Here is a 48,216-nt window from a genome sequence, read left to right as displayed (position 1 = left end):
GCGACCGGGTCGTCAAATCCCGCCCTAAACGGTACACCGTTCGCTATCTAAGAAAAGACCTTAACTGAACGGCATTAGCCCGAGCGGCCGGTTTTTTGTTGTCCGCGCGGCGGAAAATTGTTCCGCTTAGTACATCGGACCACGATGATGACAATCGGCGCAACCCTAAGTCCGACAAGGCTTTGCGGCCGCCGGGCTCGAGCGCGGTGGCAGACCGGTTTGCAGATCGTCTGTCATCGTGTTATCATCTTGCTCGTTATCAACAGCAATTCAACATCATTCACGTGCGAATGTTTCCGACTTCAAGTTCGGGCGTTGCGCGGTAGTGACAGTTTCTTATACAAAGAGGCGCGTCGGTTTTCCAAGCAGTAACGCCGGCCTTTTTCGTCTCAAGTTGTTTTTTCGCCGACGTCGCGGCCCACCCGCGGCAACTCAGTCATTCAGCGCTGCGTTCGCCGTCCGCACGTCAAATTCGTGTGTTTCACCCGAGTGCAATTTCGCGACTACACCCGCGCGAGGCACCGGCACCGTGTTCCTTTTCGCTCATCGACTTCGAGCCGCTCGGCCCGAGGTCGCGGAAAGCCTTTGCTTTCGTCTTCAAGCGTTCGCGGCGCCGTCTCGAAACTGCACTATCCCGGCAATTTGCGTCCGTCCTCCGCGGCGACGCACCCGACGTTCTTTGAGCGTCGGGATCGAATACGGAGTTTTTCGAACTATGTCTTCTCTTAACGAGGGCCTTTGGCGCAAACGCGATTCATCCAGTCAGAAGTCCGACCTCACCCTCGACGACATCACCATCGTCGATCAATCCCTGTTGAAGCGCGCCGTCGGCGCCATGGCCATCGGTAACGCGATGGAGTGGTTCGATTTCGGCGTGTACAGCTACATCGCCGTGACGCTCGGCCGTGTGTTCTTCCCGTCGAGCAGCCCCACCGCGCAGTTGCTCGCGACCTTCGGCACGTTCGCCGCCGCTTTCCTCGTGCGCCCGATCGGCGGCATGGTGTTCGGCCCGCTCGGCGACCGCATCGGCCGCAAGCGCGTGCTCGCGATGACGATGATCATGATGGCCGTCGGCACCTTCTGTATCGGCATCATTCCGAGCTACGAATCGATCGGCGTGATGGCGCCGGTGCTGCTGCTCATCGCGCGTCTCGTGCAGGGCTTCTCCACGGGCGGCGAGTACGGCGGCGCGGCGACCTTCATCGCCGAATTTTCGCCGGACAAGAAGCGCGGCTTCATGTCGAGCTTTCTCGAATTCGGCACGCTCGTCGGCTACGTGCTCGGCGCGGGCGTGGTCGCGGTGCTGACGGCGGTGATGTCGGAAAAAGACCTGCTGTCGTGGGGCTGGCGCATTCCGTTCATGATCGCGGGTCCGCTCGGGCTGATCGGTCTCTACATCCGGATGAAGCTCGAAGAAACGCCTGCATTCCAGCGTGAAGCCGAAAAGGCCGAAGCCGTGTCGCACGAGACGACCAAGGAGCAGTTCCGCGAGACGCTGATCCAGCAATGGAAGCCGCTCTTGCAATGCGTGGGCCTCGTGCTGATCTTCAACGTGACCGACTACATGGCGCTGTCGTATCTGCCGAGCTATCTGTCGGCGACGCTCAAGTTCAACGAGACGCACGGCCTCTTCATCGTGCTCGTCGTGATGGTGCTGATGATGCCGCTCACGCTCCTCGCCGGCCGTCTGTCGGACACGATCGGCCGCAAGCCGGTGATGCTCGCCGGCTGTATCGGTCTGCTGGTGCTGTCGATTCCTTCGCTTTCGCTGATCCGCATGGGCACCGTTCCGTCGATCTTCGCCGGCATGATGATTCTCGGCGCGCTGCTGTCGACGTTCACGGGCGTGATGCCGTCGTCGCTGCCGGCGCTCTTCCCGACGAAGATCCGCTACGGTGCGCTCGCGATCGGCTTCAACGTGTCGGTGTCGCTCTTCGGCGGCACGACGCCGCTCGTCACCGCATGGCTCGTCGACACGACCGGCAACCTGATGATGCCCGCGTACTATCTGATGGGCGCGTCGATCATCGGCATCGTGTCGGTGCTCGCGCTCTCCGAGACGGCGAAGAAGCCGCTGAAGGGCTCGCCGCCGGCGGTCGCGTCGAAGTCGGAAGCGCATGCGATTCTGCGCGGCCATCGCGAAGCCGCCGAAATGGACGATGCGTTCCCGGAAGGCACGGTGCGCGCGTAAGCGTTCTGGCGTGATCGAATGGAAGGGCCGGTGCATGAAGCGCCGGCCCTTTTTTCATTCGATCAGCGAAACGATGCGCGCTTCCGCTTTGCCGTCGTCGATATCGAGCAGCGCGAGCGTGACCGGCAATCTGAAGCGACGCGGCCCCGCGCTGCCGGGATTCACGAAGAGCACGTCGCCGCGCCGCTCGATGAGCGGCTTGTGCGAATGACCGGTCACGACGACATCGATGCCGTCGAGCTGCTTCGGCACATCGGCGATATCGTGGACGACGTGAATCGTCGCGCCGCCCAGTTCGATGCGCGCGTGTTCGGGCAGCCGCGCGAGGTCATCGGCGATATCGTTGTTGCCGCGCACGACGGTGAGCGGCGCGAGCGACGCGAGCGCATCGAGCACGTCGCGTCTGCAGATATCGCCCGCGTGGATGATGTGCGCGGAGCCGCGCAAGGCGTCGAGCGCTTCGGGGCGCACGAGGTTATGGGTATCGGAGATAAGGGCAATACGCATGAGGCGTCACGCTTCTTCGTTCGCGCGCACGCCGAAGTCCTCGCCGTGCGCCACGTTCAGTTCCGGCACCATCATCGTGTCCTCGCGACTGAATCGGTGCCGGCGATTATGCGGGACGGCCGAAACCTTGTCGAACGGCTTGTATACGACGAGCGGCGCGGCTTTGGCGCGGTCGCATGCAATGGTAGAATCGCGTCCGCCCTGCCGGGGTGATGAAATTGGTAAACATAGCGGACTTAAAATCCGCCGCCTCACGGCTTGCCGGTTCGAGTCCGGTCCCCGGCACCAAGCAGTATGAAGGGCAGCGCGCCGCACCCTCACACCGCGTTCAACAACCGCTCCGCATCCCTCACTGCATCGAGCAGCGCTTCGATCGCCGTATCGCGTTCGAGCAGGCACACATGCTCGATATCGAACGGCAACGCATCCACGCCGACGAAGCGCACCGTACCGCCGAAGCAGTCGCGCGCCTTGCCGCTCTTCACGGAAGCGATGTAGTTCGGGGTGATGTAGAGCGCAACGGGCGTCATGGCGGGCTCCGCGATGGTCCGGTCGATGAACCCGAGTCTAGCCGCACGCACCATCTCGCTGAACCCGCCGCACGCGGGGAAACCGATCCCCTCTTTCGCTGCCTTCGCTGCCTACACCGCATGCCCCAGCACACGCGCGACGTAGTGCCGTCCCCACGCCTCGCCGTGCGCGATCGCCTCGGCGACGGTCTCGAACGGGCCGCGGTCGCCGGTCATTTCGCCGGAGTCGTCGGCGAGTTTCGAACCGTGCAGCGGCTTCTGGTCGAGGCGCGTCACGCGCACGCGGATCGCGTAACCTTCGGACGGCGCCGCATCCTCGTCGCCATCGGCCGCGAGCGGCTTCGGCACGGCCTGCATGGCGAGCAGGTAATCGCCTACTTCGATGTCCTTCTGCATGGCGGTCGTCTCCATCGGTGAGGAACGCGCTCGTCGAACGTCAGTGCCGATTGTGCTACCGCATCGCTGCACAAAACAAGCGGTCACGCGCCGCGATGCACTACAGTGATGCACTGCGGCACGCGTGTTATAAAGCTCCGCCCGACACTCATCACGCCCCGGCGCGTCTCGCCGCATCGGGCACCGACCGAATTCATCGATGAACCATCGCATCCGTCACCTGCTGCCCGTCCTGCTCACGACTTCGCTCGCCTGTCTCGGCGGCTGCACGTCCTATTACAAGAACGTCGAGACCTGCAAGGAGAAGGTGCGGGCCGACTATCCCGACGCCGCGAGCGCGCCGCTCAAAATCACCGGTTCCGGCGCGAGTTATCATGGCTCGCGGGTCGTCGTGCACGGCACGATCCAGAATCCGCCGAAGCCGCCGGCCACGAAGTCTTCATCGGTGCCCGCAGCCGCCGAATGCACGTTCAGCGAAACGTCGATGACCGGCTTCCAGTGGCTCGTCCCCGCGAAGCTCGCGCCCAAGCCGCCGGTCGCCGAATCCGACGACTGAATCCGACGACCCAGCCCGAAACCGTCCGCGACGAGGAGATTCGCGCATGCTGCTCGCCCAGATCAGCGATCTGCACATCACGCCGCCGGGCACGCTCGCCTACGGCCGCGTCGATACCGCCGCGTATCTCGCCCGCGCGATCGACGTCCTCAACGCGCTCGATCCGCGCCCCGACGCCGTGCTTGTTACCGGCGATCTCGTCGATGCGGGCGGCATCGACGAATACCGGCATCTGCGCACGCTCCTCGACCGGCTCGCCATTCCGTGGCGCGTCATCGCCGGCAATCACGACGACCGCGCGAATCTGCGCGCCGTCTTCGGCGATCTCCCCGAGCTCGCGGGTCACGACGGTTTCCTGCAGTACGCGTTCGACGTCGGCGAAGTCCGCGTGATCGCGCTCGACACCCTCGATCCCGGCTCCGGCGCGGGACGCCTGTGCGCCACGCGCCTTGCCTGGCTCGAAGCGCAGCTCGACGCCTCGCGCGACCGGCCGGTGCTGATCGGCATGCATCATCCGCCGATCGAATGCGGCATCGGCTTCATGGACGACATCCGCCTCGCGCCCGACGACAGCCGCGCGCTCGACGCACTCGTGCGGCGTCATCCGAACGTCGAGCGCATCGTATGCGGCCACGTGCACCGCGCGATCAGCGCGCGCTTCGGCGGCACGATCGTGTGGTGCGCCCCGTCGACGGCGCATCAGGTCGCGCTGCAATTGAAATCCGATGGTCCAGAAGCCTTCGTGATGGAGCCGCCCGCATTCGGGCTGCATCTGTGGCGCGCCGGCGTCGGCCTCGTCACGCATTGCATGAGCGTCGAACAAGGTGGCGGGCCGCAGCCTTTCTGAGCCGAGCCTTCAGGTGCGCTCGCGCGCGTAGTCGTCGAGCGCGTCGAGCACGCGATCGAACTCGAGCGATTTGTCGAAGAAGTGACGCACGCCGTATTGCAGGCAACGCTCGCGATACGTCGGCAGCGCGTGATTCGTGAGCACCGCGATGAACGCGGTTTCCGAGCGCGGCGCGCCGCCCTCCTTGAGCCAGGCGAGCACGTCGATGCCCGAGCCGCGCTTCAGTTGCAGATCGACGATGATCGCATCGAAAGTCCGCGACGACAGCAGCGCGATGGCCTCGTCGGGCGCATCGGCGAACGCGGTCACGCGCCACGGCCCGAGCGCGTCGATCGCCTCGGTCAGGCTGCGGCGGATAAGCGGCGAATCCTCGATCAGCAACGCCGCGAGCGGCGGCCGCCGCGCGCCCGGCTGCTCCATTCGGTCGTCAGTGTCGATGTGATTGCCCACGGCGGGCGTCCTCCGGCAGTGCTCTCGCGGATGTTCGAACGATGCGCCGCTATTCGATCAGGCCGTTCTTGATCGCGTAATACGTGAGGTCGGCGTTATTGGAAAGCCGCATTTTTTCGAGCACGCGCGCGCGATACGTGCTCACCGTCTTCACCGACAGATGCAGTTCCTGCGCGATTTCCGTCGGCAACTGGCCGCCCGCGAGCTTGCAGAAAATCTGAAACTCGCGTTCCGACAGCAGTTCGTGCGGGCGCTCGGCGGCGGGCTTGTCGAGCTTGTCGGCGAGCGCATCCGCGATGAACTCCGACAGATAACGATGCCCGCGTGCCACCGTGCGGATCGCGCGCACGATTTCGTCGGGCGCGGCATCCTTGTTCAGATAGCCGTTCGCGCCCGCCTTCAGCAGGTTGATTGCGTACTGGCTTTCGGGGAAGCCCGAAAGCATCAGCACGCCCTGCTCCGGACGGATCTGCTTGATGACGCGCAAGGTATCGACGCCGTTCTTGTCGGGCATCGCGATGTCGAGCAGCACGACATCGAACGCCTGCGCGCGCACGAGCGCGATGGCCTCGTCGCCGGTGGCGGCTTCCGCGCCGACTTCCATGTCGGGTTCGTCGGCGACGAACTGCCTGAACCCGCTGCGCACGATGGCGTGGTCGTCGGCTATCAAGACTCGAATCATTCGCGTGGTCCGTGCTGCCGGACGGTCTGCTACCAGTGGATCGGCCATGTCATGCGGGCGCCGGGCGCGCGACGCGTGCCCGGCGACCTCGTCCTCATCCGTTGCGGCCTTCCAGCAGATCGGCCATGTCGTCGGCGTGCTCTTCCTCGGCGGCGAGAATGTCCTCGAAGATGCGACGCGTCGTGACGTCCTTGTCGCCGAGATAGCGAATGATCTCGCGATACGTGTCGATCGCGATGCGCTCCGCGATCAGATTCTCGCGGATCATGTCGATCAGATCCTTACCTTCGCTGTACTGCGAATGCGAGCGCGACGAGAGGCCGTCGGGCGCGAAATTCGGCGCGCCGCCGAGTTGCACGATGCGCTCGGCGAGCGTGTCGGCGTGCTGCTGTTCCTCGTTCGCGTGCTCGAGAAACTCCTGTGCGACGGCTTCCGAGTGGATGCCCTTCGCCATGAAATAGTGGCGCTTGTAGCGCAGCGTGCAGACGATTTCCGTGGCGAGCGAATCGTTGAGCAGCTTCAGCACGGTCTCGCGATCGGCGCCGTAGCCGGTCGTCACCGCGCCTTCGTCCATGTGCTGCCGGGCATCGGCGCGGATCTTCTCGACATCGAGAACGAAGGCGTCGGTGGATTGGCTCGGCTCGGCGTTTACAGCAGACGATTTGGACATTTGGTTCGCTCCTCTTTGACAGGTGAGTTGACGTTGTTCGCTGGAGCAGGCTTCGGCGCCAGGGTTTCCATAGCGCCCTGCTATCCAATCCGATACTCCGATGCACACACCATGCCTGATCTGTCGAAGAAACCGCGCGACGGTGATGAAACCCGCGCGCGGCTTGATGGCTCGTGGCTTTTAGCTAAGCGGGCGTCACGTTCGGAACACGCCGAGCAGCAAAGTGACCACGAACACGACGAGAAAAATGAAGAAAAGGATCTTCGCGATTTCCGCCGCGCCGGCCGCGATGCCCGTGAAACCGAACACGGCCGCGATGAGGGCGATGACGAAGAAGACTGCAGCGTAATGAAGCATGTGACCTCCTTCCTGAGTTTTTGATTACGTTTTGTCGATACGTCCGGAACGCCGCTAATCGATCGCTTTTTTCGTGACGACGAAGCCGAGCACGAGAAACACGATGCACAGGATCAGGAACAGCACGAACAGGAACTTGGCGATGGCGGCCGCTCCGGCAGCGACGCCGGTGAACCCCAGCACGCCGGCGATCACGGCTACGATCGCGAAAAACAAGGCCCACTTCAGCATGATCGTTCCCCGTAGGAGTGGATGACGGAACTATCGTAGCCACGCGATGCGCGCCGCGCATTCGGGCAGGCTCCTTTTTTGCTGTGGGAATCCACCGACACTTGCTTTCAAATCGGCTGCTCTAAGTGAAACGCCGGACGACCCACGCCATGAGCCACGTACCGCCTACCGCGATACCGACGACGATCTTGCCCGAGGACACGCCGCCGCCCGCGCCCGAAGGCATCGCGCGCCGCGCCACGCGCTTCAACGACTGGATGCGCCGCTACAGCTGGGCGGTCGCGATGACGGTGGCGATCGTCATCACGGTCGGCGGGCTGATCATTCTGGAATCGGGGCGCATGCGGATCGCGTCGGAATACGAGACCGCGCTCGAAGCGAAAGGCGCGACCGCGCAGCTTTCGATGCTCGCCGCCGATATCGCCGCGCTCACCGCCGACGAACGCGGCTTCGCGCTACAGGCCGACGACGCGTATCAGGCGCATTTCCGCGACGCGGCCGGACGCGTGCGGCGCACGCTGGCGTGGCTCGATGCGTATTACCGGCGCATCGGTGACGACACCGCGCTCGCGAGCTTCGCGCAGATCCGCTCCGCCGCCGACGATGAAATCGCGCAAGGCACCGCGCGCATCGCCGATTCGCCCGACGCCGATGCCACGCGTGCCCTGCCGCCACCCGACGCGAGCGCCACGCTCGATGCGGCGCTGTCGCTGTTGCGCCTGAACGAAGAGCAGCGCGCGCAACACGCGCTCGACGCGAGCCGCGCCGACCAGCGCATCTCGACGCTGTGCGTGGGCGCGTTGTGCGCCCTCAACATCGTGCTATTCATCCTGCTGTTTCGTAATCTCGGCATTCAGCTCGACAAGCAGGCGCGCGTGCAGAAGGCGCTCATCACGCAGCAGGAAGAGCTCGATCAGCTGGTGTTCGCGCGCACGCGTCAGCTCGAGGCGCTCGCGTGGCACTTGCAGTCCGTCAGCGAAAACGAGAAGACGGAGCTCGCGCGCGAACTGCACGACGAACTCGGCTCGATCCTCACCGCGAGCAAGATGGATGTCGCGTGGGTGCGCGGCAAGCTGAAGGACAGCGAGCCCGCGATGGCCGAAAAACTCGCGCGCGCGCTCGGCAATCTGGATCAGGGCATCGCGTTGAAGCGCCGCATCATCGAGGACATGCGCCCGACGGTGCTCGCCAACTTCGGTCTCGTCACGGCGCTGCGCTCGCTCGCCGATGAAGCCGCGCAGCGCAACGGCTGGAACGTCGAATTCGACCTGCCGGGCGAGGACGTGAAGCTCGGCGAGGCGATCGAAATCGCGCTTTTCCGCGTCGCGCAGGAGACGCTCACGAACGCGGCGAAGTACGCGCACGCGAGCCGTATCCGCGTGGCGCTGACGGTCGATGAAGCGAACGTGTCGCTCTCGATCACCGACGACGGCATCGGCATTCGGCCGCAGGATTTGAAGCGCACGCAGACGCATGGACTCGTCGGCATGCGGCAGCGCGTGTCGGCGCGCGGCGGACGCTTCGAGATCGAGCGCGCGACGCCGCGCGGCACGGCGATCAGCGTGTCGATGCCGCGCGAGCGCAGCGCCGATGCGCCGGTCGTCGCGGCATCCACGTAGGACGGCGCCGACACGAAATGCGGACGACGCCGACACCAGAATCGCATGCGTGCCTACATCCGCGAACGATGCGCTTTTTTATGATTGTTCACACCGGTAAGACAGGACGTCAGCCAGGCGCCCGTCGACCACACACGATGCGCGAACCGTTTTTCCTGTCACGCATTTCAACTCCAAGGGGAATACACATGACTCGACTCATCGCTCTACTCCTCATCGCCGGCAGCGCGGCTCTCGCAGGCTGCAACACCGTTTCGGGAGCCGGTCAGGACATCTCGAAGGGCGGCCAGGCCATCTCGAACTCCGCGGAGCAGCACAAGTAATTCACGAGGCGCGCCGCTTCGCTGCGGCGTTCCCGCTCAGGCGTTCCATAGCGTTGACGTAGTTCTCTCTCTTCCCGCCACCTTCGCGTGGCGGGATTTTTTTTGTCTTTGGAGCCGTTCGTGTGTCGTCCAGGCCGCTCGCGGCGTCCCACGGGTCACGCGTCATTCTCTGCACAATGACGCCGATGACCCAGATCCCCTTCGCTGCGATAGAGTTCGCTCATCTCGATGCCTTCCTGAGCGATGATGCCTGGCTTCAGACATCGGGATTCACAGCGCAAAGGGAGACACGAATGGCCAAAGTAAAAGTAGCCGGGTTCGGCGTTTCGCTCGATGGCTTCGCCGCGGGAACCGATCAGAGTCTGGAACATCCCCTCGGGCTGCGGGGCCCGGAGCTCTTTCAGTGGTTTTTCCCGACGCAGACGTTTCGGCGGATGCAGGGAAAAGACGACGGCGAAACCGGTGTCGATGACGACTTCGCCCGGCGCGCGATGGACGGATTCGGCGCGTTCATCCTCGGGCGCAACATGTTCGGGCCGATTCGCGGCGAATGGCCGGATGAACAATGGAAAGGATGGTGGGGTGAGGATCCGCCCTATCATGCGCCGACTTTCGTGCTGACCCATTACCCGCGTCCGCCGATTCGGATGCAAGGCGGGACGACGTTTCACTTCGTCTCGGACGGCATCGAGGTCGCGCTGCAAAAGGCACGCGAAGCGGCCGGCGCGAAGGACATCAAGATCGGCGGCGGAGCGGCCACGGTCAAGCAATACATTCAGGCCGGCCATGTGGATGAAATCCACCTCGCTTTCGCGCCGGTGGCGCTCGGGCAAGGGGAATCGCTCTTCGACGGTCTGGATTTGCGCGCTTTGGGATATCGGACGGTCGAGCACGTTCCGACGGAGCGGGCCACGCACATCGTCCTTGCGAAGTAGCTGCGCGCGATGCGAAAAAGCCCGGCCGATTCTTCCGGCCGGGCTGTGCGGTTCATGCCTTATTGCGTGTCGGGCAGTTCGAGCGCCGGCTGCTGCGTGTTGCCACCCTGCGCGACGAGCACGCGAATCTTCTCGGGCACGAGTTGCGTGGCTGCATTTCCCGAAGGCAGCGTCGTCACGAGCCAGTCCGCGTTGTTGACGAGATCGAACGACGCCGATTTATAGACCGGCGTCTTCGAGCCCGGCAGCGTCGCGATCAGTTGATACGTGCCGCCGGAGACGTAGATCGAGTCTTGCGTCGTCGCCGGTACGGCGTTCTTGTAGGCGACGCCCGCCATCGTCGGGCTGACGGTCGAGATGTTCGTGCCCGGCGCGACGAGATAGATGTCGAGGTTCGGCGCGTTCGTCGATGCGTTGAACGCGCGCACGCGTGCGCTGCTCGATAGCAGGCCCTTGTCGAACGGATCGTCGATCACCGCGATCGACGGCACGAAGCCCGCGTCCGGCAGCGCGATCACCGTGTATTCGTGCCCTTTCGCCGCGTTCGAGATGGTCGTGTCGGTCGCGAGTTGCGTCGTCGTGTTCACGGCGGCGTAGGAAAAGTTGTGCTGGCCCGTGTCGATGTTCGCGAAGTTCGTCACCGCCTTATAGGCGAGATTCGGCTGCAGGATCTTGCTGTTGTCGTAGAAGTCGACGTTCGGGCCGCTCGGGATCGCGTGGATGAAATGGACTTGCGGCTGAGTGACGCCGATTTCCTTGCCGACGTCATCGGAGCTTCCGCCGCAAGCGGAGAGCAAAGCGGCGACGGCGGCAAGCGCGGCAGCGGTGCGGATGAGCTTCATGGTTTCACCTTCCTTTGTTTTGATTTAATTTGATTTGATTTGATCGGCCACATCGTCATCCGGGTCCGGACGATTAGGCATCCGCAGGACTTTGCGCGCTCGCTCGCCGGGCCCGATTTGGGTTTCCCTCTTGCCATTTCGATCGATCAGATTTGCCGTCGAAGTGGCGCATGCGTTGAGCAATGAGCATGCCCCGAGACGGTGCGACGATGGCGTGTATCGGCCGCTGAGGCCCGTCCGGAAAGGGTTTCGGATTCGTTAGAGGAATTGCTCGGGATGCGCGAAGACCCCGCGCGGTGCTGCATCGATCAATGCAGCGTCGCCGCGTGACGAGAAGCGGTTTTTACAAGGATGGTGCGTTCAGAGAAGTCCCCGCCGCCGCTGATCAAACCAGAACGAAAGCCCAACGGAAAGCAGAATGACAACGGTCGCAATCACGGTCCATTGCGTGACGATTTCCCCGAGCAGCAGCGCGCCCAAACCAACCGCCACCACCGGATTCACATAAAGACAACTCGTCGCGACGATCGTGCTCGTATTGCGTATCAGAAAGTTATACGCGACATAAGCGGCCATCGAACCGATCACAACGAGATACAAAAACGAGAACCCCGCGCCGACGCCGACGCTCGCCAACCGCTCGCCCGATGCGAACGCGATCGCCGTCGCGATTAATCCGCCCAAACCGATCTGCAGCGCCGTCGACATCAGCAAATCGGAAGGCTGCGGCAGGCGCGTCGCCAGATGCGCGCCGCCCGCCCAGAAGATCGCGGCGCACAGAATCGCCAGCGTGCCGACCGTCGAACTCGGCGAGGGATCGCCGTGATTCAGCAGCACGATCCCGAGCAGACCCAGCGCCACCGCGAACCACTCGCCTTTCGCGACGCCGCGTCCGCTGAGCGCGGTGAAGATCGTCGCGAAAAGCGGCACCGTCGCGACCATCACGGCGGCCGTGCCGGTCCCCACGGTCCGCATGCCGTAAGCCATCATCCCGCTCGACAGACCTTCCAGCAACGTGCCGACGATCGCCGCGTTGCGCACTTCCCGCGCGCTGGGCCACACCGACTTGCGATGCACCGCGATCAAGAATAGCCCGATGCCCGCGAACAGATTGCGCAGCCCGCCGAGCATCAACGGCGGAAAAGATTCGAGCGCGAGATGGATGCCGAGATACGTCGATCCCCAAACGAGATAGACGACCGTCAGCGCAAGCGCGACCTGCCCTTTGAAAGAGCGCGGCGCGCGAAACGGAAAACGGTCAGGGAAGCTGAACGGCAGGCGCGGCGGAGGCAGAGCGGACATGCATCACTCCGCGGCGACGGCTGCGCGCCGGAGAAAAACGGGCAAAACCAGACAGAACGACATGGCGTAAAGCAAAGGGGAATGGCGCGAGGAAGGACCGCGCGACCTTCGGGAAAACCCGGAAATCCGCGGCGCCCGACATTATGCAGTAAGCGCTCGCATCCATCGGCTCATTTTCGGGATGGTTGCCAAGACGCCACGCCGCGGTGTAACGTGTCGGCTGCTAACGCGGGGGTCCTGCGTTGCACATCGCGGTTTCGTGCGGTTTCATCGGCGAAGCGCTTCGTGTGGCGTGGGTGAGAAATACCCTTTGAACCTGATCTGGATAATGCCAGCGCAGGGAAGCGTTCGGGTTCCATAGGCCGCAGTCCACGCCACTTCAACCGAACCCGTACCTTTCCATCTCGTTCCTCCCTGTTTAGCTCCTGAGTCACCACGAGCTACGACATCGCTCGTGCTGAAAAAAATCGTCCCTTAGGAGATCAAGCACATGAATGCCAACCCGAAGTTCCTCTCGGAAAACGCCGTCGTCGATGCCGCCGCCATCGCGCCGCTGCCGAACTCGCGCAAGGTCTATGTCGAAGGTTCGACGCCCGACATCCGCGTGCCGATGCGCGAGATCACGCAATCCGACACGCCCGACGGCTTCGGCGGCGAGAAGAATCCGCCCGTCTACGTGTACGACACGTCGGGCCCGTACACCGACCCCGACGCGCAGATCGACATTCGCAGCGGTCTTCCCGCGCTGCGCGGCGCGTGGATCGAAAAGCGCGGCGACACCGAGGAACTGAGCGGCCTGTCGAGCGAGTTCGGCCGCGAGCGCGCCGCCGATCCCAAAACGGCCGAACTGCGCTTTCCGGGTTTGCACCGTCATCCGCGCCGCGCGCTCGCCGGCAAGAACGTCTCGCAGATGCACTACGCGCGGCAAGGCATCATCACGCCGGAGATGGAGTACATCGCGATTCGCGAGAACCAGCGTCGCGCGGAGTATCTCGAAAGCCTGCGCACGAGCGGCCCCAACGGCGAAAAGCTCGCGAAGATGATGGGCCGCCAGCACGCCGGACAAGCCTTCGGCGCGGCGGCGTTCGGCAAGGACGCGGCGAAGGAAATCACGCCTGAATTCGTGCGCGAGGAAGTGGCGCGCGGCCGCGCGATCATCCCCGCGAACATCAATCACCCGGAAAGCGAGCCGATGATTATCGGCCGCAACTTCCTCGTGAAGATCAACGCGAACATCGGCAATTCGGCGGTCACGTCGTCGATCGGCGAGGAAGTCGACAAGATGACGTGGGCAATTCGCTGGGGCGGCGACACGGTCATGGATCTGTCGACCGGCAAGCACATCCACGAAACGCGCGAGTGGATCATCCGCAATTCGCCGGTGCCGATCGGCACGGTGCCAATCTATCAGGCGCTCGAAAAGGTGAACGGCAAGGCCGAAGACCTGACGTGGGAAATCTTCCGCGACACGCTCATCGAGCAGGCGGAGCAAGGCGTCGATTACTTCACGATTCACGCCGGCGTGCGCCTGCAATACGTGCCGCTGACCGCGAACCGCATGACGGGCATCGTGTCGCGCGGCGGCTCGATCATGGCGAAGTGGTGCCTCGCGCATCACAAGGAAAGCTTCATTTACGAGCACTTCGAAGACATCTGCGAAATCATGAAGCAATACGATGTCTCGTTCTCCCTCGGCGACGGCCTGCGCCCCGGCTCGATCTACGACGCCAATGACGAAGCCCAGCTCGGCGAACTGAAGACGCTCGGCGAACTGACGCAGATCGCGTGGAAGCACGACGTGCAGGTGATGATCGAAGGCCCCGGCCACGTTCCGATGCAGCTCATCAAGGAAAACATGGACCTGCAACTGGAATGGTGCGACGAAGCGCCCTTCTACACGCTCGGGCCGCTGACGACCGACATCGCGCCGGGTTACGACCACATCACGTCGGGCATCGGCGCTGCGATGATCGGCTGGTTCGGCACCGCGATGCTCTGCTACGTCACGCCCAAGGAACACCTGGGGCTGCCGAACAAGGACGACGTGAAGGAAGGCATCATCACGTACAAGCTCGCGGCGCACGCGGCCGATCTCGCGAAGGGTCATCCGGGCGCGCAGGTGCGGGACAACGCGCTGTCGAAGGCACGCTTCGAATTCCGCTGGGAAGACCAGTTCAATCTCGGTCTCGATCCGGACAAGGCGCGCGAATTCCACGACGAAACGCTGCCGAAGGATTCCGCGAAGGTCGCGCATTTCTGCTCGATGTGCGGCCCGCACTTCTGCTCGATGAAGATCACGCAGGACGTGCGCGATTTCGCGGCGAAGCAAGGTGTCAGCGAAAGCGAGGCGCTCGCCAAGGGCATGGAGACGAAGGCGATCGAGTTCGTGAAAAAGGGCTCGGAAATCTATCAGCCGACCTGAAGCTTCTGACTCGCTGACAACGGCCTGTCGCACAGCGCGTGCGGCAGGCCGTTTTTTATGTGTGCGCCGGGCGCAAAGCCTTGTCGGGCCTGAATGAGCGGTTCATCCGACGATTCGGGCATCTTTTCTGCTGGTTGAGTGCGTGAACCGGCGCAAATGCGGCCGAACCGCAGCCGATTCATCTCATCTTCGAATTGGAGAGTCGACATGAAAATCATCAAACAGATCGGCGCCGCTGCAATGATCGTTGGGTTTCTGGGAGGACTGACCGCTTGCGGCGACATGACCACGCGTCAACGGGATACGGCTATCGGCGCCGGCGTCGGTGCGGCGGGCGGCGCGGTGATCGGCGGCAGCGCGCTTTCGACGCTCGGCGGCGCGGCGGTCGGCGGGATTATCGGCAATCAGGTCGGGAAGTAGCGCGAACATCGTCTACGACGCAACGGACGCGTTTCGCCGCCATCAACGACCCGCTGTTTCATTTCTGTTACATAAAGGCGCGCCGCAATGCTTTTTCACATCACGCGGCGCGCCTCCCGGTTGTCGTTCGACTAAGCTGCTTCTTAAGGGGCCAATTTCATTCGATCCCACGTCCCGCAAGCCGTAACGCAAGGAGCAGTGCCATGATTTCCGCCCGCAGCATGTCCGGACCGGGGACGGCCGCCGCAGCGCTCGCCGCCGGGCTTCTTCTCGGCGGATGTTATTACCCTTACGGTTATCCGGCTTATCCAGCTTATCCGCCCGCGCCTGTCGTCGGCGCGACCTACACGCAGCGGGAATTTGCGTTGCCCGCGTCCGGCACGGCGGCCACGCCGACGTCATCCGCGACCTTGCCGCCACAGTACGAATACGCCGTCGGCTCGTCGTACTCCGACTACTACCGGACGTATCCCTATCCGTATTACCCGCCGTATGCGGCTTACCCGTACTACGGCTATCCGGCGTACTACGGCTACGGCTACGGTTATCCGGCGGTTTCGTTCAGCTTCGGCTACTGGGGCGGCAGCGGATGCTGCTGGGGACATGGCTATCGCGGCGGCTACCACGGTGGCGGATGGCACGGCGGCGGGTGGCATGGGGGCGGCGGCTGGCACGGCGGCGGCGGCAGTTGGCATGGCGGCGGAGGCGGCGGCCGCGGACACTGATCGCCGCGCCGCGATACGCCAGATGAGACAAAAAGCCGTTTGTCGCCTTGCCGCGTAACACTGCTGCAACATTTTCCTTTCGACACGGGCTCGCGCGCACGACGCGCTTCATCGTGCGCCGGCGCACTTTCCTTATCCGACAAGGCTTCGCCACTATTCGCCAGATGATTGGCACGGTTTTGGCTACATAGCTTCCCTGCATCGAGTCGCAACGGCGATAACCGTTGTTCCGCGCACGTTTCCGTATCGGGGGATCGGACATGATGGCCTTCGTGTTTTTCCTGCTGTGGATTTTCGCCTCGCTCGGCCTTCTGACCGTGTGGGTCTTCCGCCAGACGCCATCGGCCGGTCGCGACGAGAGCGCGCCGAGCGCCGTCGCCGAGGGCTGATCGCGCTCGTCCGTGCTTCTCCGTCCGCATCGATGACGCGCCCGCAAGCGGCGCGTCCCTTCACGTCCATTCACCTCTGCGCGCCACGCCGTGGCCGGAATGGACGGGCATTCACGCCTTGACGCATGCCCTTCGCGCCCTATTCTTAGTGTGCGCGTTATGCGGTTGCTTAAGCCGGCGACCGGACATCGAACTCCACGCGCATCGCGGCTTCGCGTTGGCGCCGCTTCGGTTCATGACAGAACGAAGGAGACCCGATGTTCCACCAGCTACTCACCCCGATCGCCAATTCCCTGTTCGCATCCTTCATCGTCGCCGCGCTGCCGATCATCCTCGTGCTCGTGCTGCTCGGCTGGGCGCGCCGTCCCGCGTGGCAGGCGTCGCTCGCGGGGCTGGTCCTTGCGCTCGTCATCGCCATCGCGGGCTGGCATTTTCCGGTCGGGCTCGCGCTCGATTCGGTCGCGGCCGGCGCCGTGTTCGCGCTGTGGCCGGTCATGTGGATCGTCTTCGCCGCGATCCTGCTCTACAACGTCGCGCAACGCTCGGGGCGCTTCGAAGCATTTCGCATGTGGATGGTCGATAACCTGCCGAACGACCGGCGCATCGTGCTCGTCGTGATCGGCTTCTCGTTCGGCGCGCTGCTCGAAGGGATTTCGGGCTTCGGCACGCCGATCGCGATCACGAGTTCGCTCTTGATCCTGCTCGGCTTCCCGACGCTCGAAGCGCTCACCTTCACGTTGATCTTCAACACGGCGCCGGTCGCGTTCGGCGCGCTCGGCGTGCCGATCACCGTGCTCGGCGCAGTCACGCACCTGCCCACCGATGCGCTCGCCAAAATGGTCGGTCGCCAGTTGCCGTTCTTCGCGCTCTTTCTGCCCTTCTATGTGATCGGTATCTACGCGGGCTTTCGCAACATGATGCGTATCTGGCCCGTGCTGCTCGTCTCGGGCGGCGTGTTCGCATTGACGCAGTTCGTGACGTCGAACTACATCAGCTATGCGCTCACCGACGTGCTTTCGTCGCTCGTCTCGCTGATCGTGACGATCGCGTTCCTGCGCGTGTGGAAGCCGGTCGCGGACGAGCGCTTCGCGGTGAACGTCGAGCGCGCCGGCGCGACGCGTTCGGCGATTCCGGGCGGCCAGGGCTGGGTGCCGTGGATCGTGGTCTCGGTGGTCGTGATCGTGTGGACGGTGCTCAAGATCTTCATGATCGGCGACGTGAAAATCGCGTGGCCGGGCCTCGACAAGGCGGTCTACATCACGCTCTACAAGCAGCCTTACGGCGCGATCTGGGACTTCCAGCCACTCGCGACGGGCACGGCGATCCTGGTCGCGTCGATCATCACCGCGTTGATGGTGAAGCTGCCCGCGCGCGAATACGTCGCGGCGATCGGCGATACGTGGGTGCAGACGCGCATCGCCATTCTGACGGTCGCGACGATCGTCGGCCTCGCGTATCTGATGAACTACTCGGGCATGAACTACACGCTCGGTCTGGGCGTGGCGTCGGTCGGGCCGTTCTTCCCGCTCGTGTCCGCGTTCCTCGGGTGGGTCGCGGTGTTCCTCTCCGGCAGCGACACGTCGGGCAACGCGCTCTTCGGCAATCTGCAGGTCGTCGCGGCGAACCAGCTCAACCTCAATCCGGTGCTGATGGCGGCGACCAATTCGTCGGGCGGCGTGATGGGCAAGATGATCTCGCCGCAAAACATCTCGACCGGCGTCGCGACCACCGAGCTCAAGGGCAAGGAAGGCCTCGTGTTCGCGCGCACGTTCAAGCATTCGATCTTGCTGACGATCCTGCTCGGCGTGCTCGTGTGGCTGCAGCAAAACGTGCTGACGTGGATGATCCCGCCGCATTGAGCTTTCGCGCTTCCCCTGTTTCTCCCGCTTCTTGCGCTTTCGTCCGGCGGACCATTTCTGAGACGAACGCGGTGCTAACATGCGCGGACTTTCGATGAGCCTTGCGAAGTCCGCCCGCCATGTCACCCGCCAATCTGCTGCAACTGATCGTCCTCGCCGCCCTGTGGGGCGCGTCGTTTCTCTTCATCCGCGTGGGCGTCGCCGAGTTCGGCGTCGCGCCGCTGATGGCCGTGCGCGTGGGCATCGGCGCCGTGTTCCTGATCGCGATGCTGCTTTCGCGGCGGCCGCTCGCCCAAACCGCCGCGACGCTGAAGAAACGCTGGCTTCAGTTGCTCGCCGTCGGCATTCTCAACTCGGCCGCGCCGTTTTGTCTCTTCGCGTATGCCGAATTGACGCTTTCGGCCGGGGCCACGTCCGTCATCAACGCGACGACGCCGCTGTTCGGCGCGCTCGTCGCTTTCCTGTGGCTCAAGGATCGCCTGACGACCGCGCGCACGATCGGCATGGCGATCGGCTTCGCGGGCGTGCTCGTGCTGGTGTGGAACCAGATCGCGCCGGAGCACGCCGGGCAAGCCGCCGCGCTGCCGGTGCAAGGCATGCTCGCGGCGGCGGCGGCGCTGGCGGCGTCGGCGCTTTACGGCGTCGCGGGCAACTTCGCGAAAAAGTATCTGATGGACGTCGACGCGATGACCAACGCGGCCGGCAGCATGATCGGCGCAACGCTCACGCTCGCGCCGATCGCGCTCTTTACGTGGCCCGCCGCGCCGGTTTCCGCGCACGCATGGGGCGCGGTGCTCGCGCTCGGCATCGGCTGCACGGGGATCGCGTATTTCATCTACTTCCATCTGGTCGCGGTCGCGGGCCCGGCGCGCGCGATGACCGTCACGTTCGTGATTCCGCTGTTCGGCATTCTGTGGGGCGCGCTCTTTCTCGGCGAGCACGTCTCGCTCGTCATGATGGCGGGCTGCGCGATCGTGCTCGCGGGCACCGCGCTCGCGACGGGCGTCGTGAAACGCGTGCCGTTCGTCGGACGGCGAAAATTCGCGCGCTGACTATACTGCTTTCGGGAAAAGCGGCGGTGTGCGGGCGGCATCGTCCGCAAGGGTGAAATTGTTTGGATGCCGTTGCACGCCGTGCGGCGCCGCGTCATCCTTCGCGCTTTTGCCGGGAGCCGTCATGCACGATTTGTTCGCCAAGCTCAAACATGAAATGATGAAAATGGTCCCGCCGACCGTTTTCTTTTTCATCCTCCTGCATGCCGTCGCCATCGTGCGCGCGTTGATGGTAATGGGCACCGGCATTTCGCTGACCTCGTCGATGTCAGTGCTCGTCGCTTCGCTGATTCTCGGCAAGTCCGTGCTGATCGCCAACATGCTGCCGTTCATCAACCGCTATCCGGACCGTCCGCTGGTCTGGAACGCCGCCTGGAAAACGCTGATCTACACGGCCATCGCTGGCATCCTGCACTATCTCGAGCGGCTGCTGGACTTCTGGAAGGAGACCCACGGCCTTGCTGCCGCGAATCAGGCGCTCATCGCGCATATCAACTGGCCGCAGTTCTGGGCCGTCCAGATCCTTCTCGTGCTGATGATCGGCAACTACTGTGCGTTCGCCGAACTGGGCCGCGTGATCGGACGCGACGTGCTCAAGTCGTGGTTCTTCGGGCCGCGCGTCGACATGCCGCCGAAGTGGCAAAGCTGAGTCATTCGCCACGCACCGGCCCGCGTCCCGCCTTGATCGCGCCGCGTTTCACCTTGCCTTCGACGCGCCGCAACTGCGATGCGCGCGTCGGCTTCGTCGCGATTCGCTTGCGGCGCGTGACCGACACGCTGCGGATGAGTTCGTCGAGACGCGCGAGCGCCGCCGCGCGATTCATGTCCTGCGTGCGATGCTCCTGCGCCTTGATGACGATCACGCCCTCGCGCGTGACGCGGCTGTCGGAAAGCGCGAGCAGACGCGCCTTGATGTGCTCCGGCAACGAAGACCCGCGGATGTCGAAGCGCAGATGGATCGCGCTCGACACCTTGTTGACGTTCTGACCGCCCGCGCCTTGCGCGCGCACGGCCGTCAGCTCGATTTCGTTGGGCGGCACGGCGAGGCTGTCGGTGATGGTCATCGGTCGAATTCCCTGGATAGGCGCCGCATTCTCGCGGCCAGCCCGGAGTCGCGGCGCGTCGGCTCCCGGACGGCTTGCGCGAAGATCGCCGCCGAGCCGATCACTTCGACTCTGCGCTTCGCCCGCGTGATCGCCGTGTACACCAGCTCGCGCGACAACACGCGCACGAACGCGCCGGGCAACACGAGCGCCGCGTGCTCGAACTCCGAGCCTTGCGACTTGTGCACGGTGAGCGCGAACGCGGTGTCGTGCGGCGGCAGCGCAGCGGGCGACACGTAGCGCAGCGCGCCATCGGCCAGGCGGAACGCGACGCGCAACAGGCCGTCGGCGCCCGGCAGCGCGATGCCGATATCGCCGTTGAAAAGCCCGAGCGCGTAGTCGTTGCGCGTGACGATCACCGGCCGTCCGGCGAACCACTGTGCACCGAGTGCAAGCGCAATGCCCGCTTGCTCGCGCACTTTCGCCGCGATGCGCGCGTTCACTTCGTCGACGCCGCGCGGCCCCTTGCGCGTCGCGCACAGCACGCGGAAGCGATTCAGCGCATCGAAGAGTCGGGCGTGATCCGCTTGCTCGCCGTCGAGCACGGCCGATAGCGCGTCCGCGTACGGCGCGAAGCCTTTCGCGAGACGCGCGAGGGTGCGCTCGGACAGCGTCGCGTCGCCATCGTCGAAGAGCACGGCCGCGCGCTCGCCCGATGGATCGAGCGCATCGAGCGCGGCCCGTTCGTCGCCATTGCGGATTGCGATCGACAGACGCCCGATGTCCGAATCGAGCCCGAAGCGATAGTTCTTCTGCAGCCACACGACGCAATCGGTGAGCGCGGGCTCGGCCTTCGCGTCGAAGAGATCGCCGTAGCCCTCGGAATCGTCGATGGGCGCGGCGGTCGGCAATGCGGCTTCGAGGCGCTTCGCATCGACCGAAAGCGCCGCCGCGATGCGCGCCACGCCCGCATGGCTGAACGACGGCTCCGCGCTCAGTTCCGCGAACACCGCGCCCGCTTCCACCGCCGACAGTTGATCCTTGTCGCCGAGCATCACGAGACGGCTCGCCGGCGCGACGGCTTCGAGCAGATGGGCGGCGAGCGCGACGTCGATCATCGAGGCTTCGTCGACGACGATCACGTCATACGGCAACGGATTGTCGCGATGATGCCGGAAGCGCCCGTCCGACTGCACGCCGAGCAATCGCTGCAACGTGAACGACGTGCGCGGCAGGCGTTCGGCGAGTTCGGGCGGCAGCTTGTCCGCGCGTTCGATGAGCGCCTCCTGCATGCGCTGCGCCGCCTTGCCGGTCGGCGCGGCGAGCGCGATCCGCAAGTCCGGATCCGCGTCGAGCAGACACGCGAGCACGCCGACGACGGTCGTCGTCTTGCCGGTGCCCGGCCCGCCGCTCACGATCGTCAGCCGTCCCGCCAGCGCGACGAACGCCGCGACCCGCTGCCAGTCGATGTCGTCATCCGCGCGCGGGCCGAAATAGCGCGCGATGCGTTCGGCCTGTCGCGCGATGTCCTCTCGCGAAGCGGTCATGCGCGTATCGCGCGAACGTTCGACGAGCGAGCACGCGAGCCTGCGCTCGTAGTCGAAGTAGCGCGCGAGATAAAGCCGCCCGTCCTCGTCGATGACGAGCGGCAGCAGGTCGGCCGCGTCCGCGCGCGCGCCGCCGCGCACGAGGCACGCGACACCGCTTGCAAGCAGCGCGTCGCGCGCCTCGTCGAAACGCGCGTCGTGACGGCGCGCGAGCGCGGCGAGCGGCAGGCACACATGGCCTTGCGCGGTCGCGCGGCTCATCGCGAGCGCGGCGCGTTCGGCCCACAGCACGCTGCGTTCGTCTGCGTTCAGGCGCGCCGCGAGCGCGCTCATGCGCCGCGCGAAACCTTCGGCGAGCGCCGCGCTTTCATCGGCGGGCGCGGGCACGGGGCGCGTCGCCTGCATTGCATCGAGCGTGCTCATGCCGCGCCTCCCGACATCAAACGATCGAGCGCCTCGACCAGTTCCAGCGACGGCCGTCCGCGATGCACGCCGCACGCTTCTTCACCGTCGCGCCAGTCCGGGCGCACGCCGCGCACGAACAGATACAGATAGCCGCCGACATGCGTGTCGTACGCATAGCCCGCGAGCCGCGCGCGCAAATATCGATGCAGCGCGACCACGTAAATGAGCGCCTGAAGGTGATACGCGTGCTCCGCCATTGCCGTGGCGAGCGGCGCGGCGGCGTAGTCGGAAGCGGCATCGCCCAGATGATTCGACTTCCAGTCGATGATCCAGAAACGGCCTTCGTGCTCGACGATCATGTCGATGAAACCCTTGATGAATCCGCGCAACGCGCCCGCCTCCAGCGCGACGTCGGGAAAACCGTGCGCCGCGAGCAGACGCCGCAACGCGCTGAAATCGAGCGAATCCGCCGGGAACAGGAACTCCAGTTCGTTCATGCGGCGCGTCGTCGGGATGGTCGCGAGCCGCATGCCGGGCGCGATTTCGCTCCTCACGGTGTCGCCGATGAGACGCAGCATCATCGGACGCAGACGCGGCGCGAGCGCTTCCGGCGCGGGCGTCGGATGCTCGTGCAGCGCGCGCTCGACGGCGGCCGGCCAGCTCGACTCATCGGTGAAATCCGCCAGCTCGAACATGCGATGCAGGCACTCGCCCGCCGCCGCGCCGCGCGGAAACGCGAGAATGTCGTCGGGATCGAGCGGCGATTCGTCACTTGAAGCGGCGTCCGTGCGCGCGGTGTCATCGAGCGCGGCGAGTTCGTCGTGATCCGGACGCGCTTCCACCGGCTGCGCCTGATTCGCCTCGTCGCGCGCGCCCGCCGCGATCAGCGAACTGAAGCTCGCCATGCGCCAGCGATCGCGCAGGATGCGCCGGTTCGTGCGCGCGGCGATCTCGTGTTCGTGGGACGCGTCGGCTTCGAGCGGCTCGCGCGTGTCGATCACCGGCAGCGGCGCGACGCCGATCGCGCCCTGCGACCGCGCCGCAACCGCATGCCACGCCGCGACGATTTCCGCTTCCTCGGGCGGCGCATCGCAGAACGCATCGAAGTCTTTTCCGCCACCCGCGACGAGCCAGTTGAGGACGCTTCGGCGCGACTCCTTCGTCGACCGGCTCGACAGATAAGAACCCGCGACGACATAGCAGCGGAACACCGCGCGCGTCAGCGCGACATACACGAGACGCGCGCTCTCGGCCGCCTGCTCGCGCGCAATGGCCGCACTCGCGAGATCGTCTTCGTCGCCTTCCATGCCGTAATGCAGCACCGCCACGCCCGCGTCGTCGTGATACTCGCGCGCATCGGGCAAACCGGATTTCGACGCCTCGCGCGACGCGCCGTCGTTCAGGAACGGACAGAGCACGACCGCATACTCAAGCCCTTTCGACTTGTGCACGGTCACGATCTGCACGAGATTGCGGTCCGATTCGAGACGCAGTTGCGCTTCCTCGCCGCCGCCCTGCTGCTCGCGTTGCGCCGCGAGCCAGCGCAGCGTCGGCGCGATGCCGGGCTGTTCGGCCGAGCGCGCCTGCAGCAGCTCCGCCAGATGATTCACGTTCGTGAGCCGGCGCTCGCCGTCGGGCCGTGCGACGAGACGCGTCGCGATCGACAGCTCGCGCGCGAGCGTGCGCCACATCACCGCGAAGCCGCGCTCGTGCCAGATCGTGCGATAGCGCGAGAAGCGCTCGACCCAGCTCGTCGAATCGATCGGCTCGCCGTGCGGATCGGCGGCGTCCGCGTGTTCGAGCCGCCAGAGCGCGGCGGCGTCGAGCCCGAACCAGTCGGTGGCGAGCGCGGCGCGCAGGCGGCGCAGATCGCCCGGCGTGTCGATGGCGGCGAGCACGCGCTCGATCTGCTCGGCATCGAGCGAGCCGAACACGGACGCCTGCGCGAGCTCCACGCTGCCGATGCCCCATGCCGCGAGCACGCGCTTCACGAGACTGCCCTGCCGATGCGTCCGCACGAGCACGGCGATATCGCCCGCCGACAGCGGCGCTTTCCCGATGGTCACTTCGCCGCGCTGCGCACCGCGCAACAGCCGCGCGATCTCGGCGGCGCAGGCCTCTGCGGCATCGCGCTGCGCATTCGCTTTCACAAGCACCGATTCGCCGTGCGGCAGCATCCACACGCAGAAATCCGCGATGTCCGAATACGCGGCGGCCGGCGTGTTGTCGACGAACGGTCCGCGCTGACGCGTGCCCGCGCGCACCGGCTGATAGTCGAGCCCATCTAGGATGAACGCCGACGGATTCGCCTCGAACAAACGGTTGCACGCCTCGATGATCGGCGGCGTGGAGCGCTGGTTGACCGCGAGCGTGTAGCGCGCGCTCGCGCCGTCGCGCGCGGCGAGATACGTGTGCAGGTCGGCGGCGCGGAAGCTGTAGATCGCCTGCTTCGGGTCGCCGACGAGAAAGAGCGGCCCGTGCGGCGCGAATACGCGATCGAAGATCGCGAACTGCAGCGGGTCCGTGTCCTGAAATTCGTCGATGAGCGCGGCTGGATAACGCGCGCGCAACGCCTCGGCGAGCCACGCGTGCTTCACGAGCGCGTGATGCAGGTTCGACAGCAGATCGTCGAACGACACGACGCGGCGCGCGCGCTTGCGCGCGGCGAGTTCGGAAGGCGCGTGATCGAGCCATTCACGCACGATGTCGAGCCACATCGCGCGCTGCGATGCCTCGGCGGCGGCGGCGGACGCGGCGAGCGCATCGGCCTGATCGAAGAAGGCGTGCGCGGGCGGCGTGTTCTTGACCTTGGTGCCCTTGGCGAGCGCGGTCGCCGTGAGCTTGAGCGCCCGCTCGGGCGGCGGCGCGTGGCAATCGCCTTCCGCGAAGTAGGCGCTCCATGCCTCGATGGCCTCGCCGACGATCTTCGTGCTGTAGCTGTTCGCTTTCAGCGCATCCTTCGCGTCGGAGAGCAGCTTCAAGATGCCGTCGCGCTCGGCGTGCCACAACGCGCAGGCTTGGTCGAAGAGCGCCTGCATGTCGGCGGTTTGCGCGGCGCCGAAGTCACCGAAACGCAGCGCCGCGAGCGGCTTCTTCAGACGCCGCGCGAGTTGCGCATCGAGCGATGCCGGACCCGCGCCCTTCGCGACGAGCCACGACGCGAACGACGGCACGCGCGCCGCCACCGGCTCGACGCGCTCGCGCCAGAAGTCGGCGGCGAGCTCGAAGCGCAACGCGCTGTCGTCGGCTTCCATTTCGAACGCGAACGGCATCGCCGCGGCGAACGGCGCTTCCTGCAGCGCGCGCTGGCAGAACGCGTGAATCGTGTGGATCGCGGCCTGATCGAAGGTCGACACCGCGATGCGCAGGCGCTTCGCGGCTTCGTCTGCGTCGATGCCGGCGAGCGTCGTGTCGAACAGTTGCTCGATGAACGGATCGCCCGCCGCATCGCCGTTTTCGATCGCATGGGCAACGCCCGCGAGCCGCGAGCGGATGCGCTCGTGCAGCTCGGCGGTCGCCGCCTTCGTGAACGTGACGACGAGAATCTGCTCGACGGACAGGCGCTTTTCGAGCAGCAGCCGCACGTAGAGCGCGCAGATGTTCCAGGTCTTGCCGGTGCCGGCGGAAGCCTCGATCTGATTGACGCCGTCGAGCGCGCAAGAGAAGACGTCGAGTTCCTGCACGCCGATGTTGTCCAGAGATGAAGTCAGGTTGGTCATGCGCCGCTCCGCAGATGTTGCACGAGCGGTTCGAACACGATGCGCGCGAGCGCGGCGAAGGCGTCGTCGAGTGCGAGGTCCGCGCCGCGAAAGGCGATGCGAAACACCGGATCGTCGGATTCGGCGTGCGTGCGCTCGGATTCCCACGCGGCCTGCGCTTTCGAATCGCCCTCCTTCACCTTGAGCCACGCGCTCTTCGGAAAGAAGCGCAGCGGCATGCGGCGTCCCGCGCGATAGAGCGACGCGAGCGCGGCGAGATGCGCGAGCGGATCGGCGACGGGCATCAGTTCGAAATCCGCCGATTGTGCGCCGCGCCCGTGCCAGATCGTGCGGCGCGGTCCGTCGGGCAGCGCCGCGCAGTACGCGAGATGCGCGAGCCACGCGGACAGATAATCGCGCGCGCGCGGCGCGTCGTAGCGATAGATCACCTGGCCTTGCGGCGTCAGCGCGTTCAACGTGCCGACGAGCGCCATCGGACGGACGTCGACGAGCGAATCGTCGTGCGCGCCGAATAGCGCGATGCCCGCGGTGTCGGGCCAGCGTGGCCTCACGTCCAGCGAGAACGGCAGACGTTCGACGCCCGCCGACGTCGATGCCCGCACGCGCTCCGCCAGTTGCCCGAGCGCGTGCAGTTCGCGCGCCTGCCACACGCCGCCCGTCGCGCCGCCCGGCATTTCGGGACTCGCGCGCGCGACGCGTCTTGCGAGTTCCCGCGCGGCGCGCTCGCCATCGTCGGCGGCGTCAAGCAGCGCGGGCAGCACGCGCGCGGCGAGCGCATCGCGGCCCGCGAAGCCGAGCTCGAACGGCTCGGTGTCGTCGAGTTCGGACTCGGCATCGACGAGCGCAATGCCCAGGCGGTCGCGCAACAGCGAGCGCGCCGGATGCCGCCAGAAGCGCACGAAGTCGTCGAACGCGACGGTCTGCGCGTCGTCTTCCGGCGGCAACGGCGCGCTGAAGAATCGCGCGACGGGCTGCGACTTGCCCGACTCCAAAGCGCGAGCGAGTTCGGCGCGCTCGGGTTCGTAAGTGAAGAGCCTGCCATCGTCGCGAAAATACTCGGGCGCATACGGCTGCAGCGGATGCTCGAACACGAAGCGCGCGCGCGCGTTCGCGAGTTCGTCCGGCGCCGCGTGCTTGCCCGCGACGGACTGCGCGAGGTAGTCGAGCAGTTCGTCGATGAGCGCGGCGGGCGGCAGCACGGCGTTGTCGCGGATGCTGCGGCCCGTGTACGCGATCATCAGCCGGTCGCGCGCCGCGAGCGTGAGATCGAGAAACAGATTGCGCTCGTCGTCGCGGCGCTGACGGTCGCCGAGCTTGCCGAAGCGCGCCATCAGATCGAACTCGTCGGCGCGCGCGAGGCTCGGCAGCATGCCGTCGTCCATGCCGAGCAGACACACGACGCGATACGGCAGCCCGCGCAAGCTCGTCAGCGACGAGAACGTGACGCCGCCCCAGGGCACGCCGCCGCGCGCTGGATCGTCGAGCGTATCGGTGAGCGCGGTGCGGATCACGGCGGCCGATACTTCGGTCTCGCCCGCGCCCTCGTCCATTGCGGCGATCAGCGAATCGATCGCGCGGCGCACGTCGCCGACGGCGTCGGCGAACGCGACGCCCGCATCGAAAAAACGCTCCAGCGCGTCGAGCAGCAGATCGCCCCAGGCGCGCGCGGTGCGCGCTCTCGCGATGCGTTCGGCGAACGCGTCGATATCGTCGACGAAGCGCGTGAGACGGCCGAGCAATTCGGCCTCCGACCCGTTCGCCCCTTCGATCGGCAGCCAATCCGCGACCGGCGCGCCGCCGCCCGGCAGCGCATAGCCGAGATAGAGCCGCGTGAGCGCATCGGCGAATGTGTGACGCGCGGCGGGCACGTCGTCCGCCGTCACGTCGTCGGGACGCAGGCCGCGCCGCGCGCCTGCCGCCGCGAGCCACGCCTGCGCCGTTTCGAGCGCGGCGGCGTCGATGCCGTAGCGCGCCGCGATCGCATCCACGCGCAGCCATTCGACGAGCTCGGGCGCGCCGACGCTGCGTTCGGTGAGCGCGAGCCAGTCGATGAGCGCGCGCGCGACGGGATTCGCCTGCGACGGCGGCAGGCCGGTAATCCGATACGGAATGCGCCGGCGCTCGTTGCTCGCGCCCGCGGGCGCGGTGCCGAAGATGCCGTCGATGAGCGGCCCAGCGACTGCGAGATCCGGAAACGCGACGAGCACGTCCGAAGGCTCCAGCCCTTCGATATCGTCGAACCAGTCGAGCAAGCGGTCGTGCAGCACTTCGAGCTGGCGCGACAGGCTGTGACAAACATGCACTTCGATGCCGTTCTCGACGATGTCCTCGAGCTGCGGCTCGGCGCTGTCTTCATCGAGCGCGAGGATGCCGTTTTGCAGACGCGCGAGCCACGTAGGCGCGGGATTGTTCTCGAACAGTTGCCGCTCGCTCGACGCCGCGCTCTCGGTCAATTCGTGCAGCATGTGCAGTTGCGCCTGCGTCTGCCGGCCCCACTCCGCGAGCAGCGGATGGCCGACTTCCTGATAGTCCGCCTCGCCCTTCAATTCGAGTTGTTCGACGCGCGCCTCGCTCACGATGTCGAACCAGAACTCGCGGCAAGGATTCTGCGCGTAGACGCGCACGTCGATCCAGCGCGACAGCTCGCGCAAGAGCGCGATGTGCAGCGGCGGCATCGTCGGCAAGGCGAACACGCTGATGCGGCTCGGCCATTGCGCGCGCATCACCGTATCGAGATCGAAGCCGGGGGAACCGGCGAGGAAGCGGTATGCGGGCGGCGTCGGGTCTTTCTCGTCGCCGTTCTCATCGCGGCACAGGTCTTCGAGCAGTGCGCGCCAGAGCGCTCGTTGCCAGCGCTCGTCCTCGCGCTGGATGTCGTTCGCGCCAGAAAGACGCGGGCCGCGCGCGTCGATTTCGGCATTGCTTCCCGTGAGAATCGAGCCGCCCGCCTGCCAATGCGTGAGCCACTCGGGCCGATACGTCAGATAGTGATCGAAGACTGTCGCGATGCGCCGCGCGAGTTCGTAGCGCATGGAATCGTCGGCGGCGTTCAGATACGTCGATAGCCGCGCCGAATCGCCGAACGATGGATCTTCGAAGAGCCGATAGCAACGCCACGCGAGCCGGTCCGGCGAAAACGGCGAATGCGCGGGCACCGGCAGCACGCGCCCGATCTGCGCCCACAGCCATTGCGCGAGATAACAGAAGTCGACGTTCGCGCAGATGCCGAAGCGCTCCGCCATATCGAGTTCGAGCCGGCGCCGCAACGCCGCGCTCGGCACGATGACGGACTCGCGCGCGAAGGGATCGCCCTCGCGCATCGCAAACGCGTCGAGGTCTTCGAAGAGCGCTGCGGCGAGCGTCTCGTGACGATTCGAATAGAAGAGTTCGAGCATGGAAAGCGGCTTGCTATGCGGTCTGTGAAAGCTTCACCGGCGCGCGATTTGAAAAGCTTTGTCAGCTAATGCGCCAGCATAACAAAGCGGACGTGCCGCCGAGAACCTGGCCGAATGGCCGAGGGTCGAAGCCCGGGTGAGTTGGGTTAGACTCGATTCTCGCTTCGTCCCCATGACGTCAACGAGCGTAAAACAGGAAGTCGATGCGCTATTCGTTCGAAATCAGGAAGTTCATTTACAGCCAGTATTTCTTTGGCGGGTTGCGCATCGCGCTCGGCGTATCGCTGCCCGCCGTCCTGATGCTCACCGTCTTTCACAATCGCGAGCTTGGTTTCACGATCGCGACCGGCGCGCTCGGTGCGTGCGTCGTCGACATGCCCGGCCCGCTCAGGCACAAGCACAACGAGATGCTCGCGTGCACGGTGATCGGCTTTCTTGCGGCGCTCGCAACGGGCATCGCGACCGCGAATCCGATCACGCTCTGGCTGACCATCGTGCCGCTGACGTTCGTGCTGTCGCTGATCGTCGTGTACGGCAATCGCTGGCCGCAGATCAGCTTCGCGACGCTCTTCATGATGGTCGTCACGCTGGAAGAGCATTTCACGCCGATGCAGGCGCTCATCAACGCATCGTGGATTTTGCTGGGCGGCCTCTGGTACACGTATTGGGCGACGCTGGTCTCACGGCTGCTCGTCTATCGCATCGAGCAGCAGGCGCTGGCCGAAAGCATCTTCAGTTGCGCGGAGTATCTGCTCGCGCGCGCCGAGTTCTACGACAGCGACGCCGATCTCGACGAGTGTTATCGCGTGCTCATCGAAAAGCAGATTGCGGCCGTCGAGCGGCAGGAAGCGGCGCGCGACATCGTGCTGCGCAACTTGCCGAAGGTGAAGAGCGGCAAGCTCAACGCGCGGCGCGCGCGGCTCTTCAATCTGTTCATCAACGTGGTCGATCTGCACGAGTTCTTCGTCGGCGCGCATACGGACTATCCGCTCGTGAGAAAGACGTTCGCCGGCTCCGACGTGCTGATCTTCTATCGCGACCTGATGCGCAAGGCGAGCGCGGATCTCGAGGAAATCGGGCTCGCGGTGCTGCAGAACAAGGCGGCCGGCCGGCAGATCAGCATGAAGGCCGAACTGCGCGCGATCGAATACGAACTGGAACTGATGCGCAAGCACGGGCTGCCGGAGAAGAATCCCGAAGCGTACGCGGCGGCGGCCGCCGTGTTCAGGCGTCTGTGGAGCGCGACGCGTCTCATCGACAAGATGCGCCGCCGCACGCGCGACGAACCGAGCGTCACCGAAACCGAAGTGCAGATCGACCACGCGCTGTCGCGCTTCATATCGAGCCGGCGCGTGCCGTTCATGCAGATATTCTCGAACCTCACGATGTCGTCGCCGAGTTTCCGGCATGCGCTGCGCGTGACGATCGCCGTGGGTATCGGCTTCTGGCTCGGGCGTCTCTTGCCGCTCACGAACGCGTACTGGATCGTGATGACGACCGTCATCATTTTGAAGCCCGGCTACTCGCTCACCAAGCAGCGCAACACGCAGCGGATCATCGGCACGGCGATCGGCTGCGCGGTGACCATCGCGCTGATCCTGTTCTTCAAGGAGCCGCATATCCTGCTCGTCGTGATGTTCGCGTCGATGGTGATGAGCTACAGCCTCCTGCTTTTCAACTACGCGGCGAGCGTCGTGTTCACGTCGTCGTATGTGCTGCTGATGTTCCATCTGCTCGCGCCGGGCAACATGCGGATCATCGGCGAGCGCGCGATCGACACCGTCGTCGGCTGCGCGATCGCGATCGCGGCGAGTCATCTGTTTCCGTACTGGGAATATCGGCTGATGGGCAAGCCCGTGAAGGACCTGCTCGCCGCGACGCGCAATTATCTCGAAGCGAGCTGGTGGTGGCGCGGGACGCAGACCGACAAGGCGCGCGCGGCTGCGGTTCACGCGCCGGCGGCCGAAACGCCGGTCGATCGCGCCGTGTTCGCCGATGCGAATGCGGGTGCGGTGGCGGCGACGTCGTCGGCCGTGGCGACGCCCGCGCAAACGGTGACGATCACGGCGGAAGCGGTCAGCGAACCGGTCGAGCCGATGGCCGCCACGCCGCCGCCCGCCGCCGATTCCGCGATGAAAGCCGCGACCGCGACGGCGCAGCGTTTATCGTCGGTGAGCATCGGCGAGAGCACGGCGGCCACGGCGAGCAAGGGCGCATCCGCCGCGGCGACGGTGACCGCCACGGCGCTCGACCGCGACTTCCGCTACCGGCTCGCGCGCAAGAACGTGCATATCGCGTTCGCCAATCTCGCGCAGGCGTTCCAGCGCATGATGCTGGAGCCCAAGGCGCAGCAAAGGTATGCCGCCGAATTGAACGATCTGCTCGTGCAGAGCCATGTGCTCGCCTCGCAGATCACCGCCGCCGCGCCGCTGCTTCAATCGCTCAACGAGGTGGGCGGTCAGCCGTTCGAGCCGGTGCAGCGCACCTTCGGGATCGTGCGCGACAATCTCGCCGAGGCCGAGGGCGAACTGCCCGCCGCCGCCAAGCCCGATGCGCCGCCCGCTCACGCGGACGCGCTCAAGCAACTGCGGCGCGATCTGGACAAGATGGTCGTCGATGCAGAGCGCGCGCAGTCGCTGCCCGCCGATGCGCTTCACGATCTCAAGCTGCTCGCGCATCAATGCAAGCAGATGCTGACCGCGTCATCGCTGATCGAGAAGGACGCCGCGCAGATTCGCCTGCCGGTTTGACGCGTGCCTAATGCGACGCGCCGACCGCCGGCACGGCGGGGCGCACGTCGCTCGCCGCGGATGGCTGCGCGTTTTCCTCGTCGAACTCGCGCTTCTCGCGGATCGCGTTGAACAGGATCGTGCCGATCACGATCAGCACCACGACCACGATGAACACGCTGACGGCGCGGGTCGGATTCTTTTTCGGCGTACCGTCCGGGCGGCGCGGATCGCGGGGGTCGTGGCTCATGAATGGATTCGTGGCGGCGTGTCGGGAAGGACCCGCTATGGTACTCGGGTTGGGTTTCAGTTGGATTGCGGGGCGCCCATCGTCGTTTCGCAACCCGCGCCGCCATCGCGAAATTCTCTGCTGCACGCGCGCGCTTGAACGCGGCCCGTCCGATTGACGATACTAGTCACGATTCCATGCGCGTCCGATCCCGGGAAGGGCTAAAGGGGCAATCCCGGGATACCTAGTGACCGGACGTGTTGAGCCGCCCGCCCGGGCGGCTTTTCTTATGTGTCGGCGGTTCAGGGTTCGAGCGTGGGGCGCACCGGCAACGCCGTCGAATACTTGATCTGCTCCATCGCGAAACTCGAGCTCACGTCATACAGCGGCACGGCGCGAATGAGTTGCTTGTAGACGCGATCGTAGTCGTCGATATCCGACACCACGACGCGCAACAGATAATCGGTCTCGCCGCTCATCCGGTACACCTCGACCACTTCCGGAATATCGCGCACGGCGCGCGTGAAATCGTCGGCCCAGGTCTGGGTGTGCTGGTTGGTGCGTACCGCGACGAACACCGTCGTCCCGACGCCCAGCTTCTTCGGATCGCACAACGCAACCTGCGCGCGGATCACGCCCGTCTCTTTCAGACGCTGCACGCGTTTCCAGCACGGCGTCTGCGAAAGGTTCACGCGCTGCGCGAGTTCCGCGATGGGCATCGTCACATCCTGCTGAAGCAATTCGAGCAGCTTGCGGTCGATGAGGTCCATTCCCATGCTGCACCCCTTATAGGAAATTATTCTATTTCTTGATGGTCGAGCGGAATTATATGGAAACTAATTCTGGAGGCAAGCCGGTATAAATGAGCGGATCGAACAACAACGACGCGACGGCTCATCCACTATGCGACTCGAACATGTCAGCCGCCTGGCGCGGCCCTCTTCATCGGCTTTGGCGGCTTCCCCGGCCGCCGATTGTGCCGCGTTACGAAGCCCCGCGCTCGAACGACTGTGCCGCGAAATCGACGCCGCATTCGCCGCCGCCGAAGCGGATTCGCGCGCGTCGTTCGGCGAGCGCGTGCGCCTCGCGCTGCAACGCGCGATCGCCGATCCGGGTCTGCTGCGCCCCGATCAGCGCGTGAGCGATCCGCGGAACTATTGCCGTCATCTGCTCGCCGCCGACCCGCTCAACCGTTACGCGATCGCCGCGCTCGTCTGGGAGCCGGGGCAAGCGAGCCCGGTGCATGGTCATCGGACATGGTGCGGCTATGCGGTGATCGATGGCGCGCTCGAAGAAACGCTTTATCGCTGGGATGCAGTCGCCCATCGCGCGATCGAGACGCGGCGTCATCCGCGCGCGCCGGGCGCGGTGTCCTATGTGGATGCGGGACGCGGCGCGATTCATCAGCTCGGCAATCCCGCCGATGCCGCCGCGCGCGCCGTATCGCTGCATGTCTACGGCGTCGCGGGCGAGCAGATCGCCACACACGTCAACGATCTGCTCGCCGCCTGCAAAAAGCTCAGCCCTTCCCCGGCTCGGACGCGGTCGGAATCTGCGGCGGAATCTGCACGGATTGATCGGTCGGCGGCGGCGCCGGCTGGGGTTCGTGCGAAACGTCGCGGGCCGCGGCTGCGGCGATCTTCGTCTCGCGCACAAAGGCCGGCCCGGCCGCGAGTTCTTCTTCCTCTTCCACCGGCGCCGGCGCCTCGCCCGTCCAGATGCGCCGCGCGCGCTCGCGTCCTTCGGCGTCGGCGCCCGACATCGCGTCGCGCGTCATTTGCACGTGCATCTGCGGAACCGGAATCTCGATGCCGGCTTCGTCCATCTTGCGCTTGATACGCAGATTGAACGCCCGCGCGACGCTCCATTGCTGCAACGGGCGCGTCTTGATCTGCCCTTTCACGACCATCCAGTTCGGATCGAAGCGGTCGAGTCCCCACACTTCGACCGGCCCGAGCATTTCGAGCCGATAGCGGAAATCGTCCAGCAGATCCGCGCCGACTTCGCGAATCATCTGCGTGACCTGGTCGACGTCCGCCGAAAACGGCACGCGCACCTCGAACACCGCGTACGCGAAATCGCGCGACAGATTCTTCACCGTCTTGATCTGCGAGAACGGAATCGCGTGGATCGCGCCCTGGCCGTCGCGCAGGCGCACGGTGCGGATCGTCAGGCTTTCGACGATGCCCGCGTGACCGCCTTCGACCTCGATCGAATCGCCGACCGAAATCGTGTCCTCGATGATGATGAAAAGCCCGGTGATCAGATCCGCCACGAGCGATTGCGCGCCGAAACCCACCGCGAGGCCGATCACGCCCGCGCCCGCGAGCAGCGGCGTCACATTCAGGCCGAGATTCGCGGCGGTGACGATCGCGGCGACCGTCAGCAGGAACACGAACACCACGTTGCGCACGAGCGGCAGCATCGTGCGGGCGCGCATGCTCGGGCCGCGTCCGCCGCGCCGCGCCGCGTCGGGCCTGAGCGCTTCCTGAATGCCCGTGTCGATCAGAATCCAGATCAGCCAGACGACGAAGAACGTCAGCACGATCATCCCGACCGCGTGCGTGATGCCGCGCGCGGCGACGCTCTCCTCGGCCATGTGCGCGAGCGAGAATCCCCAGAAACGCGACGACAATTCGAGGAACACGAGCCAGACGCCGACCACGATCATCGTGCCGACGAACTTGACGAGCCTGCGCACATACGCCGACTGGCGGCGCGGTTTTCTCGACTTGGGCCGCGTGATACGCACGACGATCGCCGAGAGAAAGAACGCGACGACGAGCAGGCCCGCGGTGGCGATCGCCATCTGCAGCACGTTTTCCGACGTACCGATGCCCATGAGCGTCGCCACGACCGACGCCGACGCGAGCAGCAGCAGCGGCAACTGCCAAAGCGACGCGACCACTTCGAACGTCTCGGTCGCGGCCTTGCGCGTGTTGCGCTGCTCGTACGTGCGGCTGCGGATCAGATGCGCGACGGGCCGCTGGAACGCGAGCGCGAAATACGCGGTGAGCGCCGCGGCGCCCATGTTCGCGCACGTCGAGATCAGCGCGGAGAGATTGGTGCCGAGCTGCTGCGCGACGTCGTAATTCGCGGCGGCGTCGCCGAGCGCGCCGAGCGTGCCGATCAGAAAGAGAAGCCGCCGCGCGCGGCCGATGAGCAGGTTCACCGCGACGCGCCGGTGCGCCGAGCCGAACAGCGAGAACATGATGAGACAGATTGCGGAGAACACCGCGCCCGCGACGATCGCGTAAGCGGTGACCATCGCGAGCGTGCGGCCGAGCGACAGCGGCATGTAGTGCGTGAACGTGAGCGCCGCGAGGAACGCGAACAGGTACGGCGCGACGCGGCGCAGCGTGAAGAGCAGCAGTTCGCGCGTCGTCGGGTTCGAATGCAGGCCGCTGTCGATGCCGAATCGCGCCCGCACGCGCCGCTGCAGATAGACGAGCGCCATCGCGCATGCGCCCCAGCCCGCGAGCGTCGCGAAATAGTTGAAGAGCGTGCGGCCGAACGATTCGCGGCTCTGGCTCGTGACGATCGTGAAAAGCTCGTTGCCGGCGGCGTTGAAGCGTCCGACCCAATAGGCGATAGGCGTCTTGCCGCGCTTCACGTCGGCCTCGATGTTCGTGAGCGCCGACGCGATCGCGCCCAGCAAGCCCGCGTTCTGCGCGATGGTCGCCACGACCGACGATGCCGTCGTTCCCGAAGTCGGCTGTGCGCCCGCTGCCGTGCCGCTCGCGGCGGTGTCCGCCGTCGCGGAGGCCGCCGCGGCACCGGATGCCGGAGCGGTGGAATCGGCGGCGCGCTTCGCATCGCGCAGATGCTTGAGCTGCGCGACGAGCGCCGTGCGCTGCTTGTCGCTATCGAGGGTGGCGATGATGTTGTCGAGCGAGCGCAGCATCTCGGCGTCGGACATCGCGGGCGCCGACGCGGCATCCGGTGCGGATGCGGGCGCGGCCGGCGTGATCAGTTCCTGGAACGTGGGCAGCGTGAGGGCCTGTGCGGCCTGGACGGCAGGCGAGGCGAACACGATCGACGCGGCCAGCGCGGCGAGCATCGACGACATTGCAAGCGAAAACGCGCGCGCAGCGTGGCGCGCGAGTGCGGCGCGCAACAGCACGCTCGCCGCCATCCAGGAGATCGCGCCAGACTCCGCCGCGCTTCGCGGCGCGAGCTTGCGTGACTTCATAACGGTCTCGATTTCTGAAAGTCCGCCAGTTTAGCGGCTATAACAGGGAGGCCGCCCAAAGCGGACGTAACCGAATGTTAAGCGCTTCTGCGTTGATTTTTCAGACGAAACAGCTCTATTTATCCATCTCGGTGCGCGCGCCGCTGGACTCGGACGTGGGGCCGGCGACCGAGCCTTGCGCGCTCGCTTGCGGATTCGACGCGCCGCCCGACTGCGCGGACCATTCCTGCAGCTTGCGCCCCGCCGATTGCAAGCCCGCGCCCGTCGCGCTCGCGGCATTGTTGATCGCGGCGTTCGTCGCGCTCGCCGCGCTGTCGAAGTTCGATCGCGCCGTCGCGGCGACGCTGCTCGCGGAGACATCGGGCATCGATCCGGCGCTGTCGATGTTCTGCTGCGCCGATTGTTTCGCGGCATCGACCTTCTGGCCGACGTAGCTCGCCGCCTGGTCGAACTTCTGGCTCGTCTGGCTCGCCAGATTGTTGAGAGCGCTCGCGGCCTGCCCCGCGGTTGCGTCGTGCTTCTCGCACGCGGCCAGCACGCCCAGCGCGGCGAGCGTCACGGCGATGCGGGTCATGGGAGTCATCTGCATGGTGATACCTTCCTTCGTCTCGAAACTCGCGCACATCATACGCTGTCGGTGCGCGTCGCTTCGCGCTGTCACATGCGAAGCGCGGCGCGAATAGTAGACTGATCCGCGCGGCGCGAGCGCGATGGAGCGGCGCGCGGCATCGAGCATCCGACAACCCATTCCCTGACGAGGTTAGCGATGGCTGCCAAGAAGATTCTGTTTCTCACCGGCGATTTCGCCGAGGACTATGAAACGATGGTTCCGTTTCAGGCGTTGCAGGCCGTCGGCCATACGGTGGATGCGGTGTGCCCCGGTAAAAAGCGCGGCGACACCGTGAAGACGGCGATCCACGATTTCGAAGGCGATCAGACTTATACGGAGAAGCCGGGACATCGCTTCACGCTGAATGCGAGCTTCGACGACATCGATCCGGCCCGTTACGACGCGCTCGCGATCGCAGGCGGCCGCGCGCCGGAATATCTGCGCCTGAACGATCGCGTGCTCGAACTCGTGCGGCACTTCGCGCAGGCGAACAAGCCGATCGCCGCGGTCTGCCACGGCGCGCAATTGCTCGCGGTGGCGGGCGTGATCGAAGGGCGGCGCATTTCCGCGTACCCGGCGTGCGCGCCCGAAGTGCGGCTCGCGGGCGCGACTTACGCCGATATCGCCGTCGATGAGGCCATCACCGATGCGAATTTCGTCACCGCGCCCGCATGGCCCGCGCATCCGGCGTGGATCGGGCAATTCCTGGCGCTGCTCGGCACTCGAATCGAACTTTGAAACCTTGCATCGCAGGGGAACCTCGCCTCTGGTCAACGGGGTGCGCCAGCCTTACATATAGCTGGCGCAAACGATTTACCCGCGGTGAGCGGCGAATAGAATTTTCCCTCTACATTTCGGAGACTTCTGGTTTTGGCACCCTATACGGTTGGCATATATTTGCCGCCGTCCCGCCTCCCACGAAGTCTCGCACCATGCTCTTCATGAATGTCGCCGTCGCCCTTGTCGCAGGGTTGATGCTCTTCGAGCCGTTCACTCGCGCCCCTGTCTCCCGCTTCACCACTCCACGCATGCGTCGCAGTCTCGCTCACCGCGCTTTCTGTCAGGCGGGCGCTGCATTCTTCGCGGCTCTGCTCATCGCGACGAGCCCGCCCGCGCCCGAACGAATTTCGCCGCTCGTCGTGTACTCGGTCGCGCTATTGCTGGTGTGCGCAGCGGTCTACTGGATCGGGCGCGGCAAACGCTTGCTTCGGCAGCCACGCGTGTTTGCGAACATGTATTGATCTCCCAGCGCGGCGCACATTGCGCCGCGTTTTGCTTTCGGCAGCGAAGATGACTGCCGCTTCTCTCCCCATCATTTCCTTTCGACGTCCGAACGACGAGACCCGGCTCCCCCGCGCTTTCCGGTATATTCGCGCCAAGACTTTCGACGAACGCACGGACGAAAAAAAAGGCGCTACGTTTCCGTAGCGCCTTAAAAGTTCTAGCCATTCCGAGGGCCGTGCTAGAACCTGAGAGCCTGTCTCCGAAGCTCGGGCGGTAAGCGCTGAAGCGCACGTCACCCCGGGTTTCGAAATTCGGTTCCATTTTTTCCGGGATCGCTGCTCAAGTCAAGCAAAATCTCGCGGTCCGGGCAACTGCCCAAGTTTCGTTCAACATGCACCGAAACACATAAAAGTTTCGTTGCGAGTACAGCTTATTCTGAAGGTTTGCATCGTTTGCAAGTTTCTCGTGCTGGCCTTGTAGAATTGCGCCAGGTCATCAAACAAAACGATGTTTCACTTAACGAATGCCTATGCAAAACGAACCGTCGGTGGGCCGCGAACGCGCCCGGGAGAAGGACGGCGAGGAAGTGACCGCGCTCGCCCGCGGGCTCGATGTGCTGCGCCGGATCGCCGCCGCGGACGCGCCGGTGAGCAATCGCGAACTGACCGACTGGACGGGAATTCCGAAGCCCACGATATCCCGGATCACCGCGACGCTCGTCGGCGCCGGATTGCTGCACCGCTTGCCCGACAGCGAGCGCTTCGTGCTGACGGCGTCCGTTCTCGAACTGAGCAACGGATTCTTACGTAATTTCGATATTCGCGCTCGAGCGCGCCCGTTTCTTATCCGTCTCGCCGAGCGCACTGGTCTCTCGGTGCACCTCGCCGTGCGCGATCGTTTGGAGATGGTTGTAATCGATGCCATTCGGCCGCGGTCCGCCGTTCTGGTGTCGCGGCTGGAAGTCGGCGGCAGGATGGACCTGAGCCGCACCGCTGTCGGACGCGCGTATCTCGCGGTGTTGTCCGACGCGGATCGGCGTGCGCTGATCGGCAGCTTGCAGATCGCATCCGGCGACGACTGGCCGGCCATCGCGGGCGGCTTGCAACGCGGCCTCGACGATGCGTTGCGCCTCGGCTTCGCGATCTCCATCGGCGAATGGCATCACGGATTGAATGCGGTCGCTGCGGGCTTCGTCGGGCCGTCCGAAGAACGCTATTCGGTCAATTGCGGCGGCGCCGCGCATCAGTGTCCGCGCGACATATTGATCGACGAGGTCGCGCCCGCCCTGCTCGATTGCGTCGAGCAGATCACACGCGAGATCGGCGGAACGCACGCCCCGAACCTATTGCGCGCCGCCAGTTAGACTACGCGACGGCCGCCGCGCGGCCGAACGCCTTCGAGAGCGCGGCCGGTTGCGCGTGTAACACTCGTAATCAACAGAAAGAAAGGCCGGTGGACGCCCTCGGGTGCGGGACGTAGCATCATGCTTCGCGCGCACCGGGGTCGCGCCGGATTGCTCGCCTGGCTCGACAGGCAGCCTTTCCAGCCGCTTTCAACGGCCCCGCGTCATTCACGGCCTCCGCTTCGGTCTCGGTTCATGCGCGCGGCGCATCGTCTGGCGCTTGAACCGTGACCGCCGCCCGTCCGCGCTCCGAACAGATTTGAAAGACCAGCCTCCGAACCGATGGACGACCAAAAGAATCCCCCAGGGCACTCGCGCCCGACGCCTCCGACGCCTGCCGCCATCGAACCCGCGCCGCGGCGGCGCCGGGTCGTGCCGCTCATCGTCGCGATCCTGATCGTCGCCGGCGCAGTTGCGTGGTGGCATCCGTGGAATCGCGGCGAGAGCGGCGGCACGAGCGGCGCGCCGGAAGCCCGTCAAGGCGGAAGGCGCGGCATGCCGAATCCGATGAATCAGCCGCAGCCGGTGCATGTCGCGACCGTCACCCAAGGCGAAATGCCTGTGGTCATCAGTTCGCTCGGCACCGTGACGCCGCTCGCGAACGTCACGGTCAAGACGCAGTTGAACGGCACGCTCGTCGATGTCGCGTTCAAGGAAGGCCAGATGGTCAAGAAGGGCGACGTGCTCGCGCAGATCGATCCGCGTCCGTATGAAATCTCGCTGCGCAACGCCGAGGGCACGCTCGCGAAAGACCAGGCGCTGCTGCAGACCGCGCGCCTCGACCTGCAGCGCTATCAGACGCTGCTCTCGCAGGATTCCATCGCGAAACAGCAGGTCGACACGCAGGCGTCGCTCGTCAAGCAGTACGAAGGCGCGGTGAAGTCGGATCAGGCCAACGTCGATACCTACAAGCTCGATCTGACCTACGCGCGCATCACGGCGCCGGTGTCGGGGCGCGTCGGCTTGCGTCAGGTCGATCCGGGCAACTACGTGACGACGGGCGACACGAACGGCGTCGTCGTCATCACGCAGTTGCAGCCGATCAGCGTGATCTTCACCACGTCCGAAGACAATCTCGCCGCGATTCTCAAGCCGCTGCACGCGGGCACGAAGATGTCGGTCACGGCGTATGACCGTGCGAATACCACGTCGCTCGAAGCGGGCTATCTCGAGACCGTCGACAACCAGATCGACACGACGACCGGCACCGTCAAGCTGCGCGCTACCTTCGACAACAAGGAAGGCATGCTTTTCCCGAATCAGTTCGTGAACACGAAGCTGCTCGTCGATGTCATCAAGAACGCGACCATCGTGCCGACGCCGGCGGTGCTCAACGGTTCGTCGGGCGCGTTCGTGTACGTCGTGAAGCCGGACAACACCGTCACCGTGCGCAACGTGAAAACCGGCCCGGTCGACGGCGAGCGCACCAGCATCAAATCCGGACTGCAAGTCGGCGAGCGCGTGGTCATCGACGGCTCGGACCGCCTGAAGGAAGGCGCGAAAATCACGATTCCGGCTGAAAAGGCGAAAGCGGCATCGGGCGCGTCGGGTGCATCGGGCGCGTCGGCTGCGGCGCCGGCTTCGGCGGCGTCGGGTGCGCGCCACGGCGGTCATCGGCGTCAGCAATCGCAGCAGTAAGCGCCATTCGAAAGCATGAATCCATCCCGCATTTTTATTCTGCGTCCGGTCGGCACGGCGCTCCTGATGGCGGCGATCATGCTGGTCGGCCTCGTCGCGTTGCGCTTTTTGCCGCTCTCGGCGCTGCCCGCCGTCGACTATCCGACGATCCAGGTCCAGACGTTCTATCCGGGCGCGTCGCCCGACGTGATGACGTCGAGCGTCACGGCGCCGCTCGAAAAGCAGTTCGGGCAGATGGCGAGCCTGAACCAGATGTCGTCGCAAAGTTCGGCGGGCGCATCGGTCATCACGCTGCAGTTCAGCCTTGATTTGCCGCTCGATATCGCCGAACAGGAAGTGCAGGCGGCGATCAACGCAGCGGGCAACCTGCTGCCGTCCGACCTGCCCGCGCCCCCGATCTACGCAAAGGTGAACCCCGCCGACGCGCCGATCATGACGCTCGCGGTCAGCTCCAAAACCTTGCCGCTGACACAAGTGCAAGACCTCGCCGACACGCGTCTCGCGCAGAAGATCTCGCAGGTCGCGGGCGTCGGCCTCGTATCGGTGAGCGGCGGCAATCGCCCTGCCGTGCGGATTCGCGCGAACACGCGCGCGCTGGCGTCGTATGGCCTGAACATCGACGATCTGCGCACGACGATCTCGAACCTCAACGTCAACACGCCGAAGGGCAACTTCGACGGCCCGACGCGCGCCTACACCATCAACGCGAACGACCAGCTCACCGACGCGAACGCGTACAAGAGCGCGGTCGTCGCGTATCGCAACGGCCGTCCGGTGATGCTGACGGACGTCGCGAGCATCGTCGAGGGGCCGGAGAACACGAAGCTCGGCGCATGGGTCGATTCGACGCCCGCGATCATCCTGAACGTGCAGCGTCAGCCGGGCGCGAACGTGATTGCGGTGGTCGACGGCATCAAGAAAATCCTGCCGCAATTGCAGCAATCGCTGCCGGCCGCGCTCGACGTGCGCGTCGTCACGGATCGCACGACGACCATCCGCGCTTCGGTGCGCGACGTGCAGTTCGAACTCGCGCTGTCCGTCGTGCTGGTCGTGCTCGTCATCTATCTGTTCCTCGCGAACGTCTACGCGACCATCATTCCGAGCTTGTCGGTGCCGCTGTCGCTCGTCGGCACGCTCGCGATCATGTACCTGTGCGGCTTCTCGCTCGACAATCTCTCGCTGATGGCGCTGACCATCGCGACCGGCTTCGTGGTCGACGACGCCATCGTGATGATCGAGAACATCGCGCGTTACGTCGAGGAAGGCGATCCGCCGCTCGAAGCGGCGCTGAAGGGTTCGAAGCAGATCGGCTTCACCATCATCTCGCTGACGGTCTCGCTCATCGCCGTGCTGATTCCGCTGCTCTTCATGGGCGATGTCGTCGGCCGCCTCTTTCACGAGTTCGCGATCACGCTCGCGGTGACCATCGTCATTTCGGCAATCGTCTCGCTCACGCTCGTGCCGATGATGTGCGCAAAACTCCTGCGCCACACGCCGCCGAAGGAAAGCAAGCGCTTCGAGGCGCGCGCGCATCAGTTCATCGATTACGTGATCGGGCGTTACGCGGTCGCGCTGGAATGGGTGCTCGCGCGCCAACGCGCGACGCTGTTCGTCTTCGTGCTCACGCTCATTCTGACCGCCGTGCTGTACGTGTACATTCCGAAGGGCTTTTTCCCGACGCAGGACACCGGCGTGATCCAGGCGATTACGCAAGCGCCGCAGGCCGCGTCGTACCAGGCTGTCGCGGACCAGCAGCAGGCGCTCGCGAAAAAGATTCTGCAGAACCCGGACGTCGAAAGCCTCACCTCGTTCGTCGGCGTGGACGGCTCGAACATCACGCTGAACAGCGGGCGCATGCTCATCAACCTGAAGCCGCGCGACGACCGCAGCAATACGTCGAGCGATGTCATCCGCGAAATTCAGAGCGAAGTCGCCGATATTCCCGGCATCAAGCTGTACATGCAGCCGGTGCAGGATTTGACGATCGATTCGACCGTCAGCCCGACGCAGTATCAGTTCATGCTGACGGACCCGAACGCGTCGGAGTTCGCGGAATGGGTGCCAAAGCTCGTCGAGCGGCTGCAACACACGTCCGTGCTGACGGACGTCGCTACCGATCTGCAGCAGAACGGCCAGTCGGTTTATATCGAGATCGACCGCGAGACAGCCGCGCGCTTCGGCATCACGCCCGCGACCGTCGACAATGCGCTCTACGATGCATTCGGCCAGCGCATCATCTCGACGATTTTCACGCAATCGAACCAGTACCGCGTGATTCTCGAAGCCGAACCGTCCGACGCGCATTACAGCGAAACGCTGAACGGCATCTATCTGCCCTCTTCCACCGCGACCAACGGTCAGGTGCCGCTCTCGGCCATCGCGAAGTTCCACGAACGCGCGGCGCCCTTGCTCGTCACGCACCTCGGCCAGTTCCCGGCGACGACCGTTTCCTTCAATCTCGCGAAGGGCGCGTCGCTCGGCGAGGCCGTGAAAGCAATCGAGCAGGCCAAGGAGGAAATCGGCTTGCCCGCGTCGTTCCAGATCCGCTATCAGGGCGCCGCGCTCGCGTTCCAGGCGTCGCTGTCGAACGAGCTGTTCCTGATTCTCGCGGCCATCGTCACAATGTATATCGTGCTCGGCGTGCTGTACGAGAGCTTCATCCATCCGATCACGATTCTCTCGACGCTGCCGTCCGCAGGCGTCGGCGCCCTGCTCTCGCTGATGATCACCGGGCACGATCTGGACATCATCGGCATCATCGGCATCGTGCTTCTGATCGGCATCGTGAAGAAAAACGCGATCATGATGATCGACTTCGCGCTCGAAGCGGAGCGCGATCAGGGCAAGCCCCCGCGCGAAGCGATCTTCCAGGCGTGTCTGCTGCGCTTCCGCCCGATTCTGATGACCACGATGGCCGCGCTCCTCGGCGCACTGCCGCTGATGCTCGGTTGGGGCGCGGGCTCGGAGCTGCGGCGTCCGCTCGGCGTGGCGATCGTCGGCGGCCTGATCGTGTCGCAGTTGCTCACGCTGTTCACGACGCCCGTCATCTATCTCGGCTTCGATTCGCTCGCCCGCAAGCTGCGCGCGCGCTTTCATCGCGACGCGCCGCCGGCCCCGGCCAGCGAGGGCCGCTGAGTCATGAACCTGTCGCGCATCTTCATCGCCCGGCCCGTCGCCACGACGCTGCTCGCGGTCGGCATCGCGCTCGCGGGCATGTTCGCGTTCGTGCGCTTGCCGGTGGCGCCGTTGCCGCAAGTCGATTTTCCGACCATCTCCGTGCAGGCGTCCTTGCCCGGCGCGAGTCCGGAGACGGTGGCGACGAGCGTCGCGAGTCCGCTGGAGCGACATCTGGGCACCATCGCCGATGTCAGCGAAATGACCTCGATGAGCTCTGTCGGCACGACGCGCATCACGCTGCAATTCGGCCTGAATCGCGATATCGACGGCGCCGCGCGCGACGTGCAGGCCGCGATCAACGCCGCGCGCGCCGACCTGCCGACCGCGCTGCGCCAGAATCCGACGTACCACAAGGTCAACCCCGCCGACGCGCCGATTCTCGTGCTCGCGCTCTCCTCGCCCACGCGCACGGCGGGCTCGCTCTACGATTCCGCGGCGACCGTGCTGCAGCAGACGCTCTCGACCGTGCCGGGCGTCGGCGAAGTGGACGTGAGCGGCTCGGCGAATCCGGCCGTGCGCGTCGAGCTCGAGCCGGGTGCGCTCTTTCACTACGGCATCGGGCTGGAGGACGTGCGCGCCGCGCTGGCGTCGGCGAACGCGAACAGTCCGAAGGGCGCGATCGAGTTCAAGGGCACGCGCGTCCAGCTCTACACCAACGATCAGGCGAGCAAGGCCGCGCAGTACAAGGACCTCGTGGTCGCGTACCGCAACGGCGCGGCGGTGAAGCTTTCGGATGTCGGCGAAGTGGTCGATTCCGTCGAAGACTTGCGCAATCTCGGCCTCATCAACAACAAGCGCGCGGTGCTCGTGATCCTGTATCGCCAGCCGGGCGCGAACATCATCGAGACGATCGACCGCGTGAAGTCGATGCTGCCGCAGTTGCAGGCCGCGCTTCCCGCCGACGTGCAGATCACGCCGACCGCCGACCGCTCCACGACCATCCGCGCATCGCTGCACGATACCGAGCTCACGCTCGTGATCGCCGTGGCGCTCGTCGTGATGGTCGTGTTCCTGTTCCTGCGCAACTGGCGCGCGACGCTGATACCGAGCGTCGCCGTGCCGATCTCGATCATCGGCACGTTCGCGGCGATGTATCTGCTCGGCTTCTCGCTCGACAATCTCTCGCTTATGGCGCTGACCATCGCGACGGGCTTCGTCGTCGACGACGCGATCGTCGTGCTCGAGAACATCACGCGGCATGTGGAAAAAGGCGTGCCGCGGATGCAGGCCGCCATACTCGGCGCGCGTGAAGTCGGCTTCACGGTGCTGTCGATCAGCGTGTCGCTCGTCGCCGTGTTCCTGCCCATTTTGCTGATGGGCGGCATCGTCGGGCGGCTGTTCCGCGAGTTCGCGCTCACGCTGTCGCTCGCGATCGCGGTGTCGCTCGTCGTCTCGCTGACCGTCACGCCGATGATGTGCTCGCGCCTGCTCGAAGAGCCGCACGAGCGCAAGCAGGAAGGCCGCGTCGCGCGCTGGCTGGAGCGCCAGTTCGATCGCATGCAGCGCGGCTATGCGCGCACGCTCGGCTGGGCGCTCACGCATCCGCGCACGATTCTCCTGATCCTGCTGGCGACCATCGGGCTGAACGTTTATCTGTACGTCATCGTGCCGAAGGGCTTTTTCCCGCAGCAGGACACGGGCCGCATCATCGGCGGCATTCAGGCGGACCAGAGCACGTCGTTCCAGGCGATGAAACTCAAGTTCGCCGAGATGATGAAGATCGTCGAAGCGGACCCGGCCGTCGACAGCGTCGCGGGCTTCACGGGCGGGCGCTCGACCAATTCGGGCTTCATGTTCATCTCGCTCAAACCGAAGAGCGTGCGCAAGGTGTCCGCCGATCAGGTCATCAACCGCCTGCGCAAGCCGCTCGCGGATGTCGCCGGCGCGCGCACCTTCCTTCAGGCGGTGCAGGACATTCGCGTGGGCGGGCGGCAATCGAACGCGCAATATCAGTTCACGCTGCTGTCCGACTCCACGGCGGACTTGTACAAGTGGGGGCCGCTTCTCACCGAGGCGCTGCAAAAGCGCCCCGAACTCGCCGATGTCAACTCCGACCAGCAGCAAGGCGGCCTCGAAGCGATGGTCACGTTCGACCGCGCGACGGCCGCGCGCCTCGGCATCAAGCCCGCGCAGATCGACAACACGCTCTACGACGCATTCGGCCAGCGGCAGGTATCGACCATCTACAACCCGCTGTCGCAGTATCACGTCGTGATGGAGCTCGCGCCGAAATACTGGCAGGACCCGGAGATGCTCAAGCAGATTTACATCAGCACGTCGGGCGGCACGGCGAGCGGTTCGGCATCGACGCAATCGACGACCACGTCCGGCACGACGACGACCGCGTCCACTTCGGCGACGGGATCGACGGGCGCGGGCGGTTCCTCGACGAGCACGTCCGACACAACCGCTGCCCTTGCGCTGGCCGCCGTGAAGAACTCGGCGACCAACGCGATCGCCGCGACGGGCAAGAACGGGTCGTCGTCGGGCGCGGCGGTGTCGACATCGAAGGAAACGATGGTGCCGCTTTCCGCGATTGCGAAGTTCGGGCCGGGCAACACGCCGCTTTCGGTGAATCACCAGAGCCAGTTCGTCGCATCGACGATCTCGTTCAATTTGCCGCCGGGCAAGTCGCTCTCCGACGCGACCGCGGCGATCTACGAGACCATGGCCACGATCGGCGTGCCGCAGACCATTCACGGCAGCTTCCAGGGCACGGCGCAGGCGTTCCAGCAATCGCTCAACGACCAGCCGCTCCTTATTCTGGCGGCGCTCGCAGCGGTTTACATCGTGCTCGGGATTCTGTACGAGAGCTACATCCATCCGATCACGATTCTCTCTACTTTGCCGTCGGCGGGCATCGGTGCGCTGCTCGCGTTGCTGTTGTTCAAGACGGAGTTCAGCATCATCGCGCTGATCGCGGTTATTTTGCTGATCGGCATCGTGAAGAAGAACGCGATCATGATGGTCGATTTCGCGATCGAGGCGACGCGCCACGGCGCGCAGACGCCGCAGGACGCGATTCGCGAGGCGTGTCTGTTGCGCTTTCGCCCGATCATGATGACGACCGCCGCCGCCCTGCTCGGTGCGCTGCCGCTGGCGTTCGGCAGCGGCGAAGGTTCGGAGATGCGTGCGCCGCTCGGGATCGCGATCGTTGGCGGGTTGATCGTGAGTCAAATGCTCACGCTCTATACGACGCCTGTGGTCTATCTTTATATGGATCGGTTTCGGATTCGCGCGGAAGAACGGCGCGCTCGGCGGCAGCGCGGGGCGGGGCCGGCTGGCGCGGCGGAGTGAGGTTTTGCTCTTTGTTTTCTCCGGATCGCGGAGTGGGCGTTTGTTGTTGGTCCTTCGCCGGATCCCGGAGTGGGCGTTTGTTCTTGGTCCGTCGCCGGATCCCGAAGTGGGCATTTGTTCTTGGTCCTTCGCCGGATCCCGTTTTGCTCTCGGTCTATTAGCACTGCCCCTGTGCGGGGCGGCAGTCACTTTCTTTGCTGCTGCAAAGAAAGCAACTGTATTGAGCATCAAGGGTTGAGTTGGTAAGGATCATGGTTTTGGGGGATTCCAAGTTGTGCCGTCGCGCATCATGGCGTTGAGCTGG

39 protein-coding genes, 1 tRNA gene, 1 pseudogene and 1 riboswitch are annotated in these 48,216 nt (G+C 65.1%); of the genes and pseudogenes, 22 read left to right on the top strand and 19 right to left on the bottom strand.

Features of this window, described 5'->3' with window-relative positions; translation table 11 throughout:
• Nucleotides 1–715: 715 nt before the first annotated feature.
• On the top strand, nucleotides 716–2,191 hold the full coding sequence (gene proP, locus NCS02_RS05180) for a glycine betaine/L-proline transporter ProP (RefSeq protein ID WP_033536864.1): 1,476 nt from the start codon (nucleotides 716–718) through the stop codon (nucleotides 2,189–2,191).
• A 54-nt stretch (nucleotides 2,192–2,245) separates the two neighbouring features.
• Here the strand turns inward: proP and NCS02_RS05175 are convergent, their stop codons facing one another.
• Entirely contained in the window at nucleotides 2,246–2,698 is a 453-nt protein-coding gene (locus NCS02_RS05175) for a metallophosphoesterase family protein (protein ID WP_175979903.1), read from the bottom strand.
• 203 nt (nucleotides 2,699–2,901) lie between these two features.
• Here NCS02_RS05175 and NCS02_RS05170 point away from each other — a divergent pair.
• A tRNA-Leu gene (locus NCS02_RS05170) sits at nucleotides 2,902–2,986 on the top strand.
• 29 nt (nucleotides 2,987–3,015) lie between these two features.
• Here the strand turns inward: NCS02_RS05170 and NCS02_RS05165 are convergent.
• Both NCS02_RS05165 and NCS02_RS05160 read right to left on the bottom strand, forming a co-directional pair.
• Complete coding sequence (locus NCS02_RS05165) at nucleotides 3,016–3,228, bottom strand: hypothetical protein (RefSeq protein ID WP_008350546.1); 213 nt, start codon at nucleotides 3,226–3,228, stop codon at nucleotides 3,016–3,018.
• Between the two features lie 111 nt (nucleotides 3,229–3,339).
• The gene (locus NCS02_RS05160) at nucleotides 3,340–3,624 is read right to left on the bottom strand and encodes a hypothetical protein (protein ID WP_008350548.1); all 285 of its coding nucleotides are present in this window, start codon (nucleotides 3,622–3,624) and stop codon (nucleotides 3,340–3,342) included.
• A 199-nt stretch (nucleotides 3,625–3,823) separates the two neighbouring features.
• Between NCS02_RS05160 and NCS02_RS05155 the strand changes: the two genes are divergently transcribed.
• Both NCS02_RS05155 and NCS02_RS05150 read left to right on the top strand, forming a co-directional pair.
• A complete protein-coding gene (locus NCS02_RS05155) occupies nucleotides 3,824–4,180 on the top strand; it encodes a hypothetical protein (protein ID WP_008350549.1) in 357 nt (118 codons plus the stop codon).
• Between the two features lie 46 nt (nucleotides 4,181–4,226).
• Nucleotides 4,227–5,027, top strand: a complete 801-nt coding sequence (locus NCS02_RS05150) for a phosphodiesterase (RefSeq protein WP_250434374.1) — start codon at nucleotides 4,227–4,229, stop codon at nucleotides 5,025–5,027.
• A 9-nt stretch (nucleotides 5,028–5,036) separates the two neighbouring features.
• Here NCS02_RS05150 and NCS02_RS05145 read toward each other — a convergent pair whose 3' ends face one another.
• The 5 genes from NCS02_RS05145 to NCS02_RS05125 all read right to left on the bottom strand — a co-directional run bounded on the left by NCS02_RS05145 (nucleotide 5,037) and on the right by NCS02_RS05125 (nucleotide 7,417).
• Complete coding sequence (locus tag NCS02_RS05145) at nucleotides 5,037–5,477, bottom strand: response regulator (protein ID WP_239295414.1); 441 nt, start codon at nucleotides 5,475–5,477, stop codon at nucleotides 5,037–5,039.
• A 49-nt stretch (nucleotides 5,478–5,526) separates the two neighbouring features.
• On the bottom strand, nucleotides 5,527–6,159 hold the full coding sequence (locus NCS02_RS05140) for a response regulator (RefSeq protein WP_008350556.1): 633 nt from the start codon (nucleotides 6,157–6,159) through the stop codon (nucleotides 5,527–5,529).
• Nucleotides 6,160–6,253: 94 nt separating this feature from the next.
• A complete protein-coding gene (locus NCS02_RS05135; protein WP_250522904.1) occupies nucleotides 6,254–6,829 on the bottom strand; it encodes a ferritin-like domain-containing protein in 576 nt (191 codons plus the stop codon).
• 195 nt (nucleotides 6,830–7,024) lie between these two features.
• Nucleotides 7,025–7,186: a DUF1328 family protein gene (locus NCS02_RS05130; protein WP_008350559.1), complete on the bottom strand. Its 162-nt coding sequence runs from the start codon at nucleotides 7,184–7,186 to the stop codon at nucleotides 7,025–7,027.
• A 54-nt stretch (nucleotides 7,187–7,240) separates the two neighbouring features.
• Nucleotides 7,241–7,417 carry a DUF1328 domain-containing protein gene (locus NCS02_RS05125; RefSeq protein WP_250522903.1) on the bottom strand — a complete coding sequence of 59 codons (177 nt, stop codon included), beginning with the start codon at nucleotides 7,415–7,417 and terminating at the stop codon, nucleotides 7,241–7,243.
• A gap of 149 nt (nucleotides 7,418–7,566) precedes the next feature.
• Between NCS02_RS05125 and NCS02_RS05120 the strand changes: the two genes are divergently transcribed.
• From NCS02_RS05120 to NCS02_RS05110, 3 genes are all read left to right on the top strand, one after another.
• The gene (locus tag NCS02_RS05120) at nucleotides 7,567–9,036 is read left to right on the top strand and encodes a sensor histidine kinase (protein ID WP_250522902.1); all 1,470 of its coding nucleotides are present in this window, start codon (nucleotides 7,567–7,569) and stop codon (nucleotides 9,034–9,036) included.
• A gap of 188 nt (nucleotides 9,037–9,224) precedes the next feature.
• Nucleotides 9,225–9,359 carry an entericidin A/B family lipoprotein gene (locus tag NCS02_RS05115; protein WP_008350566.1) on the top strand — a complete coding sequence of 45 codons (135 nt, stop codon included), beginning with the start codon at nucleotides 9,225–9,227 and terminating at the stop codon, nucleotides 9,357–9,359.
• Between the two features lie 293 nt (nucleotides 9,360–9,652).
• Nucleotides 9,653–10,294 (top strand): dihydrofolate reductase family protein, encoded by a 642-nt coding sequence (locus NCS02_RS05110; protein ID WP_250519376.1) that lies wholly within the window; start codon nucleotides 9,653–9,655, stop codon nucleotides 10,292–10,294.
• A 59-nt stretch (nucleotides 10,295–10,353) separates the two neighbouring features.
• Here the strand turns inward: NCS02_RS05110 and NCS02_RS05105 are convergent, their stop codons facing one another.
• Entirely contained in the window at nucleotides 10,354–11,136 is a 783-nt protein-coding gene (locus NCS02_RS05105) for a DUF4397 domain-containing protein (RefSeq protein WP_008350569.1), read from the bottom strand.
• A gap of 360 nt (nucleotides 11,137–11,496) precedes the next feature.
• A complete protein-coding gene (locus NCS02_RS05100; protein WP_008350571.1) occupies nucleotides 11,497–12,438 on the bottom strand; it encodes an EamA family transporter in 942 nt (313 codons plus the stop codon).
• A gap of 220 nt (nucleotides 12,439–12,658) precedes the next feature.
• A riboswitch (TPP riboswitch) is annotated at nucleotides 12,659–12,799 on the top strand.
• Nucleotides 12,800–12,928: 129 nt separating this feature from the next.
• On the opposite strand from NCS02_RS05100, the gene thiC reads away from it, so the two are divergent.
• A complete protein-coding gene (gene thiC, locus NCS02_RS05095) occupies nucleotides 12,929–14,860 on the top strand; it encodes a phosphomethylpyrimidine synthase ThiC (protein WP_008350573.1) in 1,932 nt (643 codons plus the stop codon).
• Here thiC and NCS02_RS05090 read toward each other — a convergent pair.
• The gene (locus tag NCS02_RS05090) at nucleotides 14,848–15,069 is read right to left on the bottom strand and encodes a hypothetical protein (RefSeq protein WP_250519347.1); all 222 of its coding nucleotides are present in this window, start codon (nucleotides 15,067–15,069) and stop codon (nucleotides 14,848–14,850) included. The genes thiC and NCS02_RS05090 overlap by 13 nt on opposite strands.
• A gap of 31 nt (nucleotides 15,070–15,100) precedes the next feature.
• Between NCS02_RS05090 and NCS02_RS05085 the strand changes: the two genes are divergently transcribed.
• The 6 genes from NCS02_RS05085 (at nucleotide 15,101) to NCS02_RS05065 (ending at nucleotide 19,954) form a co-directional block, all read left to right on the top strand.
• The gene (locus tag NCS02_RS05085) at nucleotides 15,101–15,280 is read left to right on the top strand and encodes a YMGG-like glycine zipper-containing protein (RefSeq protein ID WP_372492622.1); all 180 of its coding nucleotides are present in this window, start codon (nucleotides 15,101–15,103) and stop codon (nucleotides 15,278–15,280) included.
• A gap of 203 nt (nucleotides 15,281–15,483) precedes the next feature.
• Nucleotides 15,484–16,005 carry a hypothetical protein gene (locus tag NCS02_RS05080; RefSeq protein WP_244807861.1) on the top strand — a complete coding sequence of 174 codons (522 nt, stop codon included), beginning with the start codon at nucleotides 15,484–15,486 and terminating at the stop codon, nucleotides 16,003–16,005.
• A 260-nt stretch (nucleotides 16,006–16,265) separates the two neighbouring features.
• Nucleotides 16,266–16,394 carry a hypothetical protein gene (locus NCS02_RS36275; RefSeq protein WP_268811669.1) on the top strand — a complete coding sequence of 43 codons (129 nt, stop codon included), beginning with the start codon at nucleotides 16,266–16,268 and terminating at the stop codon, nucleotides 16,392–16,394.
• A gap of 257 nt (nucleotides 16,395–16,651) precedes the next feature.
• Nucleotides 16,652–18,253 (top strand): L-lactate permease, encoded by a 1,602-nt coding sequence (locus tag NCS02_RS05075; protein ID WP_034474233.1) that lies wholly within the window; start codon nucleotides 16,652–16,654, stop codon nucleotides 18,251–18,253.
• 119 nt (nucleotides 18,254–18,372) lie between these two features.
• The gene (locus NCS02_RS05070) at nucleotides 18,373–19,305 is read left to right on the top strand and encodes a DMT family transporter (protein WP_175979897.1); all 933 of its coding nucleotides are present in this window, start codon (nucleotides 18,373–18,375) and stop codon (nucleotides 19,303–19,305) included.
• Nucleotides 19,306–19,429: 124 nt separating this feature from the next.
• Complete coding sequence (locus NCS02_RS05065; RefSeq protein WP_008350584.1) at nucleotides 19,430–19,954, top strand: hypothetical protein; 525 nt, start codon at nucleotides 19,430–19,432, stop codon at nucleotides 19,952–19,954.
• A gap of 1 nt (nucleotide 19,955) precedes the next feature.
• Here the strand turns inward: NCS02_RS05065 and arfB are convergent, their stop codons facing one another.
• The 4 genes from arfB to recC are packed head-to-tail and all read right to left on the bottom strand — an operon-like array spanning nucleotide 19,956 to nucleotide 29,414.
• Nucleotides 19,956–20,369 carry an alternative ribosome rescue aminoacyl-tRNA hydrolase ArfB gene (gene arfB, locus NCS02_RS05060; protein ID WP_244807860.1) on the bottom strand — a complete coding sequence of 138 codons (414 nt, stop codon included), beginning with the start codon at nucleotides 20,367–20,369 and terminating at the stop codon, nucleotides 19,956–19,958.
• Nucleotides 20,366–22,318, bottom strand: a complete 1,953-nt coding sequence (gene recD / locus NCS02_RS05055; protein ID WP_250518128.1) for an exodeoxyribonuclease V subunit alpha — start codon at nucleotides 22,316–22,318, stop codon at nucleotides 20,366–20,368. The genes arfB and recD overlap by 4 nt, the downstream gene beginning before the upstream one ends.
• Complete coding sequence (recB, locus tag NCS02_RS05050) at nucleotides 22,315–26,019, bottom strand: exodeoxyribonuclease V subunit beta (protein WP_250522901.1); 3,705 nt, start codon at nucleotides 26,017–26,019, stop codon at nucleotides 22,315–22,317. The genes recD and recB overlap by 4 nt, the downstream gene beginning before the upstream one ends.
• The gene (gene recC, locus NCS02_RS05045) at nucleotides 26,016–29,414 is read right to left on the bottom strand and encodes an exodeoxyribonuclease V subunit gamma (RefSeq protein WP_244807857.1); all 3,399 of its coding nucleotides are present in this window, start codon (nucleotides 29,412–29,414) and stop codon (nucleotides 26,016–26,018) included. Before recC ends, recB begins: the two co-directional genes overlap by 4 nt.
• Nucleotides 29,415–29,617: 203 nt before the next feature.
• Here recC and NCS02_RS05040 point away from each other — a divergent pair, with 203 nt between their 5' ends.
• Nucleotides 29,618–32,164, top strand: a complete 2,547-nt coding sequence (locus NCS02_RS05040; protein ID WP_244807856.1) for an FUSC family protein — start codon at nucleotides 29,618–29,620, stop codon at nucleotides 32,162–32,164.
• A gap of 7 nt (nucleotides 32,165–32,171) precedes the next feature.
• On the opposite strand, the gene NCS02_RS05035 is transcribed toward NCS02_RS05040, so the two are convergent.
• The gene (locus tag NCS02_RS05035) at nucleotides 32,172–32,393 is read right to left on the bottom strand and encodes a hypothetical protein (protein WP_244807855.1); all 222 of its coding nucleotides are present in this window, start codon (nucleotides 32,391–32,393) and stop codon (nucleotides 32,172–32,174) included.
• A 281-nt stretch (nucleotides 32,394–32,674) separates the two neighbouring features.
• Entirely contained in the window at nucleotides 32,675–33,148 is a 474-nt protein-coding gene (locus NCS02_RS05030; protein WP_033536869.1) for an Lrp/AsnC family transcriptional regulator, read from the bottom strand.
• Between the two features lie 127 nt (nucleotides 33,149–33,275).
• Between NCS02_RS05030 and NCS02_RS05025 the strand changes: the two are divergent.
• Nucleotides 33,276–33,773, top strand: a pseudogene (locus tag NCS02_RS05025) (cysteine dioxygenase family protein); the annotation flags it as partial.
• A gap of 118 nt (nucleotides 33,774–33,891) precedes the next feature.
• On the opposite strand, the gene NCS02_RS05020 reads toward NCS02_RS05025, so the two are convergent.
• Nucleotides 33,892–36,564: a mechanosensitive ion channel family protein gene (locus NCS02_RS05020; protein WP_034471177.1), complete on the bottom strand. Its 2,673-nt coding sequence runs from the start codon at nucleotides 36,562–36,564 to the stop codon at nucleotides 33,892–33,894.
• Nucleotides 36,565–36,679: 115 nt separating this feature from the next.
• The gene (locus NCS02_RS05015) at nucleotides 36,680–37,153 is read right to left on the bottom strand and encodes a BCAL1086 family glycoprotein (RefSeq protein WP_051079045.1); all 474 of its coding nucleotides are present in this window, start codon (nucleotides 37,151–37,153) and stop codon (nucleotides 36,680–36,682) included.
• 177 nt (nucleotides 37,154–37,330) lie between these two features.
• Between NCS02_RS05015 and NCS02_RS05010 the strand changes: the two genes are divergently transcribed.
• The 6 genes from NCS02_RS05010 to NCS02_RS04985 all read left to right on the top strand — a co-directional run bounded on the left by NCS02_RS05010 (nucleotide 37,331) and on the right by NCS02_RS04985 (nucleotide 47,912).
• Nucleotides 37,331–37,912, top strand: a complete 582-nt coding sequence (locus NCS02_RS05010; RefSeq protein ID WP_244807853.1) for a DJ-1/PfpI family protein — start codon at nucleotides 37,331–37,333, stop codon at nucleotides 37,910–37,912.
• Between the two features lie 194 nt (nucleotides 37,913–38,106).
• Complete coding sequence (locus NCS02_RS05005; protein ID WP_144403775.1) at nucleotides 38,107–38,415, top strand: hypothetical protein; 309 nt, start codon at nucleotides 38,107–38,109, stop codon at nucleotides 38,413–38,415.
• Nucleotides 38,416–38,927: 512 nt separating this feature from the next.
• Nucleotides 38,928–39,761, top strand: a complete 834-nt coding sequence (locus NCS02_RS05000) for an IclR family transcriptional regulator (RefSeq protein ID WP_008350606.1) — start codon at nucleotides 38,928–38,930, stop codon at nucleotides 39,759–39,761.
• Nucleotides 39,762–40,082: 321 nt separating this feature from the next.
• Complete coding sequence (locus NCS02_RS04995; RefSeq protein WP_244807852.1) at nucleotides 40,083–41,438, top strand: MdtA/MuxA family multidrug efflux RND transporter periplasmic adaptor subunit; 1,356 nt, start codon at nucleotides 40,083–40,085, stop codon at nucleotides 41,436–41,438.
• A 15-nt stretch (nucleotides 41,439–41,453) separates the two neighbouring features.
• Nucleotides 41,454–44,573, top strand: coding sequence for an MdtB/MuxB family multidrug efflux RND transporter permease subunit (locus NCS02_RS04990; RefSeq protein WP_008350610.1), 3,120 nt, complete (start codon nucleotides 41,454–41,456; stop codon nucleotides 44,571–44,573).
• 3 nt (nucleotides 44,574–44,576) lie between these two features.
• Nucleotides 44,577–47,912 (top strand): efflux RND transporter permease subunit, encoded by a 3,336-nt coding sequence (locus NCS02_RS04985; protein ID WP_034471185.1) that lies wholly within the window; start codon nucleotides 44,577–44,579, stop codon nucleotides 47,910–47,912.
• Nucleotides 47,913–48,216: the final 304 nt, after the last annotated feature.

Source organism: Caballeronia sp. NCF2, from assembly GCF_023631205.1.
Lineage (GTDB): Bacteria > Pseudomonadota > Gammaproteobacteria > Burkholderiales > Burkholderiaceae > Caballeronia > Caballeronia zhejiangensis.
Note: the sequence above shows the minus strand (reverse complement) of the source record. Positions and strands in the feature narration are given on the sequence as shown.

Coding starts and splice junctions, on each gene's coding strand:
- NCS02_RS05005 (WP_144403775.1), top strand. CDS start 38,107: ATGCTCTTCATGAATGTCGCCGTCGCCCTTGTCGCAGGGTTGATGCTC.
- NCS02_RS05165 (WP_008350546.1), bottom strand. CDS start 3,228: ATGACGCCCGTTGCGCTCTACATCACCCCGAACTACATCGCTTCCGTG.
- NCS02_RS05000 (WP_008350606.1), top strand. CDS start 38,928: ATGCAAAACGAACCGTCGGTGGGCCGCGAACGCGCCCGGGAGAAGGAC.
- NCS02_RS05090 (WP_250519347.1), bottom strand. CDS start 15,069: ATGTCGACTCTCCAATTCGAAGATGAGATGAATCGGCTGCGGTTCGGC.
- NCS02_RS05015 (WP_051079045.1), bottom strand. CDS start 37,153: ATGCAGATGACTCCCATGACCCGCATCGCCGTGACGCTCGCCGCGCTG.
- NCS02_RS05070 (WP_175979897.1), top strand. CDS start 18,373: ATGTCACCCGCCAATCTGCTGCAACTGATCGTCCTCGCCGCCCTGTGG.
- NCS02_RS05110 (WP_250519376.1), top strand. CDS start 9,653: ATGGCCAAAGTAAAAGTAGCCGGGTTCGGCGTTTCGCTCGATGGCTTC.
- NCS02_RS05150 (WP_250434374.1), top strand. CDS start 4,227: ATGCTGCTCGCCCAGATCAGCGATCTGCACATCACGCCGCCGGGCACG.
- arfB (WP_244807860.1), bottom strand. CDS start 20,369: ATGACCATCACCGACAGCCTCGCCGTGCCGCCCAACGAAATCGAGCTG.
- NCS02_RS05125 (WP_250522903.1), bottom strand. CDS start 7,417: ATGCTGAAGTGGGCCTTGTTTTTCGCGATCGTAGCCGTGATCGCCGGC.
- recB (WP_250522901.1), bottom strand. CDS start 26,019: ATGACCAACCTGACTTCATCTCTGGACAACATCGGCGTGCAGGAACTC.
- NCS02_RS04995 (WP_244807852.1), top strand. CDS start 40,083: ATGGACGACCAAAAGAATCCCCCAGGGCACTCGCGCCCGACGCCTCCG.
- NCS02_RS36275 (WP_268811669.1), top strand. CDS start 16,266: ATGATGGCCTTCGTGTTTTTCCTGCTGTGGATTTTCGCCTCGCTCGGC.
- NCS02_RS05100 (WP_008350571.1), bottom strand. CDS start 12,438: ATGTCCGCTCTGCCTCCGCCGCGCCTGCCGTTCAGCTTCCCTGACCGT.
- proP (WP_033536864.1), top strand. CDS start 716: ATGTCTTCTCTTAACGAGGGCCTTTGGCGCAAACGCGATTCATCCAGT.
- NCS02_RS05065 (WP_008350584.1), top strand. CDS start 19,430: ATGCACGATTTGTTCGCCAAGCTCAAACATGAAATGATGAAAATGGTC.
- NCS02_RS05120 (WP_250522902.1), top strand. CDS start 7,567: ATGAGCCACGTACCGCCTACCGCGATACCGACGACGATCTTGCCCGAG.
- NCS02_RS05140 (WP_008350556.1), bottom strand. CDS start 6,159: ATGATTCGAGTCTTGATAGCCGACGACCACGCCATCGTGCGCAGCGGG.
- NCS02_RS05080 (WP_244807861.1), top strand. CDS start 15,484: ATGATTTCCGCCCGCAGCATGTCCGGACCGGGGACGGCCGCCGCAGCG.
- NCS02_RS05075 (WP_034474233.1), top strand. CDS start 16,652: ATGTTCCACCAGCTACTCACCCCGATCGCCAATTCCCTGTTCGCATCC.
- recD (WP_250518128.1), bottom strand. CDS start 22,318: ATGAGCACGCTCGATGCAATGCAGGCGACGCGCCCCGTGCCCGCGCCC.
- NCS02_RS05020 (WP_034471177.1), bottom strand. CDS start 36,564: ATGAAGTCACGCAAGCTCGCGCCGCGAAGCGCGGCGGAGTCTGGCGCG.
- thiC (WP_008350573.1), top strand. CDS start 12,929: ATGAATGCCAACCCGAAGTTCCTCTCGGAAAACGCCGTCGTCGATGCC.
- NCS02_RS05105 (WP_008350569.1), bottom strand. CDS start 11,136: ATGAAGCTCATCCGCACCGCTGCCGCGCTTGCCGCCGTCGCCGCTTTG.
- NCS02_RS05175 (WP_175979903.1), bottom strand. CDS start 2,698: ATGCGTATTGCCCTTATCTCCGATACCCATAACCTCGTGCGCCCCGAA.
- NCS02_RS05010 (WP_244807853.1), top strand. CDS start 37,331: ATGGCTGCCAAGAAGATTCTGTTTCTCACCGGCGATTTCGCCGAGGAC.
- NCS02_RS05035 (WP_244807855.1), bottom strand. CDS start 32,393: ATGAGCCACGACCCCCGCGATCCGCGCCGCCCGGACGGTACGCCGAAA.
- NCS02_RS05130 (WP_008350559.1), bottom strand. CDS start 7,186: ATGCTTCATTACGCTGCAGTCTTCTTCGTCATCGCCCTCATCGCGGCC.
- NCS02_RS04990 (WP_008350610.1), top strand. CDS start 41,454: ATGAATCCATCCCGCATTTTTATTCTGCGTCCGGTCGGCACGGCGCTC.
- recC (WP_244807857.1), bottom strand. CDS start 29,414: ATGCTCGAACTCTTCTATTCGAATCGTCACGAGACGCTCGCCGCAGCG.
- NCS02_RS05040 (WP_244807856.1), top strand. CDS start 29,618: ATGCGCTATTCGTTCGAAATCAGGAAGTTCATTTACAGCCAGTATTTC.
- NCS02_RS05085 (WP_372492622.1), top strand. CDS start 15,101: ATGATCGTTGGGTTTCTGGGAGGACTGACCGCTTGCGGCGACATGACC.
- NCS02_RS05030 (WP_033536869.1), bottom strand. CDS start 33,148: ATGGGAATGGACCTCATCGACCGCAAGCTGCTCGAATTGCTTCAGCAG.
- NCS02_RS05135 (WP_250522904.1), bottom strand. CDS start 6,829: ATGTCCAAATCGTCTGCTGTAAACGCCGAGCCGAGCCAATCCACCGAC.
- NCS02_RS05160 (WP_008350548.1), bottom strand. CDS start 3,624: ATGCAGAAGGACATCGAAGTAGGCGATTACCTGCTCGCCATGCAGGCC.
- NCS02_RS05115 (WP_008350566.1), top strand. CDS start 9,225: ATGACTCGACTCATCGCTCTACTCCTCATCGCCGGCAGCGCGGCTCTC.
- NCS02_RS04985 (WP_034471185.1), top strand. CDS start 44,577: ATGAACCTGTCGCGCATCTTCATCGCCCGGCCCGTCGCCACGACGCTG.
- NCS02_RS05155 (WP_008350549.1), top strand. CDS start 3,824: ATGAACCATCGCATCCGTCACCTGCTGCCCGTCCTGCTCACGACTTCG.